Consider the following 57,671-nt stretch of genomic DNA (forward strand, 5'->3'; position numbering starts at 1 on the left):
GATTTGGTATCGGAATAACATTGAGTATCTATCTGGTCCATCCGACCAGTTCTTTTTCTTTTTTCCTGTGCATCCTTATCGGCGTGGGACTGGGAGTACTTGCTATGCGTTATGCGAAAGGAGTGATCATTGTCGGAACCAGTATACTGGGTGGTGTTCTGGCAGGATTATCCATTGCAAAGATCGCAGGGCTGGCGCAGTTTCCATATGGCGTCGGTATGGCAGCGGGAATTGCGATCCTTGGTATGCTGATCCAGTTCGCCATCAACAAAGACCGATACGATGAGGAAGATGACGAAGAAGAGGATGACGACGATGGAACTCTGCCGGAGGAGACCAGGAAGCCGGCAGGAAGGGACCGTAGAGGAAACAGTCGTGAATACACCTCTGACCGTAACAGGGACGATCACAGATATACATACGAAAACCGGGCAAACGATGACCGGGAAAGCCGGGGTGAAAGACGTTCCCGCAGACCATCTGACAGAGAAGGACGCAACTCTGACAGACGAGAAAGAAATTATGCAGACAGCCGAAAAAGATCCGGAAGCGAAAGAAACAGCAAAGGCAGTTCCACTGAAAGAAGAAGCACTTCCGGAACCTCCGGCAGAAACAGAACCTCCGACAGAAATTATGCTTCGGATGACAGAAGAGGCCGCAGATACAGCCAGAGCAGCAGCACCAGGGAACGAAGGAATGCAGGAACGGGAAGCAGATCCCGCTATGCAGATCCGGAGGATCATGAAGACTATGATCGTTTTGATGAGTCGGAAAACAGGGACAGCTATGAAGATTTTGAAAAACTGCAGCAGAAAAGACGCCGGATGGATATTGAAAATATGGCGGATTTTGATGAGCAGGAAGAATATGGAAATTACAGGAATGACCCGGATCTGATGAATGATGAGGATCTGGATGAGCTTGATGAGTGGAAAGACAACTGAGAAAAATCCGAGGAGTGACAGAAATGGGAAAAGAAGCCAAAACAAACGCGATGAGAATGCTGGATCGAAAAAAAGTAAAATATGAAGCAATCGCATATGACTGTGGAGAGTTCATAGATGGGATCCACTGTGCAGACATCACAGGAGCCCCTCATGATCAGTCCTTTAAGACCCTGGTCATGGAAGGGAAAAGCGGCTGCTACTATGTGTTTGTAGTTCCGATCGAGAAAGAGGTGGACCGTAAGGCAGCCGCAAAGTCTGTAGGCGAAAAAACAGTAGATATGATCCATGTAAAGGATCTTACAAAGATCACGGGCTATATCCGCGGAGGCTGCAGCCCTCTTGGAATGAAAAAAAATTATCCGGTGGTGTTTGACCAGTCTGCCGAAAACTTTGATGAGATCTATGTAAGTGGTGGAAGAGTAGGCCTTACCCTGAAGGTACCGCTTAAAGATCTTCTGGATGTAACACAGGGCAAGCTTGCTCCGATCACCATGGAGTAAGCGCATATAAAACAGATAAAAAAACTCCCCTGACTGCCTGTAAAGGCGGAAGCAGGGGAGATTTTTTGTTACAGAAGCATGGGATTTAGTTATCCTGTGCGTCCTCTTCGTTAACCTGGAATACGTGACGCTTCTTGGCCATTTCGTCGCTGGCAAGATACTCGTCGTAAGTGGTGATCTTGTCTACCAGCTTGCCGTTAGGAAGGATCTCCATGATGCGGTTTGCAGTTGTCTGTACAAACTGGTGATCGTGTGAGGTGAAAAGGATCACTCCCGGGAATTTGATCAGTCCGTTGTTCAGTGCTGTGATAGACTCCATATCCAGATGGTTGGTTGGCTCATCAAGGATCAGGATATTGGCACCGGAGATCATCATCTTGGAAAGAAGACAGCGAACTTTTTCACCACCGGAAAGAACACGGACACGTTTTACACCATCCTCACCAGGGAAAAGCATACGGCCAAGGAATCCACGGACGTAGGTTGCGTCCTTGATCTCAGAGTACTGTGTCAGCCAGTCGGTGATAGTAAGGTCGTTATCGAATTCCTGTGTGTTATCCTTCGGGAAATATGCCTGGGAAGTGGTAACGCCCCATTTGTAATTTCCTTCATCCGGCTCCATTTCACCTGTAAGGATCTTGAAGAAGGTTGTGATGGCCTGCTCGTTGGCGCCCACAAAGGCAACCTTATCTTCACGACCAAGAGTGAAGGAAATGTCGTCCAGAACCTTTACTCCATCAATGGTCTTGGACAGATTTTCCACCATGAGGACCTCGTTTCCGATCTCACGGTTCGGGCGGAAGTCGATGTATGGATATTTACGGCTGGAAGGACGCATGTCATCCAGCTGGATCTTTTCCAGGGCACGCTTTCTGGAAGTCGCCTGCTTGGATTTGGAAGCATTGGCGCTGAAACGGGAGATGAACTCCTGGAGCTCTTTGATCTTCTCCTCTTTCTTTTTGTTGGCCTCTTTCATCTGCTTGATCAGAAGCTGGCTGGATTCAAACCAGAAGTCATAGTTTCCGGCATAAAGCTGGATCTTGCCATAATCGATATCAGCAGTATGTGTGCAGACCTTGTTCAGGAAATAACGGTCATGGGATACTACGATAACCGTATTGTCAAAATTGATCAGGAACTCCTCCAGCCATTCGATAGCAGGAAGATCCAGGTGGTTGGTCGGCTCATCAAGAAGAAGGATATCAGGATTTCCGAAAAGAGCCTGTGCAAGAAGAACCTTGACCTTCATACTACCGGTAAGGTCTGCCATCTGTGTATAGTGGAACTCAGTGTCGACTCCGAGACCGTTGAGAAGAGTAGCAGCATCGGACTCTGCTTCCCATCCGTTCATCTCTGCAAACTCACCCTCAAGCTCGCTGGCACGGATGCCATCTTCGTCTGTGAAATCTTCCTTTGCGTAAATGGCTTCTTTCTCTTTCATGATCTGATAGAGTCTTTCATTACCCATGATGACAGTATCCAGAACCGGATAAGCATCATATTTGAAGTGATCCTGCTGTAGGAAAGAAAGTCTCTGACCGGGGGTGATCACAATGTCGCCCTTGGTAGGCTCAAGCTGACCGGAAAGGATTTTGAGGAATGTAGATTTTCCTGCGCCGTTGGCGCCGATCAATCCATAACAGTTACCCTCTGTAAATTTGATGTTAACGTCTTCAAACAGCGCTTTTTTTCCAACGCGCAGTGTGATGTTATTTGCTGAAATCATATCATACCTCTTTTTTCATTAAATAAATATCGTTTCAATTACATACGAAAGCATTACAATCGTTTCCTATTGTACCGTAAACTGAAAAATTTGCAAGCTGTATTTTCCTTTTTTCGGCTAAATAAAGGAAAAACAGGGGATTACTATGAATCACAGGAAAATAATAACCTTTTATTATATAAAAAAATGGGTTATACTGTCGTATGTGGTAATGAAGTATTCCGGGGATATGGATATCCGGCTCTCTGGCACATCAGAAACACCCAGGAACGTGGCAGATCGGATGGAATGCGGAAACTATCATAAATCAGCAGCTTAGTTGAACAGAAGAGAGGTTAAAAATGTTTATCACCAGAGAAAGCGATTATGCGATGCGGGTTATCCGCGCATTGATGTGGGAGCCGCGTTTGAGCGTCAGCGAGATCTGTGAGAGGGAATCGATCACAGCACCCTTTGCATACAAGATACTGAAGAAGCTTCAGAATGCAGGGCTCGTGGAAGGATACCGCGGAGTTCATGGCGGTTACGCGCTGAAGAGAGATCCGGAAGAACTGTCATTATATGAGATATACAGTGCGATCGATCCGGATATGTCCATCATTGAGTGCCTGAACGGCACATATCAGTGTCCAAGGAACGGACAGGACGGAGTTCCCTGCCATGCACATGATGAGCTTCAGGAGATCCAGGATCAGCTGTGGACAATGCTCCGTCGGAAATCCATGAAGGATCTTTTCGGAAAAGAGGAGAAGTGATTCCCGGATGTGAGTTGGGATAAGCGTATGAGATGATAAGGAGAGCAGTTTGGAGAGGAAAAATTCCGAACAGCTCTTTTTTATTTGTGAAAAAGATAACGGCGTTTGTACAGGATAATATACAAAAAACAATGAAAGAAAATGGACATAACTGGGAATCTATGATATAATAATCAATGGAATTTTAGGCCTTCATAAGCCTAAATAATATATTTTTTAACAAACCTTTAAGGAGGAAAAAACAATGGCAAGAAAGATGAAAACCATGGATGGTAACCATGCAGCCGCTCATGCATCATACGCTTTTTCTGATGTAGCTGCTATTTACCCGATTACCCCTTCATCTGTAATGGCTGAGGCTACAGACGAGTGGGCAACTCAGGGAAGAAAGAACATCTTTGGACAGGAAGTACAGGTTACAGAGATGCAGTCTGAGGCAGGTGCAGCAGGTGCCGTTCACGGTTCTCTGGCAGCAGGTGCCCTGACTACAACTTATACAGCTTCCCAGGGTCTTCTGCTTATGATCCCGAACCTTTACAAGATCGCCGGTGAGCAGCTTCCGGGAGTTATCAACGTATCTGCCCGTGCACTTGCTTCCCACGCACTTTGTATTTTCGGTGACCATTCCGACGTTATGGCCTGTCGTCAGACTGGATGTGCAATGCTTTGTGAGTCTTCTGTACAGGAGGTTATGGACCTTACACCGGTTGCTCATCTTGCAGCAATCAAAGGAAAAGTTCCATTCATCAACTTCTTCGACGGATTCCGTACATCTCATGAGATCCAGAAGATCGAGACATGGGATTATGAAGATCTGAAAGATATGGCAGATATGGACGCAATCGCAGAGTTCCGTAACCGTGCTCTGAACCCGAACCATCCATGTCAGAGAGGTTCCGCTCAGAACCCGGATATCTTCTTCCAGGCAAGAGAGGCATGTAATCCATATTATGACGCTCTTCCGGCAGTTGTTCAGGAGTACATGGACAAAGTTAACGAGAAGATCGGAACAGACTACAAACTGTTCAACTACTACGGAGCTGCTGACGCTGAGCACATCATCGTAGCTATGGGTTCCGTAAACGATACCATCGAGGAGACCATCGATTACCTTATGGCAGCTGGCAAGAAAGTCGGTGTTGTTAAAGTTCGTCTTTACAGACCATTCTGTGCACAGGCTCTTATCGATGCAATCCCGGATACAGTTAAGCAGATCTCTGTTCTTGACAGAACAAAAGAGCCAGGAGCTCTTGGCGAGCCTCTGTATCTTGATGTTGTTGCAGCTCTTCGCGACAGCAAGTTCAGCGATGTTAAGATCTTTACAGGACGTTATGGACTTGGTTCCAAAGATACAACACCTGCACAGATCGTAGCAGTATATGAGAACACTGAGAAAGAGAAATTCACAATCGGTATCGTGGATGATGTTACAAACCTTTCTCTTGAGACAGGCGCACCACTTGTTACAACACCAGAGGGAACAACAAACTGCAAGTTCTGGGGACTTGGAGCTGATGGTACTGTAGGTGCTAACAAGAACTCCATCAAGATCATCGGTGATAACACAGACATGTACGCTCAGGCTTACTTCGATTATGACTCCAAGAAGTCCGGCGGTGTTACAATGTCTCACCTTCGTTTCGGTAAGAAACCGATCAAATCCACATACCTGATCCACAAAGCAAACTTCGTTGCATGTCATAATCCGTCCTATGTTAACAAATATAACATGGTACAGGAGCTTGTTGACGGAGGTACATTCCTTCTGAACTGTGCTTGGGATATGGAAGGACTTGAGAAACATCTTCCAGGACAGGTTAAAGCTTTCATCGCTAACCACAATATCAAATTCTACACCATCGATGGTGTTAAGATCGGTATTGAGACTGGCATGGGACCAACACGTATCAACACAATCCTTCAGTCCGCATTTTTCAAACTTACAGGAATCATTCCTGAGGAGCAGGCTATCGAGCTTATGAAAGCTGCTGCTAAAGCTACTTACGGACGTAAAGGTGATGACGTTGTTAAGAAGAACTGGGCAGCTATCGATGCCGGTGCTAAACAGATCGTAGAGGTTCAGGTTCCGGAGAGCTGGAAGAACGCTGAGGACGAGGGACTCTTCATGTCTCACGCATCCCACGGTGCTCAGGAAGCTCAGGACTTCGTAAACAACATCCAGTGCAAGATCAATGCTCAGGAAGGTAACAGCCTCCCAGTATCTGCATTCAAGGATTATGTAGATGGTACAACACCATCCGGAACAGCTGCATATGAGAAACGTGGTATCGCAGTTAACGTTCCTGTATGGGTTCCGGACAACTGTATCCAGTGTAACCGCTGTGCATACGTCTGCCCGCATGCTGCAATCCGTCCGGTTGCTATGACAGCAGATGAGACAGCTAACGCTCCAGAGGGAATCAAGACACTTCCACTTACAGGAATGAAAGACTATACATTCACAATGACTGTATCCGCTCTTGACTGTACAGGATGTGGTTCCTGCGCAAATGTCTGCCCAGGAAAGAAAGGCAACAAAGCTCTTGAGATGGCTCCGCTTGAAGCTAACACAGAAGAGCAGAAATTCTTCGATTACGGTGTAACACTTCCTCAGAAGGAAGACGTTATCGCTAAATATAAAGAGACAACTGTAAAAGGCAGCCAGTTCAAACAGCCGCTCCTTGAGTTCTCCGGCGCTTGTGCAGGTTGTGGTGAGACACCATACGCTAAGCTGATCACACAGCTCTTTGGTGACAGAATGTACATTGCAAATGCTACAGGATGTTCCTCTATCTGGGGTAACTCTTCACCATCTACACCATACACAACAAACGCTAAGGGACAGGGACCTGCATGGTCAAACTCTCTGTTCGAGGATAACGCAGAGTTCGGTTATGGTATGCTTCTTGCACAGCGTGCGATCCGTGGCGGTCTGAAAGAGAAGATCGAAGACCTTGTAGCTAACGGAACAAACGAGGATGTTAAGACAGCTGGTCAGGAATGGCTGGATACTTATGCTGTAGGCGCAACAAATGGTGCAGCTACAGAGAAACTCGTTGCAGCTCTTGAGGCTTGCGGATGTGACAAGGCTAACGAGATCCTTGCACAGAAAGACTTCCTCTCCAAGAAATCCCAGTGGATCTTCGGTGGTGACGGATGGGCTTACGATATCGGATTCGGTGGTGTTGACCACGTTCTTGCAAGCGGACGTGACATCAACGTTATGGTATTCGATACAGAGGTTTACTCCAACACAGGCGGACAGTCTTCCAAATCTACACCGACAGGTGCGATCGCTCAGTTCGCAGCAGGCGGAAAAGAGACTAAGAAGAAAGATATGGCATCTATCGCAATGAGCTATGGCTATGTATATGTAGCACAGATTTCCATGGGTGCTGACTTCAACCAGACTGTAAAAGCAATCGCAGAGGCAGAGGCATATCCGGGACCATCCCTGATCATCGCTTACGCTCCATGTATCAACCATGGTATCAAGAAAGGTATGAGCAAAGCTCAGACAGAGGAAGAGCTGGCAGTTAAGTGCGGATACTGGCACAACTTCAGATTCAACCCGGCTGCTGAGAACAAGTTCAGCCTTGATTCCAAGACACCGGATATGGAGAACTATATGGACTTCCTGAACGGTGAGGTTCGTTACAATTCTCTGCAGCGTCAGAATCCTGAGAAAGCTGCAAGACTGTTTGCTAAGAACGAGTCTGAGGCTCAGGCTAGATATGAGTATCTGCAGAAACTTATCACTCTTTACGGAGCAGATAAGAAAGAAGACTAATTATTGATCAATAGTTACTGTTTATACAGTGTGCTTGCTGATTAAGCATTAGGTGACAGGCCTGCGGTGTTTAGCGCACCGCAGGCCTTTTTTCATATACAGGAGAGACATATATGAAGAGAATTTTTTCGAAGGAGAAATCCCGGAAAGAGAAAAAAGCAGATTTTTATATTCTGTATACGATTGTTTTTGCGGCGATCTCGCTGTTTATTTACAGTTGTTTTTATTTCAATGGAAAATCCCTGATCTGGAGTCATGACGGTGTTCCGCAGCACATCAATGCATTGGCCTATTATGGAAAATATTTGCGGAATGTTCTGCAGACGCTGGTGACGGAGCATAAGCTTTCCCTTCCTATGTGGGATATGCATATCGGATACGGTTCCGATATCCTTACAACACTTCATTATTATGCGATCGGTGATCCGCTGACCTTACTGTCCGTTTTTGTACCGGAAAAAGACACAGAGATCTTATATGAGATTCTGATCTTTCTCCGCATTTATCTGGCGGGTATCACATTCAGCATTTACTGCTTTTACCGCAAGAATCCCAAACAGGCCACATTTCTTGGAAGCCTTGTTTATATTTTTGCAGGATGGACCATTTATGCGTCCATGAAGCATCCATATTTTTCCAATCCCATGATCTATCTGCCGCTGGTCCTTATGGGAATTGAAAAGATTTACAAAAAAGAAAAGCCATACCTTTTTATCTGTGCGACGGCTGTAGCGGCAATGTCTAATTTTTATTTCTTTTATATGATCAGTATCTTTATGGTGCTGTATGCAGCTTTCCGGTATTTTGGAATATTCCGTAAGCGTTCAGTAAAAGATGTATTTCAGTGGTTCCTGAAATTTGCTGGCTTTTATCTGGTCGCACTTATGATCGCTGCACTGATCTTTTTACCTGTGGTCATGACTCTGTTTGGAACAGAGCGCTTTCAGGCGCAGAATTATGTGCCGCTGTTATATGACCGCATTTACTACGAAAAATATCTCGGCTGCCTGATCGGCGAAAATATGATCCAGTGGGGAGTTGCTGGATATTCCGCAGTTGCAATGGCAGGCGTGTTTGTGATCTTTTCCAAAAAGAAAAAATATACGGGACTGAAGCTGGGCTTTGTGCTTCTGAATCTGTTTTTGCTGATCCCCTTTGCAGGTCATGTACTGAATGGATTTTCATACGTGTCCAACCGATGGATCTGGGCGTATGGAATGCTGATCGCATATATCTTGGTACAGGCATATCCGGAACTGTTTACGCTGGGCATCAGGGAAAAACGACGGATATTTGTGATGCTGCTGATATATGGCGTGCTGGCACTGTTTTCAGAATCCGCTCGTACGGAACGCAATATCATGGCACTGATGATGCTGGTCCTGGCTGTGTTTACAGTGGTTTCCTACGGAAACGTATTTACACAGGGAAAATATCTCTGTGGAATGATCGTGGCCGTGCTTGTGACAAGCATCCTTCTGAATGTTTCATACCAGTATTCTTACGAAAAAGATTATCTGTCAGAATTTGAGGAAAAGGATCAGGCACTGGAGAAGCTTCAGTCCGGACCGGACAAAGCGATCCGGTCAATGGACGATTCAGCGGTTACCAGATATGACCAGTACAAAACGGGCTCTTATGTAAACACTGCCATGTATATGGGAACCAACAGTACTTCCTATTATTTCAGTGTGGCCAATGGAAATATCAGCCGTTTCTTTGATGAGATGTATCTGAATACCCCCTGGGATTATCATTACAGCAGCCTGGACGGACGGAGTATCCTAGATCGTCTTGCCTCGGTGAAATATTTTGCCATCAAAAAAAGCGGATATGGGTATCTGCCATACGGCTATGACAGTGAAGCAGAAGTCACAAAAAAATACAGGATCTACGAAGACGAGGATTCCCTTCCTCTTGGTTATACCTATGATTCCTGGATCCCCAGAGAAAAGTATGAAAAGCTTTCCGTGACCGAAAAGCAGCAGGCACTCCTGCAGGGGGCAGTTCTGGAGGACAGCAGTCTTTCTGAGACAGACCTCATCTTTGACGATAAGAAAGCAGATTTTACACTGGAAGCAGGAAAAGGCTGTAAGATCAAAGACGGAAAGATCATTGTGGCCAAAGAAGGAGCAACCGTACAGATCGGATATCAGGGAGAGCCGGAGGCAGAGGTTTATCTTGTGGCAAAAAATCTGGATTTTAATGCCTATTCTCCACGTGCAGTGGTCAGTGATAAAAAATGGGATTCCATGACAGAATATGAGAAGAATACCGTGCGTTATGAAGACAATAACTGGCGCTACTGGAAAGAAAGCAAGGAATCAGCAGTGGATGTTTCGCTGGGCTCCGTGGACAAGACTATCCGGATCTTTACAGATAAATACAACGGCTACAGCGGAAGACATAATTTTCTTCTGAATATGGGATATAAAAACTATTCTGCAGGAACTATGACACTGACATTCTCCATGCCGGGAGAATATACCTTTGATGATCTGTATGTGGCATGTCAGCCCATGGCTTCTGTTGAAGAACAGACAGAGGAGCTTGGAAAAGAAAGTCTTCAGAATATCAAAACGGAGACAAATTGCATTCGTGGAGATATCACAACCACTTCCGATAAGATCCTGGTATTTTCCATTCCATACAGCGCAGGCTTTACCGCCTATGTAGATGGAGAAAAAACAGAACTTGTGGAGGCAAACAGTATGTATATGGGACTGGAATTAAAAAAAGGCAGGCATACGATCGCACTCAGATATTGTACACCGTATATTGTGCCCGGAATGATACTGACGGTGCTTGGCCTGATCCTGTTTGCCGGGATCGTAATATCTTACCGGCGCCAGGGAAAACAAAAAGAAAGGGGAAAACAGGAGAAATGAGCCGATTATCGGTAGTTTTGCCTGCCTGTAACGAGGAACCGATGGTGGAGAAAACCTGCCGGACTCTCAGAGAGCTCCTGGGGCAGGCCGGGATCCGTTATGAACTGGTCCTGGTAGATGACGGTTCCTCTGACGGGACCTGGGCAGCCATAGAAAAAGTATCCAGGGAAGATAAAAATGTGACAGGTGTGCATTTTTCCAGAAATTTCGGAAAAGAAGCAGCAATCGTGGCCGGCCTTGCACAGGCATGCGGAGATGCGGTGGCAGTGATGGACTGTGACCTGCAGCATCCGCCGGAAATCCTCTTGGAAATGTACCGGCTCTGGAAGCAGGGCTACGAGGTTGTGGAGGGCATCAAGAAAAACCGGGGAAAAGAAACTCTTTTTCACAGAAAAAGTGCCGGATTTTTCTATCGGATCATGTCCCGTGCCACCGGCTTTGATATGGAAAACGCTTCCGACTTCAAGCTGCTGGACAGGAAAGCGGTGGAGAGTGTTCTCGCCATGCCTGAGCGCAGCATGTTTTTCCGGGCGGCATCATCCTGGATAGGCTTCAAAAGCATCTCCGTACCTTTTGAGGTGCAGGAGCGTGAGGCCGGAGAATCCAAATGGTCTGCAGGAACGCTGATCAGCTATGCGTTTCGGAATATCGTGGCATTTACAACACTTCCGCTGCAGTTTGTAACAGCCGGTGCCGTGGGTTGCTTTGGGTGCTCCCTGCTCCTTCTGGTCTATTCTCTGGTCCGGTATTTTTCCGGGCATGCGGTGGAAGGCTATACCACACTTCTGATCGTGATGCTCTTTATCGGAAGTGCTGTGATGATGAGCCTTGGGATCATCGGATATTATATCGCCAGGATCTATGAGGAAGTAAAACGTCGTCCAAGATATATCGTATCAAAGATCATACGAGGAGGAGATACCAATGAAAAAGTGGATCCTTAAATTCTATGAAAATGATGTGATCCGTTATATTTTCTGGGGTGGTTGTACGACTCTCGTAAATCTGTTAAGCTTTTATATCATGAGGGCAATGGGAATCCCGCTGATGAGTGCCAACATCATATCGATCATCCTGGCGATCCTGTTTGCCTATGTTGTGAATTCCAGATTTGTATTTCATGACCGCTGTGAAACATGGAGGGATCATATACGGCCCTTTCTGAAATTTATAAGTGCCCGTCTGGTGACCATGGTCATTGAGGTAGGTGGCGTATGGCTTCTGGCGGAGATCCTGGGATTCCGGGATATGTTTGCAAAATTCTGCACACAATTTATCGTGCTGGCGTTGAATTATATCTTTAGTAAATTTATTATTTTTACCACAGGTAAAAGGATTGGAGGTAGCAAATGATGACTTTGGATGAGGCAGTGAAGAAAGTCCGCCCTCTGGATGAAAAGGCTATGGAGGGGGCGAGAAAGAGATGGGACAGTATTGCAAAGCCCCTGCATTCTCTGGGAGAGCTGGAGAATATGCTGACACAGATCGCCGGTATCACAGGTACACCGGAGGTACGTGTGGAGAAAAAAGCAGTGGTTGCCATGTGCGCGGATAACGGAGTTGTAGAAGAGGGTGTGACCCAGACCGGACAGGAAGTGACGGCTGTTGTGGCTGAGAATTTTCTGGAAGGGACTACTACCTGCTGTGTGATGTGCCGTCAGTGTGGAGCAGAGCTTTTTCCTGTAGATGTGGGAATGGTCACAGATACAAAGGTCCGTACAGATCTTAAGGTTGCTTATGGGACCAGAAATATGACCAGAGAGCCGGCGATGACAAGAGATCAGGCGATCCGTGGCATCGAAGCCGGAATTGCCATGGCAGAGGAGCTGAAGGAAAAAGGCTATCAGGTTCTTGCAACCGGCGAGATGGGCATTGGAAATACCACCACCAGCAGTGCGGTAGCAGCTGTGCTTCTCGGAAAACCGGTGGAAGATATGACCGGACGTGGTGCCGGATTGACCAGTGAAGGGCTTGTACGGAAGATCAATGCGATCAAAAAGGCGATCGCCCTGAATAATCCGGATCGTTCAGATGCCATTGACGTCCTGGCAAAGGTAGGTGGACTGGATATTGCAGGAATGGCAGGAGTATTCATTGGAGGAGCAGCACTTGGAATGCCGGTTGTCATGGACGGATTTATTTCCTGCGTATCTGCACTGATCGCAATAAAGATCTGCCCGCAGGTAAGTGATCATATCCTTGCGTCTCATGTATCCAAAGAGCCTGCAGCACAGCTGATCCTGAAGGAGCTTGGCAAGGAAGCGATCATCCACGCAGGCATGTGCCTGGGCGAGGGAACCGGAGCTGTGGCACTGTTTCCGATGATGGATCTGTCCTGTGCAGTATATAATTCCATGAGTACCTTTGGTGATATCAATGTAGAACAGTACGAGGAGCTGAAATAATATGCTGGTTGTTGTAACAGGAGGCAGCGGAAGCGGAAAATCTGCTTTTGCGGAAGAAACCGTACTTTCCCTTGGCGAAGCCAGAAGGATCTATATCGCCACCATGCAGGCTTTTGACGAAGAAAGCCACAGGCGCATCCGCAGACACCGGCACATGCGTGCAGGAAAAGGCTTCGAGACAATAGAAAGATATACAGAGCTGGATGAGCTGCTCATCCCGAAGGACTGCGTGGTCCTTCTGGAGTGCATGTCCAATCTGGTTGCAAATGAGATGTTCCGGGAAGGCGGCTTCCACCCGGAGGTGGCAGAAAAGATCACAGAAGGAGTGAAAAATCTTCTTTCCCAGGCAAAGCATGTGGTGATCGTCACCAACGAGATCTTTTCAGACGGGATCCTCTACGAGGAAGAATCAGAACAGTACAAAAAAGAACTGGGACAGATCAACCAGAAGCTGGCAGAGATGGCAGAAGAGGTTGTGGAAGTCGTATACGGGATCCCTGTATGGCATAAAGGAGGAAAGGAAGCATGAAAAGTTTATGGAACAGTTTTAAGGCAGCCTTTGCCATGTTTTCAAAGATCCCCATGCCCATGGTGGACTGGAAGAAGGAAAACATAAAATATATGATGTGCTTTTTCCCCTTTGTGGGTACTGCCATCGGCATCCTGACCTGGTTTGCAGGAGGGGCCCTCGGTGTACACGTAGCTCTGGAGCCATTTTTTCTCGCTGTGATCCTTACTGTGATCCCGGTATTTGTTACCGGCGGCATTCATGTAGACGGGCTTCTGGACACATCGGATGCATTAAGCTCCTGGCAGGAACGCACAAGGAGGCTGGAGATCCTGAAGGATTCCCATGCAGGTGCATTTGCCATTATCACAGCCTGTGTATATTTTATCCTCTGGCTGGGAGCCTGGGATCAGCTCCTTGGAAATTATAACGGGATCTGTATCATGAGCCTGGGCTTTATGATGTCCAGGTGTCTTTCCGGGATCGGTGTGATCACATTTCCCAAGGCAAGGACAGACGGGACTGTGGCAGAATTTTCCAGAAATGCGTCAGAGATCGCAGTGCGAAATGTTCTTATCACGATGTTTGTGATCCTTGCAGCGCTGATGATATGGGTAGATCCGGTCCTGGGTGTTCTGGCAGCTGTCAGCGCACTTCTGGTATTCTGGTGGTATCACCATATGGCTTTGAAATATTTTGGAGGGACCACAGGTGATCTTTCCGGATTTTTCCTTTGCATCTGCGAGGTCGTGATGGCACTGGTGCTTGCTTTTGGTGGCACGTTTAATCTGTAATGAAGATTTGGATGAGGTAAAAATATTATGGAAATGATAATCGGAGGCGCATATCAGGGAAAAGCTGCCTATGCAAAAGCACAGTTCCCGGATGTGGACTGGAAATTCGGAGGAGAGATCACAGAAGAGGAGCTTCTGAAGGCAGCGGGTGTTCTGGGATTTCAGGAATACATAAGAAAAGCTCTGAAGGCAGGAGAAGATCTCACCGGTCTGGCAGAAAAGCTGGCACAGCAGGATCCGGATGTGATCCTTGTCAGTGAGGAGGTAGGCTACGGGATCGTTCCGGCGGATGCTTTTGAACGGCAGTACCGAGAAGCTGTTGGCCGGGTGTGCACTGCACTGGCTGCAAAAAGCAGAAGGGTCACAAGAGTGGTATGCGGGATCGGGACGGTGCTGAAGGATGATTAGATTATATCTGATACGACACGGACAGACACCCGGAAATAAGCTTCAGCGTTATATCGGAACAACGGATGAACCGCTGAGTACGGAGGGAAAGGAATTTCTGGAAAAGCTGACCTATCCCATGCCGGAGGCCCTTTATGTAAGTCCGCTCTGCCGCTGTGTGGAAACTGCGGAGATCCTTTTTCCAGGAAAAAGCTTTCATATCATCGAAGAGCTTTCCGAGTGTGATTTTGGAGAGTTTGAGAATAAAAATTATAAAGAGCTTTCCGGAAATCAGGATTATCAGAGGTGGATCGACAGCAATGGAACGCTTCCTTTTCCGGGAGGAGAAAGTCGAGAAGCGTTTAAGTGCCGGAGCCTTACAGGATTTCAGAAGGCTGTCACACAGTGTATCCGTAACAACATAAAGACAGCGGCTCTTGTGATACATGGCGGTACGATCATGAACATTATGGAAGAATATGCGGACAGACCCAGGGCTTTTTATGAATGGCATGTAAAAAACGGCGGCGGTTATTTGGCTGAGCTGGAGCCTGCGCTGTGGCAGAAGGGACGGAGAGAGCTCTGTGTCCGTGAAGCATATATGGAGGGTTAAGTTATGAATGAGCAGAAGATCAGCTGGAAACGCAGCGACTTGAAATGGCGCGGAAAACAGGCATTCAAAAAAAATTACTGGTCAGCAGTACTGGTAAGTCTGGTGCTGGCTATTGTGATGGCAACCGGCGGAAGCGGTGCGGCCACAGGCAGTGCCGGAAATGCGGTAAGTCCGGACTACGGTGTTACAACGTATCATCTGGGTACGGATATCAATGGTGTTACCTCTTATGCCAGTCATGTATTTCGTTCCCCACTGGCAGTGCTTTTTGCGCTTCTGAGTGCCAGTGCCATGGTAACGGTGGCTCTGATCGGGGTCCTTTTCCATTTCTTTGTGGGAAATGTTTTGGAGGTAGGCGGAAGAGATTTTTACATTGAGAACCTTTATTCTGTACCCGGGCCCGGAAGGCTCCTCAGTGTATTTCGTTCCGGGAATTACGGTAATATCGTAAAAACCATGTTTTTACGGGACCTGTATCTTGTATTGTGGACGCTGCTTTTTATTATTCCCGGAGTGGTAAAATCCTACGAATATAAGATGATCCCTTATCTTCTTGCGGAATATCCGGATATGAGCACAAAGGAAGTGTTTGCAAAAAGCCGTGAGATGATGAACGGACAGAAGATGGATACCTTTATCCTGGATCTTTCCTTTATTCCCTGGTCTGTCCTTTCGGCAATTACGGCCGGGATCGCGGGACTCTTTTATGTATCCCCGTATAAGGATGCAACCTATGCGGAGCTTTATGATACTCTTGCGGCAGGAATGCCGGGAAACGAACAGCAGGTGTATGAAGATGAAAATAGCGGCATATACGGATAAAATGATCCTTGTGAGAGGTGGCGGAGATCTGGCCACAGGAGTGATCCACAAGCTTCATCAGAGTGGCTATCAGGTCCTGATCCTGGAATGTGACCGTCCAAGTGCCATCCGCCGTCATGTGGCCTTCTGTGAAGCTGTTTATGACGGAACTGCAGAGGTAGAAGGCGTTGTGTGCAGGAGGATCACGGAGAACGATATCCGGACCCAGTGCAGGAAATGCTGGGCACAGGGAGAGATCCCCCTTCTGACAGATACCCATGGAAAACATATCCGCGAACTGGAGCCGGAGGCAGTGATCGATGCCATCCTTGCAAAAAAGAATCTTGGGACCAGCAGGGATATGGCACCACTGACTGTGGGACTTGGCCCGGGCTTTACCGCAGGGGAGGATGTGGATTACGTGATCGAGACCATGCGCGGCCATAACCTGGGAAGGATCATAAAAAAAGGCAGTGCCCTGCCGAATACCGGAGTGCCGGGACTGATCGCAGGGATCGGAAAGGAACGTGTGATCCATTCACCGGCAGCCGGTAACATGAAAAACATCTGTCAGATCGCAGATCTTGTTGAAAAAGACCAGGTGATCGCCATGGTAGGTGATACGCCGGTGAAGGCTACCATTTCCGGCGTGATCCGGGGACTGATCCGGGACGGCTACCCTGTTTTTGAGGGAATGAAGATCGCGGACATCGACCCAAGGGCAGAACAGAAGAAAAACTGTTTTACGATCTCAGACAAGGCAAGGTGTATCGCGGGGGGAGTACTGGAGGTGCTGCTTTCCTGCGGAGTGCTTCCGGGAACAGAGAAAGCTGTGAGGAATGAGAATCTGTGACCGATACAGAGCCTGGTGCCCCTGAAAGAAGTTAGAAGATAAATGGAGTGTGTCATGAAGAAAAATGAAAAAGCGCTTACTGTGGCATTCACAGGAGGCGGCGGAAAGACCAGTCTGATCCTTGGACTGGCAGAAATATTTTCCGGACAGGGAAAACGTGTGATCGTGACCACAACCACGCATATGGCATGGGAACCGGAACGTCCTTTTGCGGAGGCAGAGGACATTCCGGGAGCATGCCGGCTTATAGAACAATACGGATACGTCATCGCGGCTCATCACAAGGCCGGGCAGCCAAAGATTTCCGGCCCCGAAAAGGAGATCCTGGAAAAGCTGCCCGGCTTTTGTGATCTTCTTCTTGTGGAAGCTGACGGATCCAGGCGCCGACCCCTTAAAGTGCCGGCTGTTCATGAGCCGGTGATCCCTTCTTTTGCAGATGTGGTAGTAGGAGTGATCGGTCTTGACTGCATCGGCAAAAGGATCTGTGATACGGCACACCGTCCGGATGATGTGGCGGGATTTCTGGGAAAGCGTACAGATGAGCCTGTGACATGGATGGATGTGTGGAAGATCATCCGGTCTGAAGACGGATTGCAAAAAGGCGTGGACGGGCGAAGATTTCTTGCGTATCTGAACAAGGCAGATACTCTGGAGGATCCTTGTGTGGCGGAGAAGCTTATGGCACAAGGTCAGGAGTCTGGGATCATGGTGATCTGCGGAAGCCTGCAGAGAAGTGTAAACAGCTAGTACAGCGAAAATTAAGTTTCTGCTATATTGACGCAGGATGATTTCTTCATCTGCAAGGCGGAGGAATGAGGCGTAGCGGTGGCTACGACGATTGACGACAACGCAGCAGATGAAAAATCAGGCAAGTCAATATGGCGGTTACTTAATATTCGCTGTACTAGAATCGAAAGGAAGTGGAGCGGTGATATGAAACTGGGACTGATCATGCTGGCAGCAGGAAACAGCCGGCGGTTTGGAAGCAATAAGTTGCTGTACGGGATAGACGGAATGCCGATGTACAGGCATATTCTCCTGGAACTGAAAGAAGTGAAAGCAGCACTGGAGGAACAGGGACACAGGTGTGAGATCACAGTTGTCACACAGTATGAGGAGATCGCGCAGGAAGCAGAGAAGCTCGGCGCGCGGTTTCTTTATAATCTGCATCCGGATGAGGGGATATCTTCCTCACTGAAGATTGGGCTGCGGGTCAACCGGGAGATGGATGCTTGTTTGTTTACGGTGGCAGATCAGCCGTGGTTGCGGTGGGAGACGGTTTTTGGACTGGTGGATGTGTTTTTGAGAGATGGGAAAGGAATCGCCTGTGTGGAGCATGATGGGAAGACGGGGAATCCCTGTGTTTTTTCGAAGAAGTATTATGGGGAGCTGATGGAACTTTCCGGTGATGTCGGAGGGAAGAGGGTGGTTGTGGCACATCGGGGGGATGTGGCTGTGATGAAGGTGGAGGATGGAAGGGAGATGGTGGATGTGGATTTTGCGGACGGACGCCGGTGAGGTACCGTCTGGTTTGGGCTGGGGCTTCGTCGGGGGCTGGCTTCTAAGGCGCTGGAAATCTGCTAAAACCGCTGAAAAAAATCCAGAACTCGCTCCTGCGTCGCTCAAACAGCTGGATTTTTTCCAGCAACGCAGATTCCCACCGCCTAAGAAGCGCACCCCTCCTGCAGAGCCAGCCCAAACCAGACGCTACCTCGCCGGCTGACGTGCGAAAGGAGTGGAAGGCTATAGTGGAGGCGTGAGGTTGAAGAATATAGCGAAAAGAGCTGTTGACGTGTGACAGAGGGAATGTGCTGGAGTGAAGGTGTGAGGTTGAAGAAGATGACAAAAAGAGCTGTTGACGTGTGGCATAGAGAGTGAGCTAGGGTGAAAGCACTGTGTCTGAGGCAATTTTCACGCATACAAAAGCCAGCAGGGAACCGCCCTGGCGTAGTGGGATGTTCTGCAGGAGTCCTGCTGATTCTTAGGTGGTGTGGTTTCTGCGTTATCCCAAAAAGTTCTGCTGTCTGAGCGTCTGGACGCGAGTTCAGAACTTTTTGGAATGGTTTTAGCAGAAGCCGCAGCACCTTAGAAGCCAGCGGACGACGAAGCCCTTCCCGCTACGCCAGGGCGGTTCCCTGCGTACGTTCGTTATAATTTATAATTATAAGGTAGACAAATCTCAAATAAAATGATTCTTAGCCGCTTCTTCCTCAGCCAGACGAACCGTCTCACCGGAAGGATTGGAGATCACTGCTGAAGCTACGATCTCACAAGGCGGGTTCCCTTTTACACTGTCAACGGCAGCCGTAACAGCAGAAACATCACCAGTCAGAAAAACAGTGGCATGACCACCACACTTCGTCTGCCAGGTAAGAAAAGAAACATCAGAAGTCTTCAGCATCTGGTCGATCACCAGGATCGCATTACTGCTGCCAACAACCTCAACTAAACCAAAAGCACCATAATTCATAAATCCGTCGCCCCCTTTATTTATTGATCGTCATCTTCAGTGCGATCTCAGTATCCTCAGAAGGAGAAGCGATCACAGTATGAGAAACAACCTTACCAAGAGGTTTGGCTGCCTCCAGCGCAACCTCCATAGCTGCATTAACGTCAGAAACAGAACCACGCATCTTGACACAGGCGCCACTCTTCAGACGGTTACGCTCAACACTTTGGATCCTGACATTGGCTGCTTTGGAAGCAGCATCAAGAGCAACAAAACAGGCAACCAGGTTATCCAGCTCAAAAACACCTACAGCCATGCCCTTATAATTATTATCCATAAAAATACCTCCATGCGGAACAGATTCCAGTAATGTGGTTTCTTGACCGGTTTTACGTGGAATCATTACCGTTTTTATGGATTTATTATAACTTTTTTAGACAAAAATAGCAAGAAATAAATACACAGATAATAAAGTATTACTGAGAACGGAGTGAACAGTAGCTCACGAAGAGAACAGCAACGCAAAGTTTACTTTGGACGCCGGATATAGTATATTAATTAAATAAGAAATAGCAGGAAGGTGTAAAGAAATGCAGATACATCAGACAGACTTTTCAACAGGAAATGTCTATCGTAACATTATGGAAGTGGCTGTGCCGATGATCATTGCACAGATCCTAAACCTCCTTTACAACATTGTAGACCGGATCTATATCGGAAGGATTCCTGAGATCGGAGCCACTGCACTGACAGGAGTGGGACTGTGTTTTCCTATTATCACCCTGATCACCGCATTTACCTATCTTTTTGGAAATGGAGGAGCACCGCTTTGCTCCATGGAACGGGGAAGAGGAAACCGGGAAGAAGCAGAAAAGCTCATGGGAAACACCTTTGTGATGCTGATCGGCACAGGAGTGATCCTAACAGCCATTGGCCTTATCTTTTACAGACCGATCCTCTATGTGTTTGGCGCCAGTGATGTAACCTTTTCCTATGCGGCAGACTACATAAGGATCTATCTTCTGGGAACCCTGTTTGTGATGATCACTCTGGGAATGAACCCGTTTATCAACAGCCAGGGCTTTGGAAACACAGGGATGCTCACGATACTGATCGGTGCTGTACTGAACATCCTTCTGGATCCCCTGTTTATCTTTGGAATGCACATGGGAGTCCGGGGAGCGGCTTTGGCTACTATCATTTCCCAGTTCTGTTCCGCCATCTGGGTCTTACGCTTCCTTACAGGAAAAAAGGCAATCCTGAACCTGAAAAAAAGCGCTATGAGGATCTCCTGGAAAAGAGTGGGCAGTATCGTAAGCCTGGGTATGTCCGGTTTTTTTATGGCATTTACAAACAGTCTTGTGCAGGTGGTATGCAATGCCACACTCCAGACCTGGGGTGGTGATATCTACGTTGGTGTCATGACAGTTTTAAATTCTGTCCGTGACATTTTCACCATGCCGGTCCATGGGCTTACTACAGGTGCTTCTCCGGTCATGAGCTTCAATTATGGAGAAAAAGCATACGACAGAGTCAAAAAAGCAATTAAATTTATTACAGCTGTCTGTGTGATCTATACCCTGGCAGGCTGGGGAATCCTGAAGCTGCTTCCGGAATTTTTCATCCGGATCTTTAACAGCGATCCCGGGCTTCTGGAAAAGGGAGTTCCTGCCCTTCATATTTACTTTTTCGGCTTCTGCTTTATGGCATTGCAGTTTACCGGACAAAGCGTGTTCGTGGCACTGGGAAAGGCAAAAAAGGCCACCTTTTTTTCTCTGCTCCGAAAGGTAGTGATCGTAGTACCGCTGACGCTCCTGCTGCCTTCTGTGAATGGCCTGGGAACAGACGGCGTGTTCTGGGCGGAACCGGTTTCCAACCTTGTAGGCGGCTGTGCATGCTTTTTCACCATGCTGGCGACGGTACTGCCGGAGCTGAACAAACGTAAGGTATAAGACGGGCCGGATAAAGGTTTGCGGGAAATTTTGATATGTGTTAGAATGGACAGGATGATTTTTCTGCAAACTAAGCAGAAATCTTAAGAAGGGCCGGCGTATGGCCGGGCAGGAATGAGAGGAAAACATAATGGCTTTATTTCAGGCATTTCGGGCAGTAAGACCTGCTTCGGAAAAAGCAGAAAAGGTGGCTGCACTTCCCTATGACGTAGTCAGCAGAGAGGAAGCGCGAGAGATCGGGGAAAAAAATCCGGAATCTTTTCTCCATATAGACCGTGCAGAGATGGATCTGGATCCGGAAACCGATCTTTATGATCCGATGGTTTATCAGAAGGCAAGGGAAAATCTGGATCGTTTCCAGAAAGAAGGGATCCTGATCCAGGATGAGAAACCGAACTATTATCTGTATGAACTGATCCGTAAGGGAAGATCCCAGACCGGGATCGTAGGTGTCAGCTCCATTGATGATTACATGAATGGTGTGATCAAAAAGCATGAGCTTACAAGAGAGGATAAGGAGCAGGACCGCATTCGTCATGTGGATGTCTGTGATGCCAACACAGGCCCTATTTTTCTGGCGTGCAGATATCCGGCAGAGCTTCTTACTCTTATGGAAGAATGGAAAAATGCACATGCTCCTGTGTATGATTTTACTTCCGATGATGAGATCACACATCGTGTATGGGTCGTAGATGAGGAAGAAAAGATCCGGACTATACATAGTCTTTTTGGCGGGATCTCCTCTATCTATATTGCAGATGGCCACCACAGAGCAGCCTCCGCAGTAAAGGTTGGACAGAAGAGAAGAGCGGAGCATCCGGACTACACCGGAAAAGAAGAATTTAACTTTTTCCTGTCGGTGGTATTTCCGTATGACCAGCTGACCATCCTTCCGTATCACAGGATCGTAAAGGATATCAAGGGTATGGAACCCAAAGCCTTTATCGGAAGCATGAAGTTTAATTTTGAGCTGATGGCAATGCCGGGATTTCCATGTAAACCGGTGGAGAAACACTGCTTCGGGCTGTATGTAGACGGAGAATGGTTCCATCTGAAGGCATATCCGGATATCTATGCGGGTAAAGACAGCGTAGGGCAGCTGGATGTGTCTATTCTTCAGGATAAGGTCCTGGGTCCGGTTCTGGGGATCAGTGACCCGCGTACCGATGAGAGGATCCGCTTTATGGGAGGAAACCACCGGCTGAAGGATCTGGCAGCAGCTGCAGATGAGACAGGAGGAGCTGCCTTTGCCATGTATCCTACATCCATGGAGGAGCTGATGACGATCGCAGACGAGGATAAGCTTATGCCGCCAAAGAGCACTTGGTTTGAACCGAAGCTCCGCAGTGGTCTTTTTATCCATAAGCTTTCAGACTGATGCCGGAGGTTTTATAGATTTTTAATAAAATTGTCAGGAAAATCTTAGGAAATCACTACAGATTGCTCACATTTGTCCGGTAAGATACAAGTATATTCTGAGCAAACGCGAAAGAGGGTTTTTCATGACAAACGAACAGTATTACGATTGTATCCAGCCATATCAGAACGCATGTCAGATCATGCGCGCCAAGCTTGAGGTGCTCAACGGAAGCCTGTATCAGAAGTCTTCCGTATCTCCGATCCACAATATCCAGGAACGGATCAAATCCAAGAAGAGCATCGAAAAGAAGCTGGAGAAGCTGGGACATTCGGACAGTGTGCAGAACGCCAAGGATCATCTCCGGGATATCGCCGGGATCCGTGTGATCTGCTACTTTATTGATGATATATACAATCTTGTAAATGCGCTGAAGCGGCAGAGTGAGCTGATCTTTATCAGGGAAAAGGATTACATACAGAATCCCAAGCCTAACGGATACCGCAGCTTTCACGTGATCATTGCAGTTCCGGTGTATTATCTGGATACCATGGAGTATTTTCCGGTGGAGATCCAGCTGAGGACGATGACCATGGATCTCTGGGCAAGCATGGAGCACCGTGTCTGTTACAAGAAGCTTCCGGAACATAGGGATGAGCTTGCGGAGGCCTTCTGTCAGTATGCAGATATCCTTGGAAAGATTGAGGAACAGTTTGAAGCCTACAATGAAACAGGAATGCTGGAGGAGATCATACCTGCCCAGATTACTGAGAATCCGACGGAGGGATAGGAATGGAGATCGAAGAGGAATTTATATCCGGTTTCTGCCGTACCATGAACGGGGGCGAAACCGTCTGTTGTGAGTATACACGGCAGGAGGACAGCAGCAGGAAACTGACCTTTATGGACTGCGCGCATGAAAGATGTGTAAACACAGGCGCCTGTGAGATCTTCAAACAGGCCCATGAGCTGGAGCAGAAATAAAAGATCAAAGAAAAGAAAACAGCGAAAAAGCAATAATGATAAAACAGCAATTATAAAAAAATCACAGAATACAGGAGGAGTGAGTATGAAACACACAGTAGATGCAATGGGGAAACAGTGTCCAATCCCGGTTGTGATGACCAAGAAGATCCTTGACAAGGCAGAGCAGGGAGACGAGATCTTGATCCTGGTAGATAATGAAACAGCAGTAAACAACTTAAGCAGACTTGCCGGAAGTACCGGATGCAGTTTCGTATCCAGAAAAACAGAAGATGGTTACGAGATCAATATGACAGTAAAATCTGATCCTGCTGCAAGAAGCCAGGCAGAGCCTGAGATCGTCTGCACACCGGCTGTTCCGCAGGGAGATTATACCGTTGCCATCACTTCCGATAAGATGGGAGATGGAGATCCGGAGCTTGGCGGGATCCTGATCAAGGGATTTGTGTATGCACTGACACAGCTGGAGACACCGCCGTCAGTTATGCTGTTTTATAATGGCGGAGCCAGACTTACCGCACAGGATTCACCATGTATCGAAGACCTTAAGACCTTACAGGAGCAGGGAACCGAGATCCTGACCTGCGGAACCTGCGTGAACTTCTACGGACTGAAGGAACCGGCAGTGGGAACCGTAACAAATATGTATACCATAGCGGAAAAGCTCACAAAAGCAGGAAAAGTGATCCGTCCGTAAACAGAAAAACATATAGAAACAACAAAAGCATATAGAAACAATAGAAACTTACAGAAACAGACAGAAACAAATAGAAATACACAGAAATGCCGCAGAGCCATTTTGAAGCCTGCGGCATTTCTGACATCCAGTTGGTATCTGGTTGATATCCGGTTATGAGCAAGCAACGAAGCGGATCGGGAATATCCGCCTGACTTAGCTCCGAACTTACAATTCCACATCAAGCTGCTGCTCCTCAATATGATGGCGTTTTGCATAGCCAGTAAGCATCAGTGTCAGTGCGCCGTCGCCGGTCACGTTGCATGCAGTTCCGAAGCTGTCCTGCAGTGCAAAGATGGTAAGCATCAGTGCAGTGCCGGAGCTGTCGAATTTCAGTATCCCGGTGATGATGCCAAGGGATGCCATGACAGTTCCTCCGGGAACACCGGGAGCTCCGATGGCAAAGATACCTAGAAGAAGGCAGAACAGAACCATGGTACCCGGCGTTGGAACGGAACCGTACAGGATCTTCGAAATCGCCATACAGAAGAAAACCTCTGTCAGAACGGAGCCACAGAGATGGATGTTTGCAAACAAAGGAATCCCGAAGCTGACCAGATCCTTACGAAGTGGTTTTGCCTTGGAGGCACACTGCAGTGCAACGGCCAGTGTGGCTGCAGATGACATGGTCCCTACGGCAGTCAGATAGGCAGGACCATAATGGCGGACAACCTCCAAAGGATTTTCTCCGGAATAGATACCTGCAAGGATGTAAAGAAGAGCCATCCAGATAAAATGCCCGGCAAGCACCAGTACGATGATCTTCAGAAAAACAGGCAGCTGTCTGGTGATGGTTCCCTCGTAGGCAAGGCCGCAGAAGGTAGTGCCGATAAATAACGGAAGAATGGGGATGATGATCCGAGCCACCAGAGAAAGAACGATTTTCTGAAATTCATCCAGGAGCCCAGTGATCAGCTTCGCCTTTGTCCAGGTGGCGGCAAGTCCCAGCATCATTGCAAAAACAAGAGCACTCATAACGGACATGATCTGCGGGATCTCCAGCTCAAAGATCACCTCCGGCAGCCGCTTCAGTCCTGCAGCATAGGAATGGATGGACAGATGTGGAATGATGAGAAAGCCAGAGGCTGTGGAAAAAAGCGCTGCGCCAACAGAGGAGCCGTAAGCGAGGACAACCGCAACTCCCAGCATCAGCGAAGCATTTTTGCCAAGCCTGGTAATGGACGGAGCGATAAATCCCAGCACGATCAGCGGCACGCAGAAGGTAATGAGCTGGCCCAGAATGTACTTGATAGTAACTGTGATATTAAGAACTGCCATGGAGATTCCGTTGGTGCTGTACCGGTTCAGGATAAGCCCGGCTATGATCCCCAGGATCACAGCGACCAGCAGCTTAAATGGCAGACTGTTGAAAAAAGATGTTTTTTTCATTGGAAAACCTCCTCGGATAGTATAAAATAAAGCCAGAGTTTATTATAAAGGTATTTGATAAAAATCACAAGGAGGGTCAAATGATTTATCTGGATAACGCGGCTACAAGCTTTCATAAGCCGGACTGTGTGCCGCGTGCTGTGGTGGAAGCCATGCAGCATGCAGGAAACAGCGGAAGGGGCAGCAGCGGCGAAGCAATGGCAGCCTCAAGGCTTATTTTTAATACAAGATGCCAGATCGCAGAGATGTTTGACGTATGGGGACCGGAATGTGTGGCCTTTACATCCAATGACACGGAAGCGCTCAATATCGCCCTGCAGGGAATACTTCATCCGGAGGAGGGAACTATCCATGCGATCTGTACGGAGATGGATCACAACAGTGTGCTCCGTCCGCTGTACCGCCTGGAAAAAAAAGGCATGAAGCTTACGATCTTGCCGGCAGACCGCAAGGGACGGATCTCCCTTACGGAGCTTGAAGCAGCCATCCGTCCGGAGACGAAGGTGATCGTCTGTACCCACGCTTCCAATCTGACAGGAAATCTCAATGATATCCATGCCATCGGTGAGATCGCACAGAAGCACCAGAAGCTTTTTATTGTGGATGCTGCCCAGACAGCAGGAGTATTTCCGATTTCCATGAAAAAAGATCATATAGATATTCTTTGCTTTTCCGGACATAAGGGCCTTATGGGACCCCAGGGCACAGGAGCCATCTGTGTTCGGCCGGGGGTATCTGTGGAGCCTCTGAAGGTAGGCGGAAGCGGCGTCCTCACCTTTCAGAGAGAGCATCCGCAGGATATGCCGGAGACACTGGAGGCAGGCACCCTGAACAGCCACGGGATCGCAGGTCTTGGCGCAGCCATCAGCTGGATTACCGAAACCGGAACAGAACAGATCCGAAAAAGAGAGCAGCAGCTGATGTGGCGTTTTTATGACCAGGTAAAGGAAATTCCGGGAGTCACCCTGTATGGAGATTTTTCCAGGGAAGAACGCTCCCCTGTGGTGACTCTGAATATTGCAGAGATGGACTCGGCAGAGGTGGCCATGGTCCTTGATGAAGAGTACGGGATCAGTGTAAGAGCCGGCGGCCACTGTGCACCGCTGATGCACAAAGCACTGGGAACCGAAAAAACAGGAGCCGTCCGCTTCAGCTTTTCTTATTTTAATACGGAAGAAGAGGTGGACACTGCTGTCGGGGCGGTAAAGGAGCTTGCCGCGGAATAAACAGCGAAAGACGGACAGAAAGGACACAAAGAATGTATCAGACAATATATGATGTGGTAGAAAAAAGAGGGCGTGTAAAAACAGGGATCCTTCTGAACGGAAAGGATGCCGGGCTGAAATATCTTTTGGAAGAAAGCAGCTTTTTTTATCCGAAGAGAGCAGAAAGAAATAAAGAAGCAGAAGAATTCCTGAAGGCTTCCGTGGAAGCAGCCGTGGAAACCGGCGTTGTGAAAAACGGAGACCGGGAGATATTTGTGGAAACCTACGAGAAGAATCCCAGGCTGATCATACTGGGTGGCGGCCATGTTTCTCTTCCGGTAGCAGAGATCGGCAGGATGCTGGGCTTTCATGTAACAGTCATGGATGACCGGGAGGAATTTGTGACGGAGGAAAGATTCCCCATGGCAGATGAGAGGATCTTTGGAGATTTTGATACCCTGTCCGACAGGATCCCTCCCTATGAAAATGCTTACTATGTAGTGGTGACACGAGGCCATCTGGGAGATTCCGCCTGTGCAAGAGCGATCCTTAAGAGACCCTTTGCTTATTTCGGAATGATCGGAAGCAGGACAAAGGTGCGGATCACCAGGGAAAAGCTCCTGAAAGAGGGCTTTACGGAGGAACAGCTGGATCAGATCCATGCCCCCATCGGACTCCCCATCGGAGGACAGATGCCGGCTGAGATCGCCGTGAGTATCATGGCAGAGATCGTGCAGGAAAAGAACCGGCATTTCCGCACCTACTGTGATGAGGAGGTGGAGGCAGCAGTACGCCGCAGGACACCGGGAATCATGGTCACGATCATCGAGAAGAAGGGCTCCTCACCAAGAGGAACTGGGAGCAAGATGTTCGTATTCCGGGACGGAAGCATGGCAGGAAGCATCGGCGGCGGAAAAGTGGAGTTTGAAGCCGGAAAACACGCAGTAAATATCCGAAATACGGAAACAAAGGTTTACGAGCTGGGACAGGGGGCAGGAGATCTGGGGATGATCTGCGGCGGAACTGTCCGGGTGCTTTTTGAGCCGGTAAATATGTGAAAGAACCGGCCAGGACTTGCATAATATTGCAGAATCGTGTATATTGGACGCAGAGAATTTTTTACCGGCGTATAAGGAGGAATCAGATAAAATGAAGAAAAAATGTATTATGGCTTTGATAATAGGCGCGGCTTTCCTTGCACAGGGCTGTGGATATGAGGAAGGAACCGATGCAGTGGTAACAGTAGTAGATTCCACACCGACGCCGGAGCCCACAGAGAAGCCGAAGGCAACTGCAACACCTACACCAGAAGCAGCGGCAGCAGATTCCACAGCAGACGGAGCAGCAGCGGCAGCGGATTCCACGGCAGACGGAGCAGCAGCGGCAGCAGATCCCGCAGCACAGACAGTAGCTACGGAGCAGACCCCAAGCGGCATCAACGTACAGGCACAGGATGCCACCTACTATGCAGTGGAGGGTGTGAATTTACGTTCTGACGCCAACGCAGAGGCAGAATTTGTGGCAGGTGTCCTTTCCGGAGAATCCCTGAAGTGTACCGGTGTCTGTGACAATGGATGGATCCGTGTGGATTATAATGGCCAGACCTGCTACGCATCCGGTGATTACGTCAGCACAACACCGCCGGTGGGCGCAGTGGCAGCAGATACTACCGCAGAAGATACTACCACAGAAGCAGCACAGTAGAGCACAGACTACAGGCTTTTGACCAGATCAGGGAAATCCTGATCCTGCTTTAATTGCAGATATCTCCTTGATATAATAAAAAACAGGCAGCTGCATCCGATGAAAGAACATCGATACAGGCAGCCTGTTTTTTTGTTTCGGCATATAGTCCGTTCAGAACACAAGGATCATGCCAGCGGATCGTATCCGCAGATCATTCCGGATAAACAAGACGGTCCGGCTTGATATCGTAGAGAACCTCGTTCAGGAATTTCTTTGCCAGATATTTTGCCATGCCAAGGTTCATATCCAGATAATTTCCGCAGTCCTTGGGAGAAGCACCCGGGATCTCACCCTCAAAATCTCGGATAAATTCAAACATCTCGATCATCAGCGGAACGATATCTCTGGATTCATAATCCCCGTTAAGAAGAAGATAATTTCCGGTACGGCAGCCCATAGGACCCCAGTAAATGACCTTCGGGCCAAACTCCTTATGGTTCCGCAGGAAGGTAGCTGCCAGATGCTCCATGGCGTGAAGCTCGGCTGTGTTCATAACAGGCTCCTCATTGGGAGAAGTCATACGGATATCGAAGGTAGTGATCACCTGATCTCCAACCGGATCCTTACGTGAAACGTATACGCCAGGCTGAAGCTTGATATGGTCAATGGTAAAACTTGTGATCTTTTCCATGTTGATTCCTCACTTTCTTATATGTACGGAGCCCATAATAAGCTCCATACATGATTTTAGCAGAGAACAGGAAGAGATACAAGGCAAAACAAAGGGAATCCTGCACCTGGTTCCGTGCAAAGTTGACTTTATGAAAAGATGATGTTAAACTGAGAAAAGCTTACAGGGGGGAGAGTGAAAAGCTCACCTGAAAATGCCGGAACAGGCGTTTTCGGGATCTGATAAGGAGGACTTATAAATATGAAACGTAAGGTTTTAGCCGTATTATTTGCGACAGCTCTTACCGCAGGAATGCTTTCCGGATGCGGAAGCACAGACAGTACTTCTGACAAAGCAGACCAGAAGGAAGAATCTCTGGAGAAAGAAACCTCAGAAGGACAGACAGGCGTAGATGAAGAGACAGCAGCCAATGCAGTATCCGAGGAGGAGGCTGAGGCGGCAGGCTTTTCAGACCATGAAGAAAGCGCCGATGATCAGGAGGCTTCCGGTGATGCAGAGGACACTTCACATGAAACCGAAGCTTCTGCAGACAATACAGAGGATACAGACAGCGCAGACGGAGAATTTTCCGATGGTTCCGAGGATGCACAAATGGCAGGAACAACTGTGATCGATACCAGCCAGCAGCTGACAGGAACCCATCATGCTGCCATCACCGTAAAGGATTATGGCGAGATCGATGTAGAGCTGGATGCAGACACCGCACCCATCACAGTCACAAATTTTGTAAAGCTGGTACAGGACAATTTTTATGACGGTCTGACCTTCCACCGGATCATTGACGGATTTATGATCCAGGGCGGAGATCCAAACGGAGACGGAACCGGCGGAGCAGAGGATACCATCAAGGGCGAATTTTCCAGCAATGGAGTGAAGAACGATATTTCTCATGTAAGAGGAACCATTTCCATGGCCCGCAGCACAGATCCGGACAGCGCAAGCTCTCAGTTCTTTATCGTACAGTCCGATTCCACACATCTGGACGGCGACTATGCTGCATTCGGACACGTGACCTCCGGGATGGACATTGTAGATCAGATCTGCAAGGATGCCAAGCCGACAGACGGCAACGGAACCATTGCAAAGGATCAGCAGCCGGTGATCGAGAGTATCCGTATGGTTGACTGACAGGAGGGAGAAGGATGCTGAAAGGGAAAACAGTGCTTCTTGGCATTACAGGAAGTATTGCTGCATACAAGATCGCATATCTGGCAAGTGCATTACATAAGCTTCATGCAGATGTCCATGTACTGATGACAGAGAATGCAACGAACTTTATCAATCCGATCACATTTGAAACACTGACCGGGAATAAATGCCTGGTGGATACCTTTGACCGGAACTTTCAGTTTCAGGTAGAGCACGTATCCATTGCCAAGAAGGCAGATGTTGTGATGATCGCACCGGCCAGTGCAAACGTGATCGGAAAGCTGGCCAACGGCCTTGCGGACGATATGCTCACCACTACGGTAATGGCCTGCAGGTGTCAGAAAATCCTTGCACCGGCCATGAATACCGCCATGTATGAGAATCCCGTGGTACAGGACAATATCCGGAAGCTGCAAACCTACGGATATGAGGTGATCACACCGGCCAGTGGCTACCTGGCATGCGGGGACACCGGAGCCGGAAAAATGCCGGAGCCGGAAACCCTTCTGGAATATATCCTGAAGGAAGCCGCCTTCCAGAAAGACCTTGCCGGCAAAAAGCTCCTGGTAACGGCAGGACCTACCCAGGAGGCCATCGACCCGGTCCGCTGTCTCACCAACCATTCATCCGGAAAGATGGGATACGCCATTGCAAAAATGGCCATGCTCAGAGGAGCGGAGGTTACGCTGGTAAGCGGACCTACTGCCATTGAGCCGCCCCTTTTTGTGAAGGTCGTACCTGTGACATCTGCCAGAGATATGTTCGAGGCAGTCACCGGTTTAAGTGATGAACAGGATATCATCATCAAGGCTGCCGCAGTGGCAGACTACCGTCCGAAGCAGGTCAGCGAAGACAAGGTTAAGAAAAAAGACGATCAGGCTTCCATAGAGCTCGAGAGGACAGACGACATTCTGAAATATCTGGGCCAGCACAAAAAGCAGGGCCAGTTCCTCTGCGGATTTTCCATGGAGACCAGAGACATGCTCCGCAATTCCAGAGCCAAGCTTGAGAAGAAAAACCTGGATATGGTGGCAGCCAACAACCTGAAGGTAGAGGGCGCCGGATTCCAGGGAGATACCAATGTCCTGACTCTGATCACACAGGATGAAGAAGTGTCCCTCCCGCTTATGAGCAAGGAGGATGCAGCGTTAAAGATCCTGGATAAGATCCTTCTGCTTACCACAAAGGCAGAAGCATAGCTACAGAGCCGGTCAGGGAACCGGTTTTAACAACGAAAAGCGGAACAAAAAGATCACCGCTTTCCATCACCGTATTGTATCCGCAGAAAACGCCGGGAAATGCTGTATTTCCGGAAATATTCACAGAGCGGAACGGTAACAAGGAGGAGAAGAAATGAAAAACAACAGATTTACAACAGCGCAGCTTACGTTACTGGGCCTGATGGCAGCAATCCTTCTGCTGATGGCCTACACACCACTGGGATATCTGAACATCGGGCCACTGGCCATTTCCTTTAATGTGATCCCGGTAGCCATCAGTGCAGTCGTCCTCGGGCCCGTAGGAGGAGCCGTGGCAGGTGCGATCTTCGGCCTGACCAGCTTTCTCCAGTGCATAGGAGTAGGCGGCTCCAGTGCAATGGGAGTTGTGCTTTTCGGTATCAATCCGGTATTTGCCTTTATCCAGCGCTTCATCCCACGTCTTCTGGACGGTATCTGCCTCGGATATATTTTTAAAGGCATGCGAAAGGTCAGCAATACCTATGTGGCATGTGCAGTAACCGGATTCTTTTCCGCATTCCTGAATACCCTGTTCTTCATGTCAGCACTTGTAGGACTGTTCGGAAATACCGATTATGTAAAAAATCTGATGGGCGGTCATAACATCATCATCGGCTGTTGTCTCATGGTAGGGATCAACGCAGTATGCGAAATGATTTCCTCCACAGTGATCACAGGAGCAGTGGGAGCTGCACTTTCCAAGGCACATCTGATCCCATCCGCACAGATCAGCCGTGAGAAGACAAAAGCATAAAGACAGGGAAAATAAAATTATGATATTAGCAATTGATATTGGAAATACCAACATAGTCGTGGGCTGCATCGATGATCAAAAAACATACTTCATCGAGAGACTTGCTACCGTAAGAACAAAAACAGAACTGGAATATGCCGTAGACCTGAAAACCTTACTGGAAATCTACCACATCAAAAAGGCAGACATAGAAGGCTGTATCATTTCATCTGTAGTCCCGCAGATCACCAACATTGCCAGACTGGCAGCAGAAAAGATCCTCAAAAAAGAAGTCATGGTCCTGGGACCAGGAGTAAAAACAGGTCTGAACATCATGATGGACAACCCCGGACAGCTGGGCGCGGATCTTGTGGCAGACGCTGTGGCAGGATTAAATGAATATCCGGTTCCGTTTATTGTGATCGATATGGGAACCGCTACTACAGTTTCGGTTGTCAACAGCAAAAAGCAATACATTGGCGGAATGATCCTTCCTGGCATCGGAATATCCCTGGATGCACTGACAGCCAGAGCATCCCAGCTCAGCGGGATCAGCATCGATGCCCCGAAGCATGTGATCGGGCGCAATACCATCGAATGCATGAAAAGCGGCGTGCTCTACAGCAACGCAGCAGCCATCGATGGGATCATAGACCGGGTGGAAGAAGAGCTTGGTGAGAAAACAACCGTGATCGCAACAGGCGGTCTTGCAAAAAAGATCATTTCTCACTGTAAGAAAGAAATCATTCTGGATGAGGACCTTCTGCTCAAAGGACTCCTTGTGATCTATAAAAAGAATAAATAAAAACAACAAAAAAATCAGCTGCCGGTGCAGGAAACACCTACCGGACAGCTGATTTTTTTTACTGTAGAAATGCTCTGCGGAAATCCTCAGGCACAGGTGCTAGGAAGCACATAGGCTCCCCGGTGATGGGGTGTGCAAATTCCAGCTGGAAGGAATGCAGGGCCTGGCGTCCAATCCGGTCAAAAACCGGATGATACAGAAAATCCCCCGGCAGCGGACAGCCGATATACTTCATATGCACCCGGATCTGATGAGTCCGCCCCGTATCCAGATGCAGCTCCACAAGAGCATATCCATTGCTGACTGCAAGACGCTCAAAATGAGTCACGGCAGCCTCCCCACGCTCAAAATCAACCTCCCTTGTGATCACAGAAGCATCCATTCTCGCAACAGGAGCGGAGATCGTCCCCCTTTTCGGCGGGATCCCGTCAGTAAGTGCAAGATAGGTACGTCGGATCTGACGCTGCTTCATCTGGGCAGAGAGAAGAGCCCCGCTCAGAGGGTTCTTGGCCAGCACCAGCACCCCGGTGGTATCCCTGTCCAGCCGGTTGATGCAGCGGTAGACAAAAGCCTTCCCCTGCTGCTTATAATACCAGGCAACACCGTTGGCAAGCGTATTCTCGTAGTTCCCGGCAGAGGGATGCACAGGCATATCAGCAGGCTTGTTCAGCACAAGGATATCCTCATCCTCATACAGGATATCCAGAGGCAGTGGCACCGGAATAATGGAAGGCTCCGCTCCGTCCCCGGTCTCTTCCGGAACAAGGATCCGGAGAACATCCCCCTCCCTCAGGACCGTTCTGCCAAAAGCCGGCTGCCCGTTCAGCAGGATCGCCTGCTCCGCTCGCTTCATAGTAGTCAATATATGTTTGGAAAAACCCTTCTTCCGAAGAAATCCAAGAACATTTTCCCCGGACTCCGCGGTTGAGATCGTATAGGTAATAATTCTCTCCATAGAAAAAAATCCTTTTCTGAAATTTAGCAGGCCAAAAGCCAAAACGCGCGGCCTGCGGGTATAGTATAGCATTTGGGGAGGGAAATGTCGATTAGACATAAAAAAAGAGCTGGTACAAGAGGAAACATCCTTGGACAGCTCGTGGATTATGGGAAATGTGTCGCTTATTATCTTCATTAGTCACAGACCAAAAAAGACATATTTTACAGCCATATGTAAGGATACCATTGATATTTTCCTTTGTCAAGGCGTGCCAAAGACATGAAGCATGCTAATAATGTCGTTTTTTAAGCATCATATGCAGCAGTTTTCTATCAAAAAGTAAATAAACAGTCTGATAATCATCGAAATCTAACATTAGTGGTCACTAAAAGTGGTCACTTTTTTCTTGCGTAAATCCGCGTAAAATCAATATTTTTCAAGCTTTTTTCCTTTTTCTTTCCAATTATTAGTGGTCAAAATCGTGGTCAACTGTGCCGAAAAAAGCAGCATTTAACAGTGTTTCAAGCTCTTTTTCGCTAATGAAGATATTAAGCGATACCTGACAGCAGAAAGAGATGCCATGAAAACAGGATACAGTATCAAAACATGGAAAATGCGGCTCTTTTGTCCGGAAAAGCAGATGATCGAAACAACCGAAGCCCTGTATCGGGAAGCCGTAGCCTTTTACTATGAGCTCCTGAAAGAAAGCGAAGAGCTCTGGGCCGAAAATCTGCTGACCATCCAGGGACATCTGGAAAAACTCACTGTTCCCGGAAGAGACGGAAGAGAACCAAAGTACATCCCGCCAGGCGGAAAGCTCCCCGTTTATTTTCGGAGATCTGCCATGAACAAAGCTGCAATGGCAGTAAAGACCGCAGCAAGTGCAGAAAGCTTCCCCGAAAAGATCGATGCCAACATCACCTTTTTCAAGGGAATGTACAGAGACCTGACAGACACTTCCGTAGTGCTGAAGCTCTGGAACGGAAAGAAATGGATCTGGGTACCCTGCGGACTTACAGGACGCCCTTTCCCCAAGGAAGCAGCGATCCTTTCACCGACACTGGTCCATGAGGAAAAATGGCTCATGTTCCATGTACCTGTCAAGCAGGAAAACTCCGATGCCCGGACAGCAAAGGAACGAATGCAGGAAGGCGCCAGAGTATGCAGCGTCCGCTTTACCAATACGGACAGCTTTGCAGTATGCACAGTTCTGGATGAAGGATCCAGGCAGCTGGCTGTAAAAAACTGCAGAGGCGGAAATGCATACCGACATCATTGCAAAGCTTTGATGAAAAAAGTAGAAGCATCCAGGGCATTTACCGATAAAGACAACGTCAGTCAGCCAAACAGGAAATATTACATGCATCTCAAGCACCTGAATGAACATTATGCACATCAGGTCAGCAAGGAGATCATAGATTTCTGCAAAGAAAAACACACCGGGATACTGGTACTGCCGGAGTATGATGAAGATTTTTCCAGGATATCCATGTACAGGAGTGGCAACTATTCGCCCCTTCACTTAAGTATCCGCATCCGGAATTATCTGAAATACAAAGCTTGGGCAGAAGGAATTCTGGTACTTGAGTTGCGCGCCGACGGAACAGAAAAGCAATGTTCCATCTGCGGAGCCACCGGAAAAAAACAGGGCAGCGTATTCATCTGCCAGAATGGCCATCAGGTCAACCGCTTCCTGAACGGCGCCCGAAATCTGGGCCGCAAATGCCAGGAAAGCTTCCGGAAAAACAACAAACCAAGTTAATAAGCGGCAGAAATGCCTCTTATATATAAATGCTGAGTGATCAGCAAGAGAGGAAGCGCCAGTGACGCCTCCTTTCCGGTTGAATACCGCCAGGCGGCCCAACGCAGGCGTCGCCGAAGAACTGTGCCCTTTTGGGAGGCCGGGGTGTATTCGAAGTTATAAAGATGTAAAAAGTTATGTAAGAGCTGCTGCGTATAGCGTGAGATTGCAGTGGCAACAGATATTATATTTTGCGTAAAGGCTTGCAGTATTACAAGGTTAATGAAGATAAATTGGACACTGTGTAGCGGCGTTGGATTGTCAGAGTAGTGGAGTATATGCGAGTTTTTGTTGCATAGAACCAATTGCATCCAGAATATGGGTGTGTATATAGACATAAAAAATCTATTTTGAGAGATTGGGACAAAGAGAATCAGAGGAGTAAATATTATGAAAAATTATAAAATCGCCGTTGCGGGCACTGGTTATGTTGGTTTGTCGATTGCCACATTGCTTTCTCAGCACCATCAGGTAACCGCAGTTGATATTGTTCCGGAGAAGGTTGAGATGATCAACAACCGTAAGTCTCCGATTCAGGATGACTATATCGAGAAGTATCTCGCAGAGAAAGAACTGAATTTGACTGCAACGCTGGATGCTAAGACCGCATACGCCGATGCTGATTTTGTTGTCATTGCGGCCCCTACTAACTACGATAGCCACACCCAACACTTTGACACATCTGCGGTCGAAGCTGTAATCAAGCTGGTTATGGAATATAACCCGAACGCCATCATGGTCATCAAGTCCACCATTCCGGTTGGATACACGGCTTCTGTTCGTGAGAAGTTCAACAGCAAGAACATCATCTTCAGCCCGGAGTTCCTGCGTGAGTCCAAGGCTCTTTATGATAACCTGTATCCTTCTCGTATCATCGTCGGTACTGATTTGAACGATGAGCGGTTGGTAGAAGCAGCCCATGAGTTTGCTGGTCTGTTGCAGGAAGGTGCTATCAAGGAGAACATTGACACTCTGTTCATGGGCTTCACCGAGGCAGAGGCAGTAAAACTGTTCGCCAATACATATCTGGCTCTGCGCGTGGCCTATTTCAACGAGCTGGATACCTATGCAGAGAGCAAGGGCCTGAATACCCAGCAGATTATCGACGGCGTTTGCCTCGATCCTCGTATCGGCAGCCATTACAACAATCCGTCCTTTGGCTACGGCGGATACTGCCTGCCGAAGGATACCAAGCAGCTGCTGGCTAACTATGCAGATGTGCCGGAGAACCTGATCGAGGCTATTGTCGAGAGTAACAGAACTCGTAAAGATTTCATCGCTGACCGCGTCCTAAAGCTGGCTGGTTACTACGGCTATGATGCAGAAAACGAGTTTGATGAAGACAAGGAGAAAAAGGTAACGATTGGTGTTTATCGTCTGACGATGAAGAGCAACAGCGACAACTTCCGTCAGAGTTCTATTCAGGGTGTCATGAAGCGTATCAAGGCCAAGGGTGCAACGGTTGTGATTTATGAGCCGACTCTGAAAGATGGCGAGACATTCTTCGGATCAGTAGTGGTTAATGATCTGGATAAGTTCAAGGAAATGAGCCACGCCATCATCGCAAACCGCTATGACAAGTGTCTGGATGATGTGAAAGAGAAAGTTTATACGAGAGATATTTTCCAGCGTGACTAAGAACATAAACAGAAGATGAGGGAATAAATTATGGATATTAAAAAGGAATACGAGCGTTGGCTGGCAAATGCGACTACAGATGCGGATGTTGCCGCTGAACTGAAAACGCTTGATGATGCAAAAATTGAAGATGCTTTTTACCGCGACCTTGCCTTTGGAACTGGCGGACTGCGCGGTGTGATCGGCGCAGGCACGAACTGTATGAACATCTATACTGTGGCAAAAGCTTCTCAGGGTCTGGCCGATTATCTGAAGAATAATTTTGCAGAGCCGTCTGTGACCATCGGCTATGACAGCCGCATCAAGAGCGATGTGTTTGCAAAAGTCGCCGCAGGCGTGTTTGCCGCGAATGGCGTTAAGGTCAATATTTGGCCCGTTCTGATGCCGGTTCCGACCGTGTCTTTTGCAACCCGTTATCTGCACACCTCAGCAGGTGTCATGGTCACAGCCTCCCACAACCCCAGCAAGTATAACGGCTACAAGGTCTATGGCGTAGACGGCTGCCAGATCACGACCGAAGCGGCTGCCGAAATCTTGGCTGAGATTGAAAAGTTGGATATCTTTGCAGATGTCAAGAACAGTGACTTTGAAGCGGGCGTGGAAAACGGTAGCATCCAGTATATCCCGGATGAGGTATACACCGCTTTTGTCGAGCAGGTTAAACGCCAGTCCGTCCTGTTTGGAGAAGAAGTCAATAAGGATGTAGCTATCGTGTATAGCCCGCTGAACGGCACCGGCTTGAAACCTGTGACCCGTACCTTAAAGGAAATGGGTTACACCAATATCACTGTGGTCAAGGAGCAGGAGCAGCCGGATGGTAACTTCCCGACCTGCCCATATCCTAACCCGGAGATCACAGAAGCAATGGCGTTGGGTATGGAGTATGCCAAGAAGTGTAATGCTGACTTGTTGCTGGCGACTGACCCAGACTGCGACCGTGTGGGCATCGCCGTCAAGAACAAGGCGGGGGAGTACGAACTGCTGACCGGTAACCAGACTGGCATGCTGCTGCTGGACTACATTTGTAGCCAGCGCGTCAAGCACAGTAAGATGCCTGCTGATCCAGTCATGGTCAAGACAATTGTCACCATGGATATGGGCGAGCAGATCGCTACCCACTATGGCCTGCGTACCATCAATGTGCTGACCGGCTTCAAGTTTATCGGTGAGCAGATCGGCAAGCTGGAACAGCAGGGCAAGGCTGATAGCTATGTATTCGGTTTTGAGGAAAGCTACGGCTATCTGACAGGCTCCTACGTTCGCGATAAGGATGGCGTAGACGGTGCCTACATGATCTGTGAGATGTTCAGTTACTATGCTACTCAAGGCATCAGCCTGTTAGACAAGCTGGACGAACTGTACAAGACCTACGGCTACTGCTTGAATACGCTGCATAGCTATGAGTTCGATGGCAGTGCTGGTTTTGCCAAGATGCAGAGCATCATGCAGGCATTCCGTAGCGATATCAAGGAGTTTGGCTGCAAGAAAGTTGTTAAACTGCTGGACTACGCACCTGGTCTGGATGGCCTGCCGAAGTCTGATGTACTCAAGTTCCTTCTGGAAGATAACTGCTCCATCGTGGTGCGTCCTTCCGGTACCGAGCCAAAGCTCAAGACCTATATCTCTGTCAGCGCAGAGAATAAGGAAACTGCTGAAATGGTGGAAGCCGAGATATGCAAGAGTGCTGAAGAGTACTTGATGTAAAGAAAATATAGAAGGTTATACGAGGAGAAATACATATGAATATTATTTTACTTTCCGGTGGTTCTGGTAAGCGTCTTTGGCCCCTTTCCAATGATGTGCGCAGCAAGCAGTTTATCAAGCTGTTTAAGAATAATGATGAGTATGAGTCTATGGTGCAGCGTGTGTATCGCCAGGTCACCACGGTAGATGCTGATGCAAAGATTACTATTGCAACGAGCAAATCGCAGGCAAGTGCCATCAAAAATCAGTTGGGTGAAAAGGCTTCTATTTGTGTAGAGCCTTGCCGTCGCGATACGTTCCCGGCCATCGCTTTGGCCGCAGCTTATCTCCATGATGAACTGAGCGTGGCAGAGAATGAGGCTGTTGTTGTATGCCCAGTTGACCCTTATGTAGATAATACTTATTACGAAGCTGTCAAAAACTTGCAAGAACTGGCAGAGCAGGGCGGTGCAAATCTGACGTTGATGGGCATTGAGCCGACCTATCCAAGTGAAAAGTATGGCTATATCATTCCGGAAAACGGCGAAAATGTCAGCAAGGTTAAAGAATTCAAGGAAAAACCGGATATGGAAACAGCTAAGAAGTATTTGGCTCAGAGTGCGCTGTGGAATGCAGGTATCTTTGCATTTAAGCTGGGCTATCTGCTGGATAAGGCACACAGTATGATCAATTTTGAAGATTACCGTGACCTGTTCAACAAGTACGATACCCTGACTAAAATCAGTTTCGACTATGCTGTGGTTGAGAAAGAGTCCAGCATTCAGGTTTTGCGTTACAGTGGCGACTGGAAAGATGTCGGCACTTGGAACATGATGGCTGAAGTTATGGCAGATAAGACTAAGGGTAAAGCTATCTTGGACGAAACCTGCGAGAACACCAATGTGGTGAACGAGCTGAATATCCCGATCCTCTGCATGGGATGCAAGGATATGATTGTCGCCGCCAGTGGTGATGGTATCTTAATCGCTGATAAAGAACGCAGCGGTTACATGAAGCCTTATGTGGAAAAAATCGAAACAGAAGCGATGTATGCTGAAAAGTCCTGGGGTAGTTATACGGTTATTGATGTGCAGCCTGGATCTATGACTGTCAAGGTCTCCATGAGAGCTGGTGAGCACATGACTTACCACATGCACAACTACCGCGAGGAGGTCTGGACTGTCGTTTCTGGTAAGGGTAAGGCAACTGTGGATGGTATGGAGCAAGTGCTCCGCACTGGTGACGTAATTACGATTGCAGCAGGCTGCAAACATACGGTAGAGGCCATTACTGCACTGGATATGATTGAAGTACAGCTTGGAGAGGAAATTAGCGTCACAGATAAGATTAAATTTCCGATGGAATAAAACTAGTGGGAGACAGAGTAATGGAAATCATGAAATTGATTCCGACCGGAAAGGACTATCTGTGGGGTGGTACTCGACTTCGGGAAGAATACGGAAAGAAAATAGATTTAACACCGTTGGCCGAAACCTGGGAGTGTTCGGTTCATCAGGACGGTCCCAGCTATGTGGCAAATGGTACATATAAAGGAAAAACACTGACTGATGTGTTAAAGGCGCATCCGGAATTTCTCGGCACAAAGGTGGAAAACGGTGAATTACCTGTACTGGTAAAATTCATCGATGCCAAGAAAGATTTGTCAGTACAGGTTCATCCAAGTGATGAGTATGCAAGAGAGCACGAAGGTGACAACGGCAAGACAGAGATGTGGTATGTTATTGATGCTGATGAGGGTGCAAGTCTTATATACGGCTTTCAGCATGAGGTAACAGAGGAAATCCTCCGAAAAGCGGTTGAGACCGGAACACTGGACAAGCATCTGCAAAAGGTCCGAGTTCACAAGGGTGATACATATTTTGTTCCGGCAGGAACGGTACATGGCATCGGGAAGGGTATCCTGGTTGCTGAAATTCAGGAAAGCTCGAACGTGACTTACCGCGTTTATGATTATGACCGTGTGGATAAGAACGGCAAAAAGCGTGAGTTGCATTTTGATAAAGCTGTGCAAGTCATGAATATGAAAGTCGCACAAGATGTGAATCAGAAACCACGAATGGTGAAGTACTATTCTGGCTGTTCTCGTGAGCTACTTTGCCGTTGCAAATATTTTGAAACGGAACGAATCCAAGTCACAAAGGGTTTTGCCTTTTCTGTGATGGACACTTCTTTTCAGGTATTGATGTGCCTGAGCGGATATGGTGAAGTGCAGACAATGGATGCAGAGCAGAAACCAATGCGGTTCAGCAAGGGAGAAACAATGTTTCTGCCGGCTGGGCTGAGCAGATGTCTTGTTGTTGGTGATGCAGAGTTACTTAAAATACGCTGCTAAGTGCAGAGGTATATATTTTTAATGAAAGAAAAGGAGTAAATAAAATGAAAAAGGCTTTAATTACTGGTATTACAGGACAGGACGGATCTTACTTAGCAGAGTTTCTGCTTGAAAAAGGATATGAGGTTCATGGTATCATTCGCCGTGCCTCTGTTTCCACAACTGCTCGTATTGATCATATTATGGATAAAATCACAATTCATGAGGGTGATCTTTCGGACTCTTCCAGTATTATCCGCATTGTACTACAGGTAAAGCCAGATGAAATCTACAATCTGGCTGCGCAGTCTCATGTACAGGTGTCTTTTGATGCCGCAGAGTACACAGGTGACGTAGATGCGTTAGGCGTTCTGCGTATTCTGGAAGCTGTTCATACTGCCGGACTGGAAAAGACCTGCCGGATCTATCAGGCTTCTACTTCTGAATTGTATGGTAAAGTTGAAGAAGTTCCTCAGAACGAAAACACTCCGTTCCATCCATATAGCCCTTACGCAGTTGCTAAGCAGTACGGTTTCTGGATGATGAAGGAGTACCGTGAAGCTTATGGCATGTACTGCTGCAATGGTATTTTGTTTAACCATGAGTCCGAGCGCCGCGGTGATAATTTTGTTACCCGTAAAATTACGCTGGCGGCCGGCCGTATTGCCTGTGGGCTGCAGGATCATTTGGAACTGGGTAATCTGGATTCTTTGCGTGACTGGGGTTATGCAAAAGACTATGTAGAATGCATGTGGCTGATCCTCCAGCAGGATGAGCCGGATGATTATGTGATTGCAACTGGTGTGCAGCATACCGTCCGCGAGTTCACCACCCTTGCATTTGCCAATGATGGTATCGAGCTTGAGTGGAAGGGCGAAGGCATGGAGGAAAAGGGCTATGATAAAAAGACCGGCAAGATGCTGGTTTGCGTAAACCCGAAGTGGTATCGCCCGACCGATGTTGTGAACCTGTGGGGCGATCCTACCAAGGCAAAGACCAAGCTGGGTTGGAATCCGCAGAAGACTAGCTATGAGCAGCTTTGCGCAATTATGGCAGAGCATGACCTGCAGCTGGCTAAAAAAGAAGCTGGAATTCAGTAATTAAGAGGGACAGGCAGGCGGTCGATTAGCATAGATGTCTGCCTGTCCATTTTATTATAGAGGTGGAAAAATACATATGAGTAGAGTATTGATTTTTGGAGCAGGTGGCTTTGTTGGAAGTTACCTTTGTAAAGAATTTTTGAATAATGGGTACAAAGTGAGTGGAACCGACAAAGGAGAGGGATCAGCACTTCCTTCAGAAGTCGATTTCTATAGGACTGATTTAATGCAAGCCAATGAGGTTGAAAAGTTGATTGGCCAAATCCAGCCAGATATCATTGTAAATCTTGCAGCAATCAGCAGTGTTGGTGCTTCTTGGAATATGCCACAGACAACAATGGCAATAAATGTTATCGGTGCATTGAATATTATGGAAGTTGCAAGAAAAAGTGAACAGAAACCAAGGATCCTGTTTGTGGGTTCGAGCGAAGAGTATGTGATTTCAGAGAATCCTTTGGATGAAAATACACGGCTTAATGCAAATAATCCATATGGTATATCAAAGGTTACGCAGGAACAATTTGCAAAATTATACAGAGAACAGTATGGTTTAAAAATTTATTGTGTTCGACCGTTCAACCATACAGGCATAGGGCAGAGAGACTCCTTCGTTTTGCCTAGTTTTTGCAAACAGGTAGCGGAAATTGACAAAAGTGGAAAAGATGGAAAAATTCAAGTAGGTAATTTGAAAGTTAAACGAGATTTTAGTCATGTTAAAGATGTTGTACGTGCATATCGCATGATTGTAGAAAGTGACAACTGTAATCAGATTTATAATGTAGGTTCAGGTAATGCGTACAGTCTTGAAGACATGCTGACATATATTATCGGATTAAGTAATCAGCATATTGAAATTGAAGTGGATCAAAATAGAATCAGACCAACAGATCAGCCGGTAATATGCTGTGATCGTAGTTTGATAGGAAAAGAATTGGGGTGGGAACCTCAGTATAATGTGTATGACGCGTTAAAAGAAATGTATGAATGTTATAGAAATGGTGGGGAAAATAAATGGCCAGAATAAAATTATTGAATACTTATATTGATAATCTGACCATGCAGGAGGCAGTAGATGCAACAGAAAAATTAATCTGTAAATCTGGGACTGCTTATGTGGTTACACCTAATTTGGATCACATCGTCACACTAGAGAAAGATTCGGAATTTGCAGAAATATATTCTAATGCAGATTTGATTTTGGCTGATGGAAAACCATTGATATGGATTTCAAAGCTTCTGAAAACACCAATAAAGGAAAAAATATCGGGATCTGATTTTTTTCCACAAATGTGTAAAATGTGTGCAGACAAAGGGTATACTATCTTCATTCTTGGTGCTGCGGAAGGGATTGCTGCAAAAGCTGCTGCAAACTTGTGTCAAAAATACAAGGGATTAAAAGTTGTAGGAACATATTCTCCCCCATTAGGATTTGAAAAAAACGAGAATGAATTAAGAACCATCACAGAAATGATTCACAAAGCTAAACCAGATATTTTAGCGGTTTCTCTGGGCTCACCAAAAGGAGAAAAATATATTTATAGAAATTTGAAAGAAAACAGGGTTCCATTGAGTATTTCTATTGGGGCTACCATAGATTTTGAAGCCGGGAATGTAAAACGAGCACCAAAGTGGATGGCTGAGCATGGATTGGAATGGCTTTATAGAATTACACAGGATCCCAAAAGATTAGCAAAACGATATTGGAAGGATGCGCTGAAAATCGTTCCAATCATTAGGAAGTATAAATAATGTGGTGAGATATGAAAATATTAATTGATTTAACAGCATTAGCAGATAACTTTTCTGGAATAGAAAGATTTGCTTTATCTATCACGAAAGAACTGATTAAGAATAGTGCAAACCAATGGGTTTTGTTGTTTAAGAATTCTATCCATAGGGACTTCTGTGAAGAACAGGAAAATGTAGAGAAAATTGTGATAAAAGGTGGAAATAAACTTGTATTTAATCAAGTTGTTCTTCCAGCTAAATTGTCAGCAATCAGAGCGGATAAGTATTTTTTTCCGGCCTTTCCAGCACCGTTTTTCTTTTTTAATAAAAACACGTATAATACCATCCATGATTTGGGATGCTGGGATTGTCCCGGAACTAATAAGAAGCATATGATTTGGTACTTTAAACTGATGTACTGGAAGGCCTCTTTAAATAATAAAAAAATAATCACAGTGTCTGAATTTTCAAAGAAAAGAATTTGTACGATTCTTCATGCAAAGCCAGAAAATGTGAATGTAGTTTATAATGGAATATCCGAAACATTTAATGCGGAAATAAGGAGTGCAAATGAGTATAAGAAAGCGCAAGAAAAGTACTCCTTGCCAAAAAAATATGTACTGTGTTTATCAACAATGGAACCAAGAAAAAACCTACGTCTTATGCTAGATGTTTTTGCTTCGTTATATGAAGATGGTGTAGTAGAAGAGGTCGTGTTGGCAGGTAGAAAAGGATGGAAAATGGACGATTTTCTAAAAGGATATAATGCAAAATTCTTGCAACACATTCATTTTACTGGATTTGTAGATGATGAAGATCTGCCAACAATATACTCTGGTGCCAGTTGGTTTGTTTTTCCAACAAAATATGAAGGTTTTGGTATTCCACCGCTTGAATCTATGGCATGCGGGACACCTGTGATTTCGTCCGATGCGGCTTCCATGCCAGAAGTATTAGGAAATTCTGCAATCTATTTTGAAAACAATAGTTTTGATTCGTTGAATCAAAAAGTTAAAATTGCTTTGTCAATGAGTGAAATCGAAAAACAGAAGTTGATTAAACGAGGCTTGCAACAGGTAAAAAGGTTTTCTTGGCAAAACGAAGCAGCAAAGTTAAATGAAATTTTCAAAAGGACATGATAAATGAAAGGATAAATAAAAGGATAAATAAAAGGATAAATAAATGAAACTATTTGATCATAATTCTATACCACATTGGAAAAAGTATTTTTATTATCCCGTTATGCTATTTGGGAACGTTGTAATTAACAAAATTCCAAGTCGCAATATTAGAAAATGGTATGCACAACTTTGGGGAGTAAGAATTGGAAAAAGCTATTTTTAGAAGAGGTGAAATTCTTTTTTCAAAAGGATTGTTAATTGGTAATGATTCCGATATTGGATGGTTTACGTTGTTAGATGCTAGAGGCAGAATAAAAATTAGTAACAATGTAAGTGCTGTTAGCTAAGTAAAACTAATTACTGAAAGCCACGATTTAAATTCGCCTCACTTTGAAGAAGTTTTTAAACTTATATATGTACTGGAGCTATAATTACGCAAGAAGTTGAAGGTGGAAAAGGTGCTGTGGTTGCAGCTGAGTCTAGTGTCACAAAGAATGTTGGAGATTATAAAATAGTTGGTGGATGTCCTGCAAGAATTATAGGTCGTAGGAAACCAGGATTGATTATCACTCTGGAACCGACTTTTTTATATTGATTGGAGAATGATAAAATGAAAAAGTGTGTTTTTGCAGGAGATTGGGTATTAGAGCAAGCGGTCGGTGTACAAAGATATACGCTTCAAATTTTATTGGAATTGGATAAAATGCTGTTAGATGGGAGAATCGACCTTGAAATAGAGTTATTAGTTCCTAAAAGTAGTGGCTGGAAGAACCCATTTAAGAAGATTACTGTTGTTGAACTAGGAAAAATTGGTTCTAAGGTAGAAAAATATATATGGCAGCAATTAGTTTTTCCAATATATGTGACTAAAAAGAAAGCGATTGGAGTTGATTTAGCAGGTGCTGTTCCAATATGGGGGTGTCGAATTTGTGCACTCCATGATTGTATAAGAGAAATATTTCCTGAAAATTTTGACCGACATAAATTCTACTTAAAAATGTATTATTTTAAGGCTAGATGTGTTGCAAAATCGAGTAAAGTACAAATTGTTACATTGACTCACGATTCAATGAAGGAAGTTCAAAACTATTATCATGTTCCAGATAATAGAATAGACATAGTGTCTTGTGGGTGGGAACATATGAATACCACTACTGAAGATGACTCAATTCTCAATAGATTAGAGTTAAATGATGGATGCGAGTTCTTCTTTTCACTTGGTTCCAAGTATAAACATAAAAATTTCAGATGGATATTAGAAGCTGCTAGATACAATCCTAAATACAAATTTGTGATAACTGGAACGGGGGCATTTTCAAATAATGAGAATGAACTTAAGATGGTAGTACCTAAAAATGTTATTTTTACGGGCTATATTACCAATGAGGAAATAAAGTCATTAATGATACATTGTAAAGCTTTGATTCAACCATCTTTATACGAGGGCTTTGGGTTGCCACCATTAGAAGCATTGAGTGTGGGAGCATCCATTGTTGTTTCAAATAAAAGTTGTTTGCCTGAAATATATAAGGGTGTGGCACATTATATTGATCCATATAATTATAATGTTGATCTTGATAAGCTGATGGATGAATCTGTTGATAATCCGAAGATAGTATTGGATGAGTATACATGGGAAAGGGCAGCTGCTCAGCTTTTGAATGTTTTATATAAAGAAGGAAATAGGTGAACGAAGTGAAAAAGAATGATTTGGTTTCAGTAATCGTAACGACTCATAATAGATGCACTCTTATGAAGAGGGCAGTCGAAAGCATACAAAAGCAGTCTTATACATATCTGGAAATAATTATTATAGATGATAATTCTTCGGATGATACCGAAGTGTACGCAAATGAATTGCTAAAAACCGATGACAGAATTAGGTATATCAAAATTCCGCAAAATGTATCTAAAGGAGGAAACTATGCAAGAAATATAGGAATTGAAAATTCCAGAGGGGAATATATAGCTTTTTTGGATGACGATGACGTATGGCATGCTGATAAGATACAAAAACAGCTGGAGTATTTAAAAAAACATAGTGAACTTGGTGCTGTTTCATGTGAAGTGAGGTTTGTTTATGATTTTGGCGACAAACAGTATTTTGACTTCTCGAATACAAAATTAGATAAGCGACCGTTTGGCTTTTTTATTAATAGTTGGTTGAATACAACTAGCACGATTATGGCGCGAAAAGCTGTTTTAGTAAATGTGGGAATGTTTGACTTGTTGATGCCTGCATTGCAGGAATGTGAACTTTCATATCGTATTTGCTTGAATTATAAAGTTGAAATATTAAAAGATGTTCTGGTGGACTATTATATTTTCCCCAATATATCTAGCCAAATAACAAGTAGTATGGAAAAAAATCAACAGGCACTTTCGAGAATTTCTTGCAAATACAAGAATGAATTGAATGAATTGTTGCCGGATCAGGTAGAAGCCAGAGTGCTTACTATAAAAAGAGGAGAGACTCTGCGGTACCTAAGAAGTGGAAAGAAGAAAGAGTATCGTACTGTAATGAGACAGATATGGAAAAACACATCAAAATGGGAAAAAATGGAATATTGCTTGACATATGTACTTGAATACCCACAAATTATCCGTTTGAAATGCAAATTGAAGGGAAAAAGAGGTAAATTAAATGCAGTATGTGATAGTTAATCCGTATGAACATCCAGACAATGATTATATCTGCCTGCAGATTGAAGCTATTAGAAAAGCTGGATATACGCCTGTGCCGCAAACTGGAAATATTATGAAAAGCGACTGCATTCTCTACAATTGGATGGAAAATGTAGATGGTAATCACAAAGCATTGATTATTGCCAAAAAACTTGTTCGCTTGATACAGTTCAAAATGCTTGGAAAAAAAATAGTATGGGTCATGCATAATAAACAGCCTCACGAAAATAGTTATAAGTTTGGTTTGTTTATGATGAAAGTAATGGCTTTTATGTCCGACAAAATTATGGTTCTGTGTGATGAGACAGTACCTGCTTTGATGAAAATAATAAATAGTAAAAAAGTCCTAGAAAAAGTTTGTAAAGTACCGCTAATTAGTTACGAGAGTATTGTTGGGGAAATGGATGAAGCTCCAATAGGTGGAAAACTGAATGTTTTGCTCTTTGGACAAATAAAGCCCTATAAGGGAGTGGAGGTATTATTAGAGGCACTGAAGGACGAATACTTGCAGCAGAATACAGTTATCACAATTATAGGAAAATGTAATGATCAGAGCTATTTGAATCAAATAACTGATAAAATAAAAACATTGCACAATGTTTCGTTCCAAAATCGTTTTATTGAACTTAGTGAATTAAAGAAAATTGTAAAGGATATTCACTTGTTAGTTCTTCCCATGGATATTAAGAGTAGCTTAAATTCAAGTGCTGCCATGATGGCGTTTTCCTTAAGGAGAACGGTGATTTGTCCTAATATTGGAACTGTCCAAGAATATTATGGACAGAATTATATGTATACATACGATTATCAAACAATAGAAGAACATGTTGGCCAGATAAAAAAATCTATAAGAGCTGCAATTGATGATTTGAATAATGATCCTGAATGCATGAGAGAAAAAGGAAATACGGCGTTTGAAATGGCACACAAGTACAATTCACTTGATGTTGTCGCTAAAGCAATTAAGGAGATGCTTGAAGAATAAGTACAATAGGTGGTTTTATAGAATGATGAAAAAAATACTGAATAGTAATATAATATGGTCCATAGTAGCAATTTTAGTCAATACGGCGATTAACTTCTGTGTCGTTCCATATGTTAGTGAAAATGTAGGCGTTGAAGCCTATGGTTTTGTTACGCTGGCAAATACATTGATTACATATATCGACGTTATTTCGGTAGCACTCAATTCTTTTGCGAGTAGATATATTGCAATGGCATATCATGAAAAGAATTTTGAGAAAGCAAGAAAATATTATTCATCGATTTTCATTGCAAATATTATTCTTTCAGTAATATTCCTTGTTCTAGGAACAGTTATAATTTTAAATCTGCAAAATGTGATAAATGTGTCTTTGGGTTTGGAACATGATGTTAAAATATTGTTCTTCATTGTTTTAGGAAGATATATTTGTACACTACTTCGTAATGCGTTTGATGTATCTACATTTATAAAAAACAGGCTAGATTTAACAGAAAAGCTTCGTGCTTTTTCATATATAATTCAAGCAATAATCCTTTTGGTGACTTGTGTTAGCATGAAGCCGCATGTCTGGTATGTGGGAATTGCCTCATTTGCAGCAGCATTGATTATGCTGTTGGTACAGTATGTTTTTACAAAAAGACTGACGCATGAGCTTAAAGTAAAGACTTTAGATTTTTCAGTAAAATGCATTAAGGATTTTTTAGTAAATGGAATTTGGAATGCGATTAACAATATTGGAAATTTGTTGAATTCAGGTCTTGATCTACTCATCACTAATAAGATGCTTACAGAACTTCTTATGGGAATGGTTTCAGTATCGAAGACATTGGGATCATTGTGCTATACTCTTGTGGTAGCAATCAGTAGCTCTTTTAGACCAAAGCAGCTAGAGGCATATTCACATAAAGATAAGGAAAAGTTAATTGAGCTACTGAAAAATTCAATGCTGATTACAGGAACAGTCTGTGCAATTATTTTAGCTGGATTTAATGCATGTGGGGAAGATTTTTTACATCTTTGGCTTCCGTCACAAAATCATGAAATATTATTTCAATTAGCCATGATTACTTTAATGAGTGATATATTGATAGGAGTTGTTAATCCTTTATATTATGTATTCACGTTAACGAAGAAATTAAAAGTTCCATGCTTGATTACAATTATTATGGGCATTTTAAACATAACAGGAATGTATGCTTTAATAAAATACACAGATCTTGGAGCATATGCAGTTGTACTAACCACGATGGTGTTAAATTGTGTTCACTTTATAGATACACCGCTGTATGCATCATTTTGTCTGAATATAAAAATGATAACATTTTATCCGGTGATTATTTTACATTTTATAAACACGGCAGCACTGTTTTTATGGACAAGTTTAATAAATTGTTATTGGCCCAGTGTATATAGTTGGGCGATGTTGCTTGTTAAAGTGATATTTTTTGGAATAACAGAAATGATAATTGCAGTAGTTTTAATGACAACAACTGAGCAAAAAAAACGATTATTACAAATGCTGGGAAAATATGTTAAAAGAAAGGTGCGAGGCCAATGAAGGTAAAAGTAGATATAATTAGAGCAAGCTATGTTTCGATTATTATCGGATACATCTTGACTCTTACAACTATTCCGCAGGGAGATGTGATTGGTAGTGCTTTTACAAGTATTGGATTGATTCTTGCGCTGTATAAAATCTTATTTTTGAATCATTATAAAATCAAACAATATTTTTTGCTGATTATAGTAGGTATCTTATTTTTTGTGTCTGCGTATCGAACAAGAAACTATCAATTTGCTATTACGTTTATTTTTATTCTTTCTGCAACGAGAATGAGTATAGACAAATTGATAGCTATTGATTTAAAAGTAAGAGTTCCTTTGATTTTTATAGTGTGTGCACTAGGATATTACGGAGTGATTTTGAATCGTTTTGATTACGATATTCGTGGATTTGGACTAGATAGGCAGGCATTTGGCTTCACACATCCAAATAATCTTGGCGCGATGATGATGGTTATTGCAATTTATCTGTTTTATAAAAAACATAAGAACTTTAGGGTACAAGATTATTTGTTGTTACTGTTTGCTGATTATATATGTTGGAGTGTAGCTGTCAGTCGAACATCATCTATTATAATTACTGGTGTAATTTTAGTAGAATGCTTAGATTCTATTGTTTCTTTTTTTGTAAAAGGGATGCTTTTACAGAAGATAAAGCACATAGCAATTAATATTGCAGGTCTGTTGACTTTGGTTATTCCATTAGGATCAATTTACTTAGGAATGAATTATTCAACAACACCGTTTTATATTGCTCTGGATTCACTTTTTAATTCAAGATTCTATTTGATGCATACTGCATTCAAAAACAATGGAATCACATTATTGGGGCAATATATTAAAGTTATTTCTTGGACAAGCAATGTCATTGCAGAAGAAACGAATGCTGTTGATAACCTATATGGATATATATTAATAAATTTTGGAACGATTTTCTTTACGGTTGTGATTTTGACACTTGTTATTAGCTATATTTATGCGAGCAAAAAAGATGAGAGAAAGATTTGCCTGTGTATATTGTTTTTTATAATAGCTGGCTTCTGTGAAAATAAGATGCTTTATATCGGTACGAATATTTTTACCTTGTATATTGCTGTTGCACTCTACCAATCTAGCATGAAAATTAGAAAATAGCAAATGCTCTATAACAAGGCACGGTTTTTACCTCGCTTTTTGTGATAAATTAATATTTGAGTGTTTTAGACGATTAACATTATCAATAATACGCGAAAGCAGTTCTTTTGCAAGATATATTACATTTAGGCTGAAATAGTCCCTTATTAGAATGAATTTTATGAGACAATTTTTAATACCAGTATGCTAAATGTACGTCTGGTACATCAACTACTAACGAACCTTGACAGTTTAACAATTGCTCTGAAATCTGACATGGCTTTTTTGACGTAAGTCCTCAAACATGAGTAGCGCAAATCGAGCGAATTGCATGAAATCATGTTTAGAAATGATGTTGGAGCGATTATCTCAGAAATGTGATAATGAACAGATACTGAGTATTGAGGATTAAGTTTTTGACGGTTACCCTGTGTGTTATGACTGCATGAATTATTTTTTCAGTTATATGGTATAGTTATCGGTTCAGATATTGTTCCGTGAATAATATGGGTTGGTTTTACAATCAGAAAACTGCCAGATAATAACCGTAAATCGAGAGAATATTTCGAGAAAATATGCAAAACGACATCCAGTTGAAAGAGTACTTGTTATAGAGATACAGAAACGACAGCTTTATAGCGGACAAAAAGAACATTGGGAGAAAGGTTATGGATAGAAAGGACAATAAAATGAAAATACTAAGGGTTATTGCAACGCTCCTCGTTGTAGTAGGTCATAGTAATTTTTATTTAATATCAACAAATATAAGGGGATTAGGATATGATGCTTCAACATATGTGATAGATCATTCAAGATTTTGGACATTATCATCATATCTAGTAGGTCTAATATACTCGTGTCATATGCAGCTGTTTTTCGTTATTTCTGGATATGTATTTGCACTTTGTCTAAAAAAGGGAAAATATAAAACTTTTACAGCGTTGACAACTGCAAAAGTTCACAGATTGCTTATTCCATATATTGCTGTAACAATATTGTATAATATCCCGATTCTTATGTGTGCAGACTATTTTTCTCACAATATTCGAAATGTGCTGCTTTATTTTATTGGGTATGGAAAAAATCATCTGTGGTATTTAAGTGCATTATTTTTAATATTCCTGCTTGTTTATAGTGTTCGTTTTTTGGGGAATAAAATGACTTTTATGAGTGAAAAAGTTACACTTGTTGTCCTCTTTTTTGTTGCTTTGCTAGTGTATATTCAAATTGAATGTAAAATTATTAACATAACTGAATTTGTCTATTTGGATAGAGTGGCAAAGTATCTGGTATGGTTTTTGTTCGGAATGATTTTGTATATAATAAAGGAAACTTCGTTTTACCAATATTGTAAACTCAGGCTAAATTGGTGTGATGTAATTATTTTGTTTTTTCTGTGGATTACATCGTATTTAATTGGTCTGATGGAGCAAAGTAAGTTCGCTGCAATTATTACTAGCTTTATAGGAGTGGTATTCTTTTATGAACTTTGCGAGTTTATTGCAAAAAAATATAAAATTTTAGATGCAAATAAGTTGATTAATTTGATAGATAAATATTCATTGGAAATCTATCTATATGGTGTTCCACTTAATTATGTCATTTTGACTGCTTTGATACAAATGTGTGGAAAAGTAGAGTTAAATGATGTTCAATCATCGCTTTTGTTTATACTACGTTTCCTCATTCAACTTTTAGGTGGTATCGTAATTGGAATGTTAATAGAAAATTTCCAGAAGGTAATCAAAAGGGGGAAAACACAAAGTGAAAAGAAATAGTAATTTTGAACTGTTACGAATATTTTGCATGGAGCCGAGGGTGCGGACATTTTCTTGGACTATCTAAGTGACCAATCCAAGTCTATGTCCGTACTCTATAGGACTCAAATATCCTAATGATTTTTTTATTATACCAATAAAGATAATCATTTAAAAGTAAGTGCCTCAAAACATGGCGTAGTGACGAATGGATTTCTTCTTGATATACTGAGAAAAACTTGATATTAAGGAGGCGAATCTTATGTCCAGAATAAGCCAGGAATCATCAACAGCTTTTGGCGAAGTCCTGCGGCCTGCATCTCAGAATTACTCCCATAATCCTCAAGGCCGTATCATATCTAATGACAACCGGCTGATGATCTATTCTCAGGGGTAAGTGCCTCAAACAATGATGTAGATATCATAACAGAAAAACTGTTATATTACACTACGCCATGTTTTGAGGCACTTACCTGTTGTGCTTTATGATGTCGGGATGTCTTTGCAGGCTATTGCAGATGAGCTGGGGCTGAATCCGATTAAGGTTCGGAAGCTACTTATCACGGCCGGTGTGCATGCATCGGATGTGGTGGAGAAGGTGCAGGAGACCTTTGATGATTTCAGAAAAACACAGGATCATAAAGCTGCTGTCCTTTCAACTGCAAATGCTCTTGGTCTGTCCAGGTCCTCTGTTACTTCATATCTTCCGTACAAAAAGGGTGTGTATTTTCCAGGTACAGCACCGGCAGATAAGATCAGTGTTGGAGCTGAACGGCAGCGGAGGTACAGAGCGATGAAGCGGTGGAGGAATGCCACAACAGAAGAAGTATTAGGAGCTGTTCATATAACAGCGAGATCAAAATGAAATAATGGTTGACAGAACCGGGAAAGAACGTACTGTTCGAGTGGGATTTGCATATGTTGCACAAAGTAAAACAGCCATCAACTTGTTATTTGCTCTGTGAAATGATAAAATCAAAATAAAACAGGTGAGTTGTAACCTCGTGCTTGAGGAACAGCTTCAGAAAGGAGTCTGAATAGCATGGGAAGATTTGTGAACCCGAACAACAGTGCATTTCAGGTTGCTCTTAACTCCAGAATATATGTGGATAAGACTGGCCTGATCGAGTACACAAACAGTGTTCTTGATACAACAAATGCTTATATCTGCAATAGTCGGCCGCGCCGGTTCGGAAAATCTTATGCAGCTAATATGTTGGCTGCGTATTATAGCAAAGGCGCAGATTCTGAGCAGATGTTTTCTGGATTGCAGATAAGCAGGGAGGCCGACTTTAAAAAACATCTTAACAAGTATGATGTGATCCGAGTGACATTGGAACATAATTGTATAATAAAAAAACACAAAATACAAAGACTGCCGCAGGTTTCGCGCCTGCGGCATTTTGCAGTTTGTACAAAAAACACAGAAAATATATTGGAAAAAGAGCGGGAAAAGGGTATAATGTCAGAGAAAGTGTGATTGATAAAATACAGACGTTTTTTTCTGCTTTGTCAGGTCATAAATAAGTGAGGCGGAGGATGTAACAATGGAACAGCAGCATATGTTTACCAACCGGATGATCCGTAATCTTCTGGTGCCGGTAGTGCTGGAACAGATTTTGAATTCGATAATGGGAACCGCAGATACCATGATGGTCAGCAATGTGGGATCTGCGGCTCTTTCTGCGGTATCGCTGGTGGATTCCATCAATGTGCTTCTGATCCAGGCTTTTTCGGCGCTGGCAGCGGGAGGCGCCATTGTCTGCGCCCAGTATATCGGACAGAGGAATTATGAGAAGGCGAATATGTCTGCCAGGCAGGTGCTTTTTATCATCACAGCGATCTCTGTAGTGGTGTCTGCAGTCTGTCTGATCTTTCAGAAGCCGCTTTTGAGGCTGATCTTTGGTGCGGTGGATGCGGATGTTATGCGTGCATCGGAAATTTATTTCTTTTTTACGGCACTGTCATTCCCCTTTATTGCGGCTTATGATTCTGCGGCTTCGATCTTTCGTGCCCAGGAGAATACCAAGGGGCCTATGACCATCTCCATGATCTCCAATATCATGAACATTGGCGGAAACGCGGTTCTGATCTGGGTTTTCCACCTTGGTGTTGCAGGAGCAGCGATCTCCACACTGGTTTCCCGTATTTTCTGTGCAGTGGTTGTTCTCTGGCAGCTGCGCAAGGATCGTCAGCCTGTCGTTGTGAAGGATTATCTGAAGATCCGACCGGACTGGAGCATGATCGGACGGATCCTGGGACTTGGAATCCCTTCGGGAATTGAGAACAGTATGTTTCAGCTTGGAAAGCTTGCCATCCAGTCTACGGTTTCCACACTGGGCACAGCAGCCATTGCAGCGCAGGCAATGACCAATATCCTTGAGAACCTGAATGGTATCGCGGCCATCGGAGTAGGTGTGGGCCTGATGACCATCGTAGGCCAGTGTCTTGGTGCCGGCCGCAAGGATGAGGCGGTCTATTACATAAAAAAACTCTGCGTCATTGCAGAGGCAATTATTATCGTAAGCTGTCTGATCGTGTATATTTTGGTCAGACCGGTGACGATCCTTGGCGGAATGGAGAGTACCAGTGCGGAAATGTGCATCCACATGATCACATGGATCACCATCGTAAAGCCTGTGGTATGGACAATGGCGTTCGTGCCGGGGTATGGTCTTCGTGCAGCCGGTGATGTGAAGTTTTCCATGATCACCTCCTGCTGTACCATGTGGGCATGCAGGTTCTGTCTCTGTGTTTTCCTGATCCGTGTCCTGGGCTTCGGGCCTATGGGTGTCTGGATCGGAATGTTTGCAGACTGGACTGTTCGTGGGATCATTTTTACCTGGCGTTTCCACAGCCGCAAATGGCTGGAGCACAAGGTAATCTGAAAAGGAGGGCATCGTATATATGAAGAATGGACTGGAAGACCAGTATGTCATAAAAAACAACAAGCGCCTCCGTTATGGCTACACAACAGGCTCCTGCGCAGCCGGGGCAGCCAGGGGTGCAGTCCGGATGCTGCTTTCGGGTGAGACTCTTTCCGAGGTAGAGCTTGATACCCCAAAGGGGATCACTCTCACATTACAGCTTCACGATATTACCCGGGGCGAAACCTATGTCTCCTGTGCGGTACAGAAGGATGCGGGGGATGATCCGGATACCACCAACGGGATCCTGGTCTATGTAAAAGCGGAGAAGTTTTCTATTTCAGCGGCAGAACAGGCCGGGCAGCAGCAGAAAACAGAGAGATCCCGGCCTCAGATCATCCTGGACGGAGGGATCGGTGTGGGGCGTGTCACCAAGCCGGGACTTTCCCAGAACGTGGGCGAGGCGGCGATCAATCCGGTTCCCAGAGCCATGATCCTGCGGGAAGCCGAAGAGGCGGCCCAGGAATATGACTACGAGGGCGGTCTGAAGCTTACCGTATCCGTTCCCCAGGGGGAGGAGATCGCGAAGAAAACCTTTAATCCCCGTCTTGGCATTCTTGGCGGGATCTCCATACTTGGAACCAGCGGGATCGTAGAGCCCATGAGTGAGAAGGCTCTGATCGAAAGCATCCATGTGGAGATGAAGCAGCATTTCTGCCAGGGAGAAAACTATATCCTGGTGACACCGGGGAATTACGGTGCGGATTATCTCAGGGAGCATATGTCCATTCCCTTTGAGAACAATATCAAGTGCAGCAATTATGTAGGAGAGACCATTGACATGGCTATTGATATGGGCGTAAAGGGCATTCTTTTTGTCGCTCATATCGGTAAGTTTGTAAAGGTTGCCGCCGGGATCATGAATACCCATTCCCACTGTGCTGACGGAAGGATGGAGGTTCTCTGTGCAAGTGCCATCCGTGCAGGGGGCTCTCTGGAATGTGCCAGAGAGATCCTGGA

At 45.1% G+C, this 57,671-nt stretch carries 54 protein-coding genes and 1 pseudogene (2 of these 55 only partly in view); 49 read left to right on the forward strand and 6 right to left on the reverse strand.

Annotated features, from left to right (window positions below; all coding sequences use genetic code 11):
* Both BLP57_RS17560 and ybaK read left to right on the forward strand, forming a co-directional pair.
* Positions 1 to 944, forward strand: partial view of a DUF4203 domain-containing protein gene (locus tag BLP57_RS17560; RefSeq protein ID WP_059085598.1) — the 3' portion only. It extends 316 nt beyond the left edge of the window; only the last 944 of its 1,260 coding nucleotides appear in the window; its start codon lies beyond the left edge, outside the window; the stop codon is at positions 942 to 944.
* Positions 945 to 967: 23 nt separating this feature from the next.
* Positions 968 to 1,447: a Cys-tRNA(Pro) deacylase gene (gene ybaK / locus BLP57_RS02060; protein ID WP_092069000.1), complete on the forward strand. Its 480-nt coding sequence runs from the start codon at positions 968 to 970 to the stop codon at positions 1,445 to 1,447.
* Positions 1,448 to 1,532: 85 nt separating this feature from the next.
* Here ybaK and BLP57_RS02065 read toward each other — a convergent pair whose 3' ends face one another.
* Positions 1,533 to 3,173 carry an ABC-F family ATP-binding cassette domain-containing protein gene (locus BLP57_RS02065; RefSeq protein ID WP_015524746.1) on the reverse strand — a complete coding sequence of 547 codons (1,641 nt, stop codon included), beginning with the start codon at positions 3,171 to 3,173 and terminating at the stop codon, positions 1,533 to 1,535.
* Positions 3,174 to 3,514: 341 nt separating this feature from the next.
* Here BLP57_RS02065 and BLP57_RS02070 point away from each other — a divergent pair, with 341 nt between their 5' ends.
* The 14 genes from BLP57_RS02070 to BLP57_RS02135 all read left to right on the forward strand — a co-directional run bounded on the left by BLP57_RS02070 (position 3,515) and on the right by BLP57_RS02135 (position 18,485).
* Entirely contained in the window at positions 3,515 to 3,928 is a 414-nt protein-coding gene (locus BLP57_RS02070) for an RrF2 family transcriptional regulator (RefSeq protein WP_015524747.1), read from the forward strand.
* A gap of 244 nt (positions 3,929 to 4,172) precedes the next feature.
* Positions 4,173 to 7,718 carry a pyruvate:ferredoxin (flavodoxin) oxidoreductase gene (nifJ, locus tag BLP57_RS02075; RefSeq protein ID WP_092069003.1) on the forward strand — a complete coding sequence of 1,182 codons (3,546 nt, stop codon included), beginning with the start codon at positions 4,173 to 4,175 and terminating at the stop codon, positions 7,716 to 7,718.
* Positions 7,719 to 7,831: 113 nt separating this feature from the next.
* Positions 7,832 to 10,606: a YfhO family protein gene (locus BLP57_RS02080; RefSeq protein ID WP_092069006.1), complete on the forward strand. Its 2,775-nt coding sequence runs from the start codon at positions 7,832 to 7,834 to the stop codon at positions 10,604 to 10,606.
* Positions 10,603 to 11,550: a glycosyltransferase family 2 protein gene (locus BLP57_RS02085; protein ID WP_015524751.1), complete on the forward strand. Its 948-nt coding sequence runs from the start codon at positions 10,603 to 10,605 to the stop codon at positions 11,548 to 11,550. The genes BLP57_RS02080 and BLP57_RS02085 overlap by 4 nt, the downstream gene beginning before the upstream one ends.
* Positions 11,531 to 11,959, forward strand: coding sequence for a GtrA family protein (locus tag BLP57_RS02090; RefSeq protein WP_015524752.1), 429 nt, complete (start codon positions 11,531 to 11,533; stop codon positions 11,957 to 11,959). The genes BLP57_RS02085 and BLP57_RS02090 overlap by 20 nt, the downstream gene beginning before the upstream one ends.
* Positions 11,959 to 13,011, forward strand: a complete 1,053-nt coding sequence (gene cobT, locus BLP57_RS02095; protein ID WP_015524753.1) for a nicotinate-nucleotide--dimethylbenzimidazole phosphoribosyltransferase — start codon at positions 11,959 to 11,961, stop codon at positions 13,009 to 13,011. The genes BLP57_RS02090 and cobT overlap by 1 nt, the downstream gene beginning before the upstream one ends.
* Before the next feature lies 1 nt (position 13,012).
* Positions 13,013 to 13,540, forward strand: coding sequence for a bifunctional adenosylcobinamide kinase/adenosylcobinamide-phosphate guanylyltransferase (locus BLP57_RS02100; RefSeq protein WP_092069010.1), 528 nt, complete (start codon positions 13,013 to 13,015; stop codon positions 13,538 to 13,540).
* Entirely contained in the window at positions 13,537 to 14,313 is a 777-nt protein-coding gene (locus tag BLP57_RS02105) for an adenosylcobinamide-GDP ribazoletransferase (RefSeq protein ID WP_092069013.1), read from the forward strand. Before BLP57_RS02100 ends, BLP57_RS02105 begins: the two co-directional genes overlap by 4 nt.
* A gap of 27 nt (positions 14,314 to 14,340) precedes the next feature.
* The gene (locus tag BLP57_RS02110) at positions 14,341 to 14,721 is read left to right on the forward strand and encodes a bifunctional adenosylcobinamide kinase/adenosylcobinamide-phosphate guanylyltransferase (RefSeq protein WP_022426466.1); all 381 of its coding nucleotides are present in this window, start codon (positions 14,341 to 14,343) and stop codon (positions 14,719 to 14,721) included.
* The gene (locus tag BLP57_RS02115) at positions 14,714 to 15,313 is read left to right on the forward strand and encodes a histidine phosphatase family protein (protein ID WP_092069016.1); all 600 of its coding nucleotides are present in this window, start codon (positions 14,714 to 14,716) and stop codon (positions 15,311 to 15,313) included. Before BLP57_RS02110 ends, BLP57_RS02115 begins: the two co-directional genes overlap by 8 nt.
* Positions 15,314 to 15,316: 3 nt before the next feature.
* A complete protein-coding gene (locus BLP57_RS02120) occupies positions 15,317 to 16,135 on the forward strand; it encodes a DUF975 family protein (RefSeq protein WP_092069019.1) in 819 nt (272 codons plus the stop codon).
* Positions 16,104 to 16,967 (forward strand): selenium-dependent molybdenum cofactor biosynthesis protein YqeB, encoded by an 864-nt coding sequence (gene yqeB / locus BLP57_RS02125; RefSeq protein ID WP_330389286.1) that lies wholly within the window; start codon positions 16,104 to 16,106, stop codon positions 16,965 to 16,967. Before BLP57_RS02120 ends, yqeB begins: the two co-directional genes overlap by 32 nt.
* Positions 16,968 to 17,021: 54 nt before the next feature.
* Positions 17,022 to 17,714, forward strand: a complete 693-nt coding sequence (yqeC, locus tag BLP57_RS02130; protein ID WP_173741310.1) for a selenium cofactor biosynthesis protein YqeC — start codon at positions 17,022 to 17,024, stop codon at positions 17,712 to 17,714.
* Positions 17,715 to 17,792: 78 nt separating this feature from the next.
* Positions 17,793 to 18,485, forward strand: coding sequence for a nucleotidyltransferase family protein (locus BLP57_RS02135; RefSeq protein WP_207646687.1), 693 nt, complete (start codon positions 17,793 to 17,795; stop codon positions 18,483 to 18,485).
* 661 nt (positions 18,486 to 19,146) lie between these two features.
* On the opposite strand, the gene BLP57_RS02145 is transcribed toward BLP57_RS02135, so the two are convergent.
* Together BLP57_RS02145 and BLP57_RS02150 are read right to left on the reverse strand one after the other, a co-directional pair.
* Positions 19,147 to 19,437, reverse strand: a complete 291-nt coding sequence (locus BLP57_RS02145) for a BMC domain-containing protein (protein ID WP_015524765.1) — start codon at positions 19,435 to 19,437, stop codon at positions 19,147 to 19,149.
* Positions 19,438 to 19,453: 16 nt separating this feature from the next.
* Positions 19,454 to 19,753 carry a BMC domain-containing protein gene (locus BLP57_RS02150; RefSeq protein ID WP_015524766.1) on the reverse strand — a complete coding sequence of 100 codons (300 nt, stop codon included), beginning with the start codon at positions 19,751 to 19,753 and terminating at the stop codon, positions 19,454 to 19,456.
* A gap of 253 nt (positions 19,754 to 20,006) precedes the next feature.
* Between BLP57_RS02150 and BLP57_RS02155 the strand changes: the two genes are divergently transcribed.
* The 5 genes from BLP57_RS02155 (at position 20,007) to yedF (ending at position 24,406) form a co-directional block, all read left to right on the forward strand.
* Complete coding sequence (locus BLP57_RS02155) at positions 20,007 to 21,368, forward strand: MATE family efflux transporter (protein ID WP_092069031.1); 1,362 nt, start codon at positions 20,007 to 20,009, stop codon at positions 21,366 to 21,368.
* 130 nt (positions 21,369 to 21,498) lie between these two features.
* Entirely contained in the window at positions 21,499 to 22,746 is a 1,248-nt protein-coding gene (locus tag BLP57_RS02160) for a DUF1015 domain-containing protein (protein ID WP_092069034.1), read from the forward strand.
* Positions 22,747 to 22,870: 124 nt separating this feature from the next.
* Positions 22,871 to 23,515: a GTP pyrophosphokinase gene (locus tag BLP57_RS02165; protein WP_092069037.1), complete on the forward strand. Its 645-nt coding sequence runs from the start codon at positions 22,871 to 22,873 to the stop codon at positions 23,513 to 23,515.
* Between the two features lie 2 nt (positions 23,516 to 23,517).
* A complete protein-coding gene (locus BLP57_RS02170) occupies positions 23,518 to 23,709 on the forward strand; it encodes a hypothetical protein (RefSeq protein ID WP_015524771.1) in 192 nt (63 codons plus the stop codon).
* Between the two features lie 85 nt (positions 23,710 to 23,794).
* Positions 23,795 to 24,406 carry a sulfurtransferase-like selenium metabolism protein YedF gene (yedF, locus tag BLP57_RS02175; RefSeq protein ID WP_092069040.1) on the forward strand — a complete coding sequence of 204 codons (612 nt, stop codon included), beginning with the start codon at positions 23,795 to 23,797 and terminating at the stop codon, positions 24,404 to 24,406.
* Positions 24,407 to 24,613: 207 nt separating this feature from the next.
* Here the strand turns inward: yedF and BLP57_RS02180 are convergent, their stop codons facing one another.
* Positions 24,614 to 25,834: a dicarboxylate/amino acid:cation symporter gene (locus tag BLP57_RS02180; RefSeq protein WP_092069043.1), complete on the reverse strand. Its 1,221-nt coding sequence runs from the start codon at positions 25,832 to 25,834 to the stop codon at positions 24,614 to 24,616.
* A gap of 80 nt (positions 25,835 to 25,914) precedes the next feature.
* On the opposite strand from BLP57_RS02180, the gene BLP57_RS02185 reads away from it, so the two are divergent.
* The 3 genes from BLP57_RS02185 to BLP57_RS02195 all read left to right on the forward strand — a co-directional run bounded on the left by BLP57_RS02185 (position 25,915) and on the right by BLP57_RS02195 (position 28,743).
* Positions 25,915 to 27,060, forward strand: a complete 1,146-nt coding sequence (locus tag BLP57_RS02185; protein WP_092069046.1) for an aminotransferase class V-fold PLP-dependent enzyme — start codon at positions 25,915 to 25,917, stop codon at positions 27,058 to 27,060.
* A gap of 32 nt (positions 27,061 to 27,092) precedes the next feature.
* Positions 27,093 to 28,097 carry an XdhC family protein gene (locus tag BLP57_RS02190; RefSeq protein WP_092069049.1) on the forward strand — a complete coding sequence of 335 codons (1,005 nt, stop codon included), beginning with the start codon at positions 27,093 to 27,095 and terminating at the stop codon, positions 28,095 to 28,097.
* Between the two features lie 91 nt (positions 28,098 to 28,188).
* Positions 28,189 to 28,743 carry an SH3 domain-containing protein gene (locus BLP57_RS02195; protein WP_092069052.1) on the forward strand — a complete coding sequence of 185 codons (555 nt, stop codon included), beginning with the start codon at positions 28,189 to 28,191 and terminating at the stop codon, positions 28,741 to 28,743.
* Between the two features lie 193 nt (positions 28,744 to 28,936).
* Here the strand turns inward: BLP57_RS02195 and BLP57_RS02200 are convergent, their stop codons facing one another.
* Positions 28,937 to 29,416 (reverse strand): S-ribosylhomocysteine lyase, encoded by a 480-nt coding sequence (locus tag BLP57_RS02200; protein WP_015524777.1) that lies wholly within the window; start codon positions 29,414 to 29,416, stop codon positions 28,937 to 28,939.
* A gap of 240 nt (positions 29,417 to 29,656) precedes the next feature.
* Here BLP57_RS02200 and BLP57_RS02205 point away from each other — a divergent pair, with 240 nt between their 5' ends.
* The 4 genes from BLP57_RS02205 (at position 29,657) to BLP57_RS02220 (ending at position 33,341) form a co-directional block, all read left to right on the forward strand.
* Positions 29,657 to 30,544, forward strand: coding sequence for a peptidylprolyl isomerase (locus BLP57_RS02205; protein ID WP_092069055.1), 888 nt, complete (start codon positions 29,657 to 29,659; stop codon positions 30,542 to 30,544).
* A gap of 14 nt (positions 30,545 to 30,558) precedes the next feature.
* Positions 30,559 to 31,764 (forward strand): bifunctional phosphopantothenoylcysteine decarboxylase/phosphopantothenate--cysteine ligase CoaBC, encoded by a 1,206-nt coding sequence (gene coaBC / locus BLP57_RS02210; protein WP_021651707.1) that lies wholly within the window; start codon positions 30,559 to 30,561, stop codon positions 31,762 to 31,764.
* 154 nt (positions 31,765 to 31,918) lie between these two features.
* Positions 31,919 to 32,557: an ECF transporter S component gene (locus BLP57_RS02215; RefSeq protein WP_092069058.1), complete on the forward strand. Its 639-nt coding sequence runs from the start codon at positions 31,919 to 31,921 to the stop codon at positions 32,555 to 32,557.
* 19 nt (positions 32,558 to 32,576) lie between these two features.
* Positions 32,577 to 33,341 carry a type III pantothenate kinase gene (locus tag BLP57_RS02220; RefSeq protein ID WP_092069061.1) on the forward strand — a complete coding sequence of 255 codons (765 nt, stop codon included), beginning with the start codon at positions 32,577 to 32,579 and terminating at the stop codon, positions 33,339 to 33,341.
* Positions 33,342 to 33,399: 58 nt separating this feature from the next.
* Here BLP57_RS02220 and BLP57_RS02225 read toward each other — a convergent pair whose 3' ends face one another.
* Entirely contained in the window at positions 33,400 to 34,296 is an 897-nt protein-coding gene (locus tag BLP57_RS02225) for an RluA family pseudouridine synthase (protein ID WP_092069176.1), read from the reverse strand.
* A gap of 622 nt (positions 34,297 to 34,918) precedes the next feature.
* Here BLP57_RS02225 and BLP57_RS02230 point away from each other — a divergent pair.
* From BLP57_RS02230 to cbiD, 21 genes and pseudogenes are all read left to right on the forward strand, one after another.
* The gene (locus BLP57_RS02230; protein ID WP_242872539.1) at positions 34,919 to 36,040 is read left to right on the forward strand and encodes a transposase; all 1,122 of its coding nucleotides are present in this window, start codon (positions 34,919 to 34,921) and stop codon (positions 36,038 to 36,040) included.
* A gap of 429 nt (positions 36,041 to 36,469) precedes the next feature.
* Entirely contained in the window at positions 36,470 to 37,717 is a 1,248-nt protein-coding gene (locus BLP57_RS02235; RefSeq protein WP_092069067.1) for a nucleotide sugar dehydrogenase, read from the forward strand.
* Positions 37,718 to 37,747: 30 nt separating this feature from the next.
* A complete protein-coding gene (locus BLP57_RS02240) occupies positions 37,748 to 39,421 on the forward strand; it encodes a phospho-sugar mutase (protein ID WP_092069070.1) in 1,674 nt (557 codons plus the stop codon).
* A gap of 35 nt (positions 39,422 to 39,456) precedes the next feature.
* Positions 39,457 to 40,767, forward strand: coding sequence for a sugar phosphate nucleotidyltransferase (locus tag BLP57_RS02245; RefSeq protein ID WP_092069073.1), 1,311 nt, complete (start codon positions 39,457 to 39,459; stop codon positions 40,765 to 40,767).
* A gap of 20 nt (positions 40,768 to 40,787) precedes the next feature.
* A complete protein-coding gene (locus tag BLP57_RS02250; protein WP_092069076.1) occupies positions 40,788 to 41,753 on the forward strand; it encodes a type I phosphomannose isomerase catalytic subunit in 966 nt (321 codons plus the stop codon).
* A gap of 44 nt (positions 41,754 to 41,797) precedes the next feature.
* The gene (gene gmd / locus BLP57_RS02255; RefSeq protein WP_092069079.1) at positions 41,798 to 42,832 is read left to right on the forward strand and encodes a GDP-mannose 4,6-dehydratase; all 1,035 of its coding nucleotides are present in this window, start codon (positions 41,798 to 41,800) and stop codon (positions 42,830 to 42,832) included.
* 76 nt (positions 42,833 to 42,908) lie between these two features.
* Positions 42,909 to 43,856 carry a GDP-mannose 4,6-dehydratase gene (locus BLP57_RS02260; RefSeq protein ID WP_175442938.1) on the forward strand — a complete coding sequence of 316 codons (948 nt, stop codon included), beginning with the start codon at positions 42,909 to 42,911 and terminating at the stop codon, positions 43,854 to 43,856.
* On the forward strand, positions 43,844 to 44,581 hold the full coding sequence (locus tag BLP57_RS02265; protein WP_092069085.1) for a WecB/TagA/CpsF family glycosyltransferase: 738 nt from the start codon (positions 43,844 to 43,846) through the stop codon (positions 44,579 to 44,581). The genes BLP57_RS02260 and BLP57_RS02265 overlap by 13 nt, the downstream gene beginning before the upstream one ends.
* 11 nt (positions 44,582 to 44,592) lie before the next feature.
* Entirely contained in the window at positions 44,593 to 45,699 is a 1,107-nt protein-coding gene (locus tag BLP57_RS02270; protein WP_092069088.1) for a glycosyltransferase family 4 protein, read from the forward strand.
* A gap of 185 nt (positions 45,700 to 45,884) precedes the next feature.
* Positions 45,885 to 46,028: a hypothetical protein gene (locus BLP57_RS17755; RefSeq protein WP_175442939.1), complete on the forward strand. Its 144-nt coding sequence runs from the start codon at positions 45,885 to 45,887 to the stop codon at positions 46,026 to 46,028.
* Between the two features lie 263 nt (positions 46,029 to 46,291).
* Positions 46,292 to 47,371 carry a glycosyltransferase family 4 protein gene (locus BLP57_RS02275; protein WP_092069092.1) on the forward strand — a complete coding sequence of 360 codons (1,080 nt, stop codon included), beginning with the start codon at positions 46,292 to 46,294 and terminating at the stop codon, positions 47,369 to 47,371.
* The gene (locus tag BLP57_RS02280; RefSeq protein WP_092069095.1) at positions 47,368 to 48,345 is read left to right on the forward strand and encodes a glycosyltransferase family 2 protein; all 978 of its coding nucleotides are present in this window, start codon (positions 47,368 to 47,370) and stop codon (positions 48,343 to 48,345) included. Before BLP57_RS02275 ends, BLP57_RS02280 begins: the two co-directional genes overlap by 4 nt.
* Positions 48,326 to 49,351, forward strand: coding sequence for a glycosyltransferase (locus tag BLP57_RS02285; protein WP_092069098.1), 1,026 nt, complete (start codon positions 48,326 to 48,328; stop codon positions 49,349 to 49,351). The genes BLP57_RS02280 and BLP57_RS02285 overlap by 20 nt, the downstream gene beginning before the upstream one ends.
* A gap of 22 nt (positions 49,352 to 49,373) precedes the next feature.
* A complete protein-coding gene (locus BLP57_RS02290) occupies positions 49,374 to 50,909 on the forward strand; it encodes a lipopolysaccharide biosynthesis protein (protein ID WP_139148819.1) in 1,536 nt (511 codons plus the stop codon).
* Positions 50,906 to 52,048, forward strand: coding sequence for a hypothetical protein (locus BLP57_RS02295; RefSeq protein WP_092069104.1), 1,143 nt, complete (start codon positions 50,906 to 50,908; stop codon positions 52,046 to 52,048). The genes BLP57_RS02290 and BLP57_RS02295 overlap by 4 nt, the downstream gene beginning before the upstream one ends.
* Before the next feature lie 647 nt (positions 52,049 to 52,695).
* Entirely contained in the window at positions 52,696 to 53,805 is a 1,110-nt protein-coding gene (locus BLP57_RS02300) for an acyltransferase family protein (protein ID WP_092069107.1), read from the forward strand.
* 241 nt (positions 53,806 to 54,046) lie between these two features.
* Positions 54,047 to 54,181, forward strand: coding sequence for a hypothetical protein (locus tag BLP57_RS18420; RefSeq protein ID WP_255363749.1), 135 nt, complete (start codon positions 54,047 to 54,049; stop codon positions 54,179 to 54,181).
* A 63-nt stretch (positions 54,182 to 54,244) separates the two neighbouring features.
* Positions 54,245 to 54,649: a hypothetical protein gene (locus BLP57_RS02305; RefSeq protein ID WP_207646688.1), complete on the forward strand. Its 405-nt coding sequence runs from the start codon at positions 54,245 to 54,247 to the stop codon at positions 54,647 to 54,649.
* A 177-nt stretch (positions 54,650 to 54,826) separates the two neighbouring features.
* Positions 54,827 to 55,123 (forward strand): annotated as a pseudogene (locus BLP57_RS18635) (AAA family ATPase); the annotation flags it as partial.
* Positions 55,124 to 55,331: 208 nt separating this feature from the next.
* Positions 55,332 to 56,672: an MATE family efflux transporter gene (locus BLP57_RS02315; protein ID WP_092069113.1), complete on the forward strand. Its 1,341-nt coding sequence runs from the start codon at positions 55,332 to 55,334 to the stop codon at positions 56,670 to 56,672.
* A gap of 19 nt (positions 56,673 to 56,691) precedes the next feature.
* A protein-coding gene (cbiD, locus tag BLP57_RS02320) for a cobalt-precorrin-5B (C(1))-methyltransferase CbiD (RefSeq protein WP_092069116.1) crosses the window boundary here: on the forward strand, positions 56,692 to 57,671 show its 5' portion. The gene runs 250 nt beyond the window's last position; the window shows 980 of its 1,230 coding nt (coding positions 1–980); it begins with the start codon at positions 56,692 to 56,694; the stop codon falls past the right edge of the window.

This window comes from Blautia sp. SF-50 (assembly GCF_900101315.1).
Taxonomy (GTDB): domain Bacteria; phylum Bacillota; class Clostridia; order Lachnospirales; family Lachnospiraceae; genus Blautia_A; species Blautia_A fusiformis.

What these genes read in the sequence shown, in the direction of transcription:
- ybaK (WP_092069000.1), top strand. Translation starts at nt 968, where the DNA reads ATGGGAAAAGAAGCCAAAACAAACGCGATGAGAATGCTGGATCGAAAA.
- BLP57_RS02065 (WP_015524746.1), bottom strand. Translation starts at nt 3,173, where the DNA reads ATGATTTCAGCAAATAACATCACACTGCGCGTTGGAAAAAAAGCGCTG.
- BLP57_RS02070 (WP_015524747.1), top strand. Translation starts at nt 3,515, where the DNA reads ATGTTTATCACCAGAGAAAGCGATTATGCGATGCGGGTTATCCGCGCA.
- nifJ (WP_092069003.1), top strand. Translation starts at nt 4,173, where the DNA reads ATGGCAAGAAAGATGAAAACCATGGATGGTAACCATGCAGCCGCTCAT.
- BLP57_RS02080 (WP_092069006.1), top strand. Translation starts at nt 7,832, where the DNA reads ATGAAGAGAATTTTTTCGAAGGAGAAATCCCGGAAAGAGAAAAAAGCA.
- BLP57_RS02085 (WP_015524751.1), top strand. Translation starts at nt 10,603, where the DNA reads ATGAGCCGATTATCGGTAGTTTTGCCTGCCTGTAACGAGGAACCGATG.
- BLP57_RS02090 (WP_015524752.1), top strand. Translation starts at nt 11,531, where the DNA reads ATGAAAAAGTGGATCCTTAAATTCTATGAAAATGATGTGATCCGTTAT.
- cobT (WP_015524753.1), top strand. Translation starts at nt 11,959, where the DNA reads ATGACTTTGGATGAGGCAGTGAAGAAAGTCCGCCCTCTGGATGAAAAG.
- BLP57_RS02100 (WP_092069010.1), top strand. Translation starts at nt 13,013, where the DNA reads ATGCTGGTTGTTGTAACAGGAGGCAGCGGAAGCGGAAAATCTGCTTTT.
- BLP57_RS02105 (WP_092069013.1), top strand. Translation starts at nt 13,537, where the DNA reads ATGAAAAGTTTATGGAACAGTTTTAAGGCAGCCTTTGCCATGTTTTCA.
- BLP57_RS02110 (WP_022426466.1), top strand. Translation starts at nt 14,341, where the DNA reads ATGGAAATGATAATCGGAGGCGCATATCAGGGAAAAGCTGCCTATGCA.
- BLP57_RS02115 (WP_092069016.1), top strand. Translation starts at nt 14,714, where the DNA reads ATGATTAGATTATATCTGATACGACACGGACAGACACCCGGAAATAAG.
- BLP57_RS02120 (WP_092069019.1), top strand. Translation starts at nt 15,317, where the DNA reads ATGAATGAGCAGAAGATCAGCTGGAAACGCAGCGACTTGAAATGGCGC.
- yqeB (WP_330389286.1), top strand. Translation starts at nt 16,104, where the DNA reads ATGAAGATGAAAATAGCGGCATATACGGATAAAATGATCCTTGTGAGA.
- yqeC (WP_173741310.1), top strand. Translation starts at nt 17,022, where the DNA reads ATGAAGAAAAATGAAAAAGCGCTTACTGTGGCATTCACAGGAGGCGGC.
- BLP57_RS02145 (WP_015524765.1), bottom strand. Translation starts at nt 19,437, where the DNA reads ATGAATTATGGTGCTTTTGGTTTAGTTGAGGTTGTTGGCAGCAGTAAT.
- BLP57_RS02150 (WP_015524766.1), bottom strand. Translation starts at nt 19,753, where the DNA reads ATGGATAATAATTATAAGGGCATGGCTGTAGGTGTTTTTGAGCTGGAT.
- BLP57_RS02155 (WP_092069031.1), top strand. Translation starts at nt 20,007, where the DNA reads ATGCAGATACATCAGACAGACTTTTCAACAGGAAATGTCTATCGTAAC.
- BLP57_RS02160 (WP_092069034.1), top strand. Translation starts at nt 21,499, where the DNA reads ATGGCTTTATTTCAGGCATTTCGGGCAGTAAGACCTGCTTCGGAAAAA.
- BLP57_RS02165 (WP_092069037.1), top strand. Translation starts at nt 22,871, where the DNA reads ATGACAAACGAACAGTATTACGATTGTATCCAGCCATATCAGAACGCA.
- BLP57_RS02170 (WP_015524771.1), top strand. Translation starts at nt 23,518, where the DNA reads ATGGAGATCGAAGAGGAATTTATATCCGGTTTCTGCCGTACCATGAAC.
- yedF (WP_092069040.1), top strand. Translation starts at nt 23,795, where the DNA reads ATGAAACACACAGTAGATGCAATGGGGAAACAGTGTCCAATCCCGGTT.
- BLP57_RS02180 (WP_092069043.1), bottom strand. Translation starts at nt 25,834, where the DNA reads ATGAAAAAAACATCTTTTTTCAACAGTCTGCCATTTAAGCTGCTGGTC.
- BLP57_RS02185 (WP_092069046.1), top strand. Translation starts at nt 25,915, where the DNA reads ATGATTTATCTGGATAACGCGGCTACAAGCTTTCATAAGCCGGACTGT.
- BLP57_RS02190 (WP_092069049.1), top strand. Translation starts at nt 27,093, where the DNA reads ATGTATCAGACAATATATGATGTGGTAGAAAAAAGAGGGCGTGTAAAA.
- BLP57_RS02195 (WP_092069052.1), top strand. Translation starts at nt 28,189, where the DNA reads ATGAAGAAAAAATGTATTATGGCTTTGATAATAGGCGCGGCTTTCCTT.
- BLP57_RS02200 (WP_015524777.1), bottom strand. Translation starts at nt 29,416, where the DNA reads ATGGAAAAGATCACAAGTTTTACCATTGACCATATCAAGCTTCAGCCT.
- BLP57_RS02205 (WP_092069055.1), top strand. Translation starts at nt 29,657, where the DNA reads ATGAAACGTAAGGTTTTAGCCGTATTATTTGCGACAGCTCTTACCGCA.
- coaBC (WP_021651707.1), top strand. Translation starts at nt 30,559, where the DNA reads ATGCTGAAAGGGAAAACAGTGCTTCTTGGCATTACAGGAAGTATTGCT.
- BLP57_RS02215 (WP_092069058.1), top strand. Translation starts at nt 31,919, where the DNA reads ATGAAAAACAACAGATTTACAACAGCGCAGCTTACGTTACTGGGCCTG.
- BLP57_RS02220 (WP_092069061.1), top strand. Translation starts at nt 32,577, where the DNA reads ATGATATTAGCAATTGATATTGGAAATACCAACATAGTCGTGGGCTGC.
- BLP57_RS02225 (WP_092069176.1), bottom strand. Translation starts at nt 34,296, where the DNA reads ATGGAGAGAATTATTACCTATACGATCTCAACCGCGGAGTCCGGGGAA.
- BLP57_RS02230 (WP_242872539.1), top strand. Translation starts at nt 34,919, where the DNA reads ATGATCGAAACAACCGAAGCCCTGTATCGGGAAGCCGTAGCCTTTTAC.
- BLP57_RS02235 (WP_092069067.1), top strand. Translation starts at nt 36,470, where the DNA reads ATGAAAAATTATAAAATCGCCGTTGCGGGCACTGGTTATGTTGGTTTG.
- BLP57_RS02240 (WP_092069070.1), top strand. Translation starts at nt 37,748, where the DNA reads ATGGATATTAAAAAGGAATACGAGCGTTGGCTGGCAAATGCGACTACA.
- BLP57_RS02245 (WP_092069073.1), top strand. Translation starts at nt 39,457, where the DNA reads ATGAATATTATTTTACTTTCCGGTGGTTCTGGTAAGCGTCTTTGGCCC.
- BLP57_RS02250 (WP_092069076.1), top strand. Translation starts at nt 40,788, where the DNA reads ATGGAAATCATGAAATTGATTCCGACCGGAAAGGACTATCTGTGGGGT.
- gmd (WP_092069079.1), top strand. Translation starts at nt 41,798, where the DNA reads ATGAAAAAGGCTTTAATTACTGGTATTACAGGACAGGACGGATCTTAC.
- BLP57_RS02260 (WP_175442938.1), top strand. Translation starts at nt 42,909, where the DNA reads ATGAGTAGAGTATTGATTTTTGGAGCAGGTGGCTTTGTTGGAAGTTAC.
- BLP57_RS02265 (WP_092069085.1), top strand. Translation starts at nt 43,844, where the DNA reads ATGGCCAGAATAAAATTATTGAATACTTATATTGATAATCTGACCATG.
- BLP57_RS02270 (WP_092069088.1), top strand. Translation starts at nt 44,593, where the DNA reads ATGAAAATATTAATTGATTTAACAGCATTAGCAGATAACTTTTCTGGA.
- BLP57_RS02275 (WP_092069092.1), top strand. Translation starts at nt 46,292, where the DNA reads ATGAAAAAGTGTGTTTTTGCAGGAGATTGGGTATTAGAGCAAGCGGTC.
- BLP57_RS02285 (WP_092069098.1), top strand. Translation starts at nt 48,326, where the DNA reads ATGCAGTATGTGATAGTTAATCCGTATGAACATCCAGACAATGATTAT.
- BLP57_RS02290 (WP_139148819.1), top strand. Translation starts at nt 49,374, where the DNA reads ATGATGAAAAAAATACTGAATAGTAATATAATATGGTCCATAGTAGCA.
- BLP57_RS02295 (WP_092069104.1), top strand. Translation starts at nt 50,906, where the DNA reads ATGAAGGTAAAAGTAGATATAATTAGAGCAAGCTATGTTTCGATTATT.
- BLP57_RS02300 (WP_092069107.1), top strand. Translation starts at nt 52,696, where the DNA reads ATGGATAGAAAGGACAATAAAATGAAAATACTAAGGGTTATTGCAACG.
- BLP57_RS18420 (WP_255363749.1), top strand. Translation starts at nt 54,047, where the DNA reads ATGTCCAGAATAAGCCAGGAATCATCAACAGCTTTTGGCGAAGTCCTG.
- BLP57_RS02315 (WP_092069113.1), top strand. Translation starts at nt 55,332, where the DNA reads ATGGAACAGCAGCATATGTTTACCAACCGGATGATCCGTAATCTTCTG.